Raw genomic sequence first — 55,089 nt, forward strand, 5'->3', positions numbered from 1 at the left:
AAAATCCCGCGCTTTCCGAATGGGTTGAGGACAAGGTGGCGGAGTCTGACCGCCCCGAGCTGACCTCGGCCAGGATCGTGGTTTCGGGCGGGCGCGGCGTCGGCTCCGAGGAGGATTTCCGCATCATCGAGGCGCTGGCCGACAAGCTGGGCGCCGCCGTGGGCGCCAGCCGCGCCGCGGTCGATTCGGGCTTTGCGCCGAATGACTGGCAGGTGGGCCAGACCGGCAAGGTCGTGGCGCCGGATCTGTACATCGCCTGCGGGATTTCCGGGGCAATCCAGCACCTTGCGGGCATGAAGGACAGCAAGGTGATCGTGGCGATCAACAAGGACGAAGAGGCGCCGATCTTTCAGGTCGCCGATTTCGGCCTCGTCGGCGACCTGTTCCAGCTGGTCCCCGAGCTGACCCGGAAAGTCTGAGGCGGGGCCCGCCCTGTCTCAGTCGGCGGTCCAGCCGCCATCCACCAGCAGCGAGGTGCCGGTGACCAGCGCCGAGGCGTCCGAACAGAGATAGACCACCGCCCCCATGATGTCCGCCACCTCGCCGACGCGGCCCAGCTTGATCTTGTCCTCGATCCAGGCGCGGCGGACGGGATCCGCCAGCGTCTGCTCCCCCAGCGGGGTGCGGATGAAGGTGGGGCACAGCGTGTTGACGCGCACACCATGCGGCCCCCATTCGATCGCCATGGATTTCACCATCCCCTCCAGCGCGTGTTTGGAGGCGCAGTAGACGCCACGGTCGATGCCGCCCACATGCCCCATCTGGCTGCCGACATGCAGGATAGATCCGCGCAGGCCTGCCTCGATCATGCGGCGGGCGACGGCGGTGGACAGGAAATAGGCCGCGCGCAGGTTGACGTTCATCACCGCGTCAAAATCCTCTGGCGTGGTGTCGAGCGCCGGGCCATGCCGCGCCATTCCGGCGGAATTCACCAGAATGTCGACCGGATCCGCCTCGGCCAGCGCCGCGCGCATGGCGGCAATATCGGTGATGTCGAGCACCAGCGTCTCGCAGGACAGCCCCTCGCGGGCCATCGCCGCGGCAAGATCCGCCAGCGGACCGGCGCCGCGCGCCACGCAAAGCACATGCGCCCCCGCCCGCGCCAAGGCCGTGGCCGCCCCAAGCCCGATGCCCGAGGTGGCCCCGGTCACGAGGGCGCGTTTGCCATGAAGTGTAAAATCGGGTGATGTCGGCAGCTGCATCGTCGCCCCCTTTCTGGTCGTGAATGCCGGCACGGACGGCCCGGGCGCGCGATCTGGCGCCCGGACCGGCCAGGGTCAGTCGGTGTCGCGATAGGGTGCCGCGCCGCCATAGGGCACGTTGATGCCGCCATAGCGCCGCACACGGATGTTGCACTGTTCGGCATGGCCGACAAAGCCTTCCAGCAGGCACAGGCGCGAGCCATAGGCGCCGATGCGCGCTGCCGCCTCATCGGTGGTGATGCGCTGGTAGCTGTGGGTTTTCAGGAACTTGCCGACCCAGAGCCCACCGGTATAGCGCCCGGCCTTCTTGGTGGGCAGCGTGTGGTTGGTGCCGATCACCTTGTCGCCATTGGCGACATTGGTGCGCGGGCCAAGGAACAGTGCGCCGTAACAGGTCATGTTGTCCAGATACCAGTCATCGCGGTCGGTCATCACCTGCACATGTTCCGACGCGATGTCATCGGCCACCGCCAGCATCTCTTCGTGGCTGTCGCAGACGATCACCTCGCCATAATCCTCCCAGCTTTTGCGGGCGGTGTCGGCGGTGGGCAGGATGTCCAGCAGGCGGTCGATCTCGGCCAGGGTCTGCTCCGCAAGCCTGCGCGAGGTGGTCAGCAGCACGGCGGGGGAGTTGTAGCCATGCTCCGCCTGCCCCAGCAGATCGGTGGCGCAAAGCTCTGCATCCACGGTGTCATCGGCGATGACCAGCGTTTCGGTCGGCCCGGCAAACAGGTCGATGCCGACGCGCCCGAAAAGCTGGCGCTTGGCCTCGGCGACAAAGGCATTGCCCGGCCCCACCAGCATATGCACCGGATCCATGGTTTCGGTGCCAAGGGCCATGGCGCCGATGGCCTGAATGCCGCCCAGCACCCAGATCTCGTCGGCGCCGCCAAAATGCATGGCGGCGATCACCCCGGCATTGGGCTTGCCGCCAAAAGGCGGGGTGCAGGCGACGATCCGCGGCACGCCCGCCACCTTGGCCGTCGCCACCGACATATGCGCCGAGGCAACCATGGGGAACTTGCCGCCGGGCACGTAGCAGCCGACCGACTGCACGGGGATGTTCTTGTGGCCAAGGATGACGCCGGGCAGGGTTTCCACCTCGATATCGGTCATCGACGCGCGCTGCGCCTCGGCGAATTTCACCACCTGCGCCTGCGCGAAGCGGATGTCGGCGATCTCGCGCTCGGTCAGGGTGGCGATCAGCGCCTCGATCTCTGCCGCCGACAGCCGGAAATTCTCGGGGCTGTAGCTGTCGAACTTCTCGGACAGCGCGCGCACCGCCACGTCGCCGCGCGCCTCGATATCGGCAAGGGTGCTTTCGACACTCGCGCGGGTCTGGGCGTCGTCCTGCCGCCGGTCGTCATCGGACCGGCCGCGCTTGAGATAGTCGATGGTCATTGCGGAATGCTCCTGTCGGATGAATGTAAAAGAACCAGAGCCGGGCCGGTCAGCGCCCGACCCCCTGCCGGAACGCGGCGGTGACTGCGGCGCCGCCGCCCTGCATGAGCGTATGTTCAGAGCCCACGACAAAGAAAGAGCCGCCTGCAGAGCCATGCGGCTCCAGCGCTTCGCCGGGCGGGCAGTAAAGCCCGGTCGCCGCCCCCTCTGCCGCAAGGATGGTGCGGGTCATCTCGGCCACCTCGGGGGCGAAGAAACTGTCGAGCCCATGCGCCACCGCAAGATCGGCCCGCCCGATGAACAGCGCGTCAACGCCCTCCACCGCGGCGATCCCGGCATGGTTGATGACGCCGTCCCGATCCTCGATCTGGCAGATCAGCGCCAGTTCGCTGCGGGCCGTCCCCAGATGCTCGGGCAGCGTCCGCCCGGCATAATCGGCGGCGCGGGTGGTGCCGGCAAAGCCGCGCCCGCCCGGACCATAGCTGACGGCGCGCGCCAGCGCCTCTGCCTGCGCCACCGTTTCCACATGCGGCACCATCACCCCGGCGGCCCCGGCATCCAGCACGCTGAGGATCCAGTCCGGCGTCGCCACCGGCACGCGCACCACGATGGGACAGCCGATCGCCCGCCCGGTCATCACCATGGCATCGGTGCTGCCCCGGTCGAAGGGCGCATGTTCGGCATCCACCACCAGAAAGTCGAAGCCCGCGCGGGCCATCACCTCCACGATGATCGGATGGGGCGTTTTCAGAAAGGCCCCCACCAGCGGCTCTCTGGCGGTCAGGCGGGCCCGGAATTCTGCGTTTGTCATGATCTCAACTCCTTTCGCTGCGGTCAGGCAGGCTGCGATGTCGGGGGGGTGGGCTGCAGGGTGACCCTGCGGGAGGCAAGCACGAGCCCGCCGAACACCGCAGCCCCGCTGAGCGTCGCCCACCATGGCGGCATGAGCGCAAGCCCGACCGGCAGCAGCCAGAGCAGCCGCGCGGCCATGCCCCCGGGCAGGCGCGCGCCACCCAGCAGATGCGCCATGGCCAGCACGAACACCGCGCCAGAAATCACCGCGCGGGCGATGGCCATGGCGCCGCCGCCGCCCAGCATGCCGGGATAGGCGATGAACAGCATCGGCAGCGCATAGGCAGTGGCCCCCAGCCGCAGCGTCTGCAGCGCCACCTTCATCCACGGCGCCTGCGCGATGGTGGCGGCGACAAAGACGCCAAGGCAGACCGGCGGGGTGATCACCGACAGCGCCGCGTAATAAAGCACGAACATGTGCACCACGAGCGGGTCGAGCCCCTGCTGGATCAGCGCGGGCGCAAAGACCGCCGCGACCATCACATAGGCCGCCGAGGTCGGCAGGCCCATGCCCGCGATCAGGCAGACCACCGCCATCAGCCCGGCAATCAGCCACAGCTGCCCCTGCCCGATGCTCAGCACCGCCGCCGTGACCGCGACGCCAAAGCCGGTGAGGTTGATCATGGCCACGAAGACTTGCGCGCCGACCAGCAGGATGCCGACGATGACGACCCCCTTGCCGCCCGCCTCCAGCGCGCGCAGGATGATGCCGAAGACGGCGCGCGGATCCTCGCCCTTGCTGATGCGGGCCACCAGCACCGCGACCAGCATGGCGATCATGCCGTAACAGGCGGTCAGTTCGACCGAATTGCCGTTGATCACGCCAAAGGCCAGACCCAGCAGCCCCGCGACGATGGGCGCCAGCCGCGCAAAGCTCATGGCGCCGCGCCAGTCGGGCAGCGTGTCGTCGGTGACCGGGCTGAAGCCCTGCCGCACCGCGATCACATGCACGGTGCTGTAGATCCCAAGATAGAACAGCAGCGCCGGCACCACGCCCGCAAGGGCGATCGCCCAGTAATTCAGCCCCACAAGCTCGGCCATGACAAAGGCCGCCGTGCCCATGATCGGCGGCGCAAGCTGCCCGCCGGTCGAGGCGATGGCCTCCACCGCGCCCGCATAGGCGGGCGGGTATTTCAGGCGCTTCATCAGCGGGATGGTGAAATTGCCGGTGGTGGCGACATTGGCAACGGTGGATCCGTTGATCGCCCCAAAAAACCCGGAGGCAAAGGTCGCGATCTTGGCGGCCCCGCCCGGACGCGACCCGCCAAGCCGCGCCGAAAGGTCAAAGAAAGTCTCTCCGGCGCCGGTATGCAGCAGGATCGCGCCGAACAGCACGAAGGCCGCCAGCGTGGTGGAGGCGACATTGACCAACATCCCCCAGAGCCCGCGATCCGACAGGAAGATGATCTCGGTCAGATAGCCCGCGTCAAAGCCGCGATGCCCGAACTGGCCGGGGATGAGATAGCCGAAAAACGCATAGGCGACGGCGGCGATCACGATCAGCGGGAACACCCAGTTGGAACTGCGCCGCGCCAGCTCCAGCACGCAGAGCAGCGTGCCGAAACCCATCACCATGTCCCAGCCCGTGGCCCAGGGCAGGTCGGTCATGATCGACTCGTAACTGCCGATGATGTAGCTGCCCGACACCGTGACCATGGCGACGATTGCGGCGTCGATGGCGATGCCCAGCGGGCGCCAGCGGCTGCCTTCGAACAGCGGATGCATCAGCACCGCCAGCGCGGTGATCATCATGACGAACAGCGACCGCTGCACCAGCGATTCAAACGGCCCGCTGAACGAGGTGTAGAAGACGAACGCGCCAAGCAGCACGGCCAGAGCGCCGATCGCCGTCTGGCGCAGTCTGGCCGGAGGGGTGGGGGCGTCGGAAGAAACGGTCATCGCGGCACCTTCGCGCAAAGGGGGGGCGGACCGGGCAGCGCGGCGCTGCACCGGTCACAGGACAGTAGGCTGGGGTCAGCCGCCGGTTACTTGAGGTGCTCGGGCACGGTCAGCCCGATTTCCTCGTAATAGCGGATCGCGCCGGGATGCAGCGGGCTGGTCGCGTATTGCAGCGTCAGCTCCGGCAGGTTCAGCCCCTTGACCGCCGGGAAGGCGGCGGCCTGTTCGTCCATGTTCTCCATCACCGCCTTGGTCAGGTCATAGACGGTCTGGTCGTCAAGATCGGGCCGGGCCGAGACGCCGATCATGAAGCCCCACGCCTTGTAGGGGCCGGAATTTTCCATCTCGCCGCCGGGCATCTCCACGATGGAGAGTTCGGGCAGGGAGTCGCGGATCTGCGCCTCCTGCGCGTCGGTCATGCCCAGCACCTGCAGCGGGGTGAAGGCGGCGATGTCGGTGGTCAGCGCGTCAAAGCTGGTGCCGACAGCACTTTTGACGAAGCCTTCGGACCGGTCGTCCTTGATGGCGTTCGCCTGCTCGCCATTGGTGCCGCGCACCCAGTCGGGGGTGACGCCGAGCAGCGCGAACACCTCTTCCGAGGTGGCTTCGGTCGAGGATCCGCGCATCCCGGGGCCGAATTTCTGCCCGTCGAGCGCGGAAAGGTCGGTGATGCCGGAATCGCGGCGCACCACGACATTCTGCGGCGCCAGCGAATAGGCCCAGAGCAGCTTTGATTCCACCGGCCTGCCGTCAAAGGATTTCACCCCGGAATAGGCCTGATAGAGCGTGGAGGTGGTGATCAGCCCGATATCGAGCTGCCCGCGCGACATGCGCTTGAGGTTGTCGACCGTGGCGCCGGTCTCGACCACGGAGGCCTGATAGGTGTCGGGATAGGCCCCGTTCACGATCTGCGCCAGCGACGCGAAATAGGCGTAATGCGCGCTCTGCGAATTGGTGGCGCCAAAGGCAAGCCGGGTTTCGGCGGAGGCGGGCGTGGTCAGGGCAGCGGACAGCGACAGGATCGCCGTCGCCGCAAGGCAACGGAATTTCATGAATCTCCTCCCAAAGAATCCAGAGCCGCCGGTACGGCGGATGCGACAGGACAAGCCACAGATCGGCGGGGCGCTGCAACTCTTGCCTGATTTAATGAAATTATTTCACTAGCCGCTGGCGCGTTCGCGCATCTCGCCGGGCAGGATGCGGATGTCCCCCACCTGCTCGGACCCGTCCGCCGCAAGGATGATGTCCACCGCCTGATCCAGCATCCGGCGCAGCGGCTGGCGCACCGTGGTCAGCCGGTAGGATTCCCATGCCGCCATGGGAATGTCGTCAAAGCCCACCACCGCCAGATCCTCCGGCACCCGGATGCCGCTGATCCGCGCCGCATCCAGCACCGCGATGGCCATGATGTCATTGGCGCAGAACACCGCATCGGGCAGCGGGCGCAGCGTCAGCATCTGCTGCGCCGCGTCATAGGCCTGCCGGTAGCTGAAACCGCCGTCGAACTGATGCGCGATCAGCCGCCCCGCATCCTCCAGCCGGTCACGGAAGCCGCGCCGCCGTTCGATATGGGTCGAGGTGTCAAGCCGCCCGCCGACAAAGGCGATGCGCTGGCGTCCCTGCGCCAGAAACCGCGCCGCGATCATCTGCGCGCCGCCGTAATTGTCGCAGCAGACCGCCATCATCCGGCTGTCCGACTGCACGCGGTTCAGCAGCACCGCCGGCAGCCCGTTCTGCCGGCAGGCCCGCGCCAGCCCGGAGGTCATGGTGGAACTGGCAAGGATCACGCCCTCGGTGCGGAAATCCAGCACCTGCCGGATGATCGTGTCCACATCCTCGGCAGAGGGCACCACATGCACGATGGCCTTCAGCCCGCGCGAGGGCAGCAGCCGGGTCAGCGCATCCACCGCGACCGGATAGAACGGATTCTGCATCTCGCTGACCACCATGGCGATGGTGTTGCTGGCCTGCGTCGCCAGCACCTGATCGACCTTGCTGACATAGCCCAGATCCGCCGCCGCCGCGAAGATCGCCTTGCGCTTTTCCTCGGCAAGGGGCGCGGTGCCGCGATAGGCCCGCGACACGGCAGAGACCGACACACCGGCCCGCGCGGCCACGTCTTTCGCTGTGATCTTTTTCATGCCGCAACGATAGGAAGTTTTTCACGGCATGTGAAATTTTTTCACGCCTGCACGCCCCGGACTGGCGGGGCGTGGCTTTTTTGGCGGCACCCCTAGCGGTACAGCAGCACCGGCGCGCGCACCGTCTGGATCAGCGCGGTGGTGGTGGATCCGATGATCAGCGCGCGGATCCGGCTGTGGCCATAGGCGCCCATCACCAGCAGGTCGGCGCCCGCATCGGTCATGACCTGCGCCAGCACCTCCTCGGGGGAGCCGGGCAGCACGCGGCCCTCTGCGGTCATCCCCGCCCCGGATAGCCGCTGCACCACCTGATCGACATCCTCCCGGACGCCCGCGTCTGCCTCGGCCACGCAGACCACGGTGACCGCAAGCCCCTTGAACACCGGGCTCGCCGCCATCCGGTCCACCGCGACCCGCGCGCTGGCGCTGCCGTCATAGGCCAGCAGCACCGATGTGATCGGGCGGAAATCGCGCGCGGCGACAAAGACCGGCACGCGGGTGCTGCGCACGATCCGTTCCAGATTGGACCCAAGATGACCGGAGGCGAAATCCGCCCCCTCGCCGCGCTTGCCCAGCGTGATCGCGCGGATCTCGGGCTCCAGCGCGCGCACCGCCTCCAGCAGGTCGCCCCGGCGCAGGCGGGTGGTCACCCCGGCCACGCCATCGCGTTCCAGAATGGCCTTGGCATCCTCCAGAATGGCATGGCCGCGCGCCTGCGCCAGCCGCGCGCGGCTTTCGTCCAGCGTGGCCAGTTCCTGCAGCAGCGCCGAGCGGGCGCCAAGCCGCAGCGTGCCCGACAGGTCGCTGGGCGCCGCGCCTTCGCGCCGTCCCAGCACATGCAGCGCCTCGACCTCTGCCCCCAGCCGCCCTGCGATCCATGCGGTGTGATGGCAGACGCTTTCGGAATAGGCGGACCCGTCCAGCAATGTCAGTATCTTGTCCATGTCATCCTCCCTCAGTGGCCCATCAGCTTGTCCAGGGCGCCGGGCTTGTCATGGATGGCAAGCCGGTCAACCAGCGTTTCGGACGCCTCGTTCAGGCCGACCACCTGCACCTCTGCGCCGTCGCGGCGGAATTTCAGGATCACCATGTCCAGCGCCTGAACCGAGCTGATGTCCCAGATATGGGCGCGGCTCACGTCGATCACCACCCGCTCCAGCGGCTCGCGCAGATCGAAGGCATCGGCAAAATCCTCTGCCGAGCCGTAGAACATCTGGCCCTCGACGCGATAGGTGCGCTGCCGTCCGTCCGGCGACAGATCCGACGTGACCCGGAACAGCTGCGCGATCTTGGCGGCAAAGAAGATGCCCGACAGCAGCACCCCCACCAGCACGCCGATGGCAAGGTTGTGGGTGTAGACCACGGTGACCACCGTGGCGATCATCACCACCGAGGACGAGCGCGGATGCGTGCGCAGCGCGGTGATCGAGGACCACGAGAAGGTGCCGACCGACACCATGATCATGATGGCGACCAGCGCGGGCATCGGGATGCGCGCCACCAGATCGCCCAAGCCCACCACGAGGATCAGCAGCACCGTGCCGGCGGTGAAGGCCGACAGCCGCCCGCGCCCGCCGGATTTCACGTTGATGATCGACTGCCCGATCATCGCGCAGCCGGCCATGCCGCCGATGAAGCCGGTGGCGGTGTTGGCGATGCCCTGCCCGATACATTCCTGATCACGGCTGGATTTGGTGTCGGTCAGATCGTCGACGATGTTCTGCGTCATCAGGCTTTCCAGCAGGCCCACCACGGCGACCGCGGCGGAATAGGGGAAGATGATGACCAGCGTCTCGAAATTCAGCGGGATGTCGGGGATCAGGAACACCGGCAGCGTGTCGGGCAGCGCGCCCATGTCGCCCACGGTGCGCACGCCGTCCCAGCCCATGGCCAGCACCAGCACGGTCAGCACGATGATCGTGACCAGCGGCGAGGGCACCGCCTTGGTCAGGCGCGGGAACAGGTAAATGATGGCAAGCCCCAGCGCCACCAGCGCATAGGTCAGCCAGGTGACACCTTCGTTCGCGGGGTTCAGTTCCGGCAGCTGCGCCATGAAGATCAGGATGGCCAGCGCGTTGACGAAGCCGGTCATCACCGATTTCGACACGTAGCGCATGAAGCGCCCAAGCTTCAGCAGCCCGGCGCCGATCTGCAGAAGCCCCGCCAGCACCGTGGCGGCCAGCAAATAGTCGAGCCCGTAGTCGCGTACCAAGGTGACCATCAGCACGGCGGTGGCGGCGGTGGCGGCGGAAATCATCCCCGGCCGCCCGCCGGTAAAGGCGATGAGCACGGCGATGGAGAAGGAGGCGTAAAGCCCCACCTTGGGATCCACCCCCGCGATGATGGAAAAGGCGATGGCCTCGGGAATCAGCGCCAGCGCCACGACAAGCCCCGCCAGCAGATCGCCGCGGATATTGCCGAACCATTGGTGCCGGTAGTCGGTCAATGAAATCATGTTCAGTCCAGGACCCGAGGCGCGGAAGGTCTTTGGCAAGACGGTCCGTCAAGGCCGGTCGGGTTTCGTCAAGATGTTGTCCGGCGGATCGGCGGCCGGAAGAGCCACCCGGATTTTCACCGGGTCCTTGCGCGAATGCCCCGCATAAACGGGATCTGGCCCATGGACACAAGCGCAAATGACCCAAGACCCGGCGCGCCGCGGGCGGGCTGTGGCTTTTTGGGCCACGGGTCTGCGGGGCACACGGAAAATTTGCGCGCCGCGAATTGCCGAGCCTCGCGGGCGCGCCTAAGTGGCGATGATGACATCTTCTCTCCTCCCTCTGGGCCCCGTGCTGTTTCTGGATGATGTGCGCGACGGCCTGCTGCATCTGGCCGCGCTGTTCGTCACCGATCCCGGCCAGACGCCGCCGCCGCTCGACACACCCGACGGGCCGCAGCCGGTGACGCGGCTTGCGGGTTACGATCAGGCCACGGTCTGGCGCGCGCGGTTCACCCTGCCCGCCGACCGGCCCTCCGCCTATGGCTGGGCGGGCGAACGCTATGAGGTGGCGGGGGATCTGACCGGCGACCTGCGGCTGGGATATGTCTCCTGCAATGGCGAGGAAACCGGCGATCTGCTGCGCGAAGGGTCCGAACGCAACGCCATGTGGGCCCGCCTGCGCGAAGAGCACCGCCGCCGCCCGCTGGCGCTGCTGCTGCATGGCGGCGATCAGGTCTATGCCGACGAGGTCACCCATGACCACCCGCTCAGCCATGACTGGCCCGACAGCCTGCCCGATGCGCCCTCGGCCTCGGCGCTGGCGGGGCTGCGCCACCATCTGCGCGAACGCTTCCTGACCCGCTATCTGGCGGTGCTCGCCGCCCCTGAAGCGGCATGGCTGATGGCGCGGGTGCCCTCGCTCATGCAATGGGACGATCACGACATCTGCGATGGCTGGGGGTCGCTGCGCCGCTCGCGGCTGGGGTCGGGGGTGGGCCAAACGCTGTTTTCCGCCGCGCGCGAGGCGGCGCTGCTGTTCCAGCACGGCGCCTGCGACGGGGATCTGCCGCGCCGCTTTGCCGATCCCGCCGGGCATCATCTGGGCTGGGCCCTGCATGCGCCGGGGCTGCGGCTGCTGGCGCCGGATCTGCGGTCCGAACGGACGCGGCGGCAGGTGATGGGGCCGGGCGGCTGGTCGCTGATGGAGGCCGAATCCCGCACCCCCCTGCCCGGCCACACGCTGCTGCTGTCCAGCGTGCCGCTCTTGGGGCCGCGCCTGTCGCTGCTGGAGGCGGTGATGGTCGCCGTGCCAAAGATGCAGAAATACGAGGATGACCTGCGCGACCAGTGGCAGAGCCGCGCACATCGCGACGAATGGCGCCGCATGCTGCAAATGGTGGCCGAAATGGCGCGCCAGCCCGGCCATGCGCTGACCGCCGTCTCGGGCGAGATCCATCTGGCGACGCGGGCGGTGATGGATCTGGGCGAGGGACGCGGGCTGCAGCAGCTTGTCGCCTCCGGCATCGCACACCGGGCGCCGCCTCAGGGCTGGGCACGGTTTCTGGGCACGCTCGCCAGCTTGGGCGAAGGTCCGCTGCCCGGCCATCCCATCCGCATCGGTCGCCTGCCCGGCCAGCGCGGGCGCTATGTGGCCGAACGCAACTACCTGCTGCTGGAACGGCAGGGGGCGGAGTGGCAGGCGCGCTGGGATCTGGAAACCAGCGGCCTGACCGATCCTCTGGCGCTGTAAGGGGCGGGTCATCCCGGCCCTCCGAGCGGCAGGGTCGAGAGCCCGGGCAGCGCCAGCAGCAGCAGCAGGCGCAGCAGTTCCACCGCCAGAAACGGCAGCGTGCCGCGAAAGATCACCGGCGCGGGCACCTCGGGCGCCGTGGCCGCGATGACGAAGAGGTTGAGCCCCACCGGCGGCGTGATCATGCCCAGTTCCACCGCCATCAGCATCAGCACGCCCAGCCACAGCCCCTGCTGGTCGGGGCTCAGGCCGAAGTCGAGCGTCATCAGCATCGGCACCACCACCGGCACCGTCAGCAGCACCAGCGACAGGCTGTCCAGCACGCAGCCCGCCGCCAGATAGGCCAGCAGCACCAGCCCCAGCACCGCCATCGGCGGCAGCCCGGCGGCACCGGCCCAGCCTGCCAGCGCCTGCGGCAGCTGCGACAGGGCCAGCATCACATTGACTATGTCGGCGCCGAACAGGATCACGAAGATCATCGCGCTGGTGGCGGCGGTGTCCAGCAGGCTGTCGCGAAGCCCCGCCCAGCCCAGCTCTCCGCTGCGGAACCCGGCCAGCGCGGTCAGCACGACGCCAAGGCAGGCGGCCTCTGCCGGGGTGAAAAGGCCGCCGTAAAGCCCGCCCAGCACCAGCGCGAAGATCCCCGCCGCGGGACAGATGGCGCGGAGGCTGCGCCAGCGGTCGGCGCTTGGGCAGGGCGGATGGCGCGGCGCGGCATCGGGCCAGATCCGCACCGTGACGGCGATGGCCAGCACGAAACCCGCCACGGCGAGCAGCCCGGGCAGCAGCGCCGCCAGAAACAGCGTGACGATGTTCTGTTCGGTCAGCAGCGCATAAAGGATCAGCACCACCGAGGGCGGGATCAGGATGCCCAGCGTGCCCCCCGCCGCCAGGGTGCCGCAGGCCAGCCCCGCGCCATAGCCGTGGCGGCGCATTTCCGGCAGCGCCACCCGCGCCATGGTCGAGGCGGTGGCGACCGACGACCCCGAGATCGCGCCAAAGAGCGCACAGCCCCCCACCGCCGCCATGGCAAGCCCGCCGCGCCAATGCCCGATCCACGCGCGGCAGGCGGCGAACAGCGCCGCCGACATCCCGCCGCGCGTGGCGAGATGGCCCATCAGCACAAAAAGCGGCACCATCGCCAGATCATGGGACATGAAGCGCGCGGGCCATGCCGTGGCCAGATGCGCGGCGAGCGCCTCCGCACTGGAGAAATGGGCATAGCCAAGCGCGCCGGTTGCAAGCATGGCGAGCCCCAGCGGCGCGCGCAGCGCCACCGCCAGCAGCAGCGCGGCCAGCAGCCAGAGGGCGACCATCCCTCTAGCCTCCCGGCGCGGGCGGGGGCTGCACCCCCTGCCAGAGCGCGATGGCGCCTGCCCCGGCGGCGCCAAGCAGCGCGGGCAGATGGCCCCACCAGAGCGGCAGCGCCAGCAGCATGCTGCGGTCGCCGGTGCCGCGCGTCTCGGCCATGCCGCGCAGCATCACAAGCCAGAGCAGCGCCCAGATCCCCGCCGCCAGCCAGAGCCAGATCCGGTCCAGCGCGGCACTGGCGCGGGGCGGCGCCCCGGCGGTAAAGACGGTGATGACCACATGGCCGCGCCGCAGCTGGCAGAGCGGCAGCACCAGCCCGGCGGCACAGGCGCATCCCATCTCCACCAGTTCGTAATCGCCGCGCAGCCCGCCCCGCCCCAGCGCGCGCAGAACCACCGACAGCGTCACCGCCAGCGCCATGGCGCAAAGCACGGCCCCCGCCGCCAGCGCCGCGCCACGCGCCATCCGGTCGAGCCAGAGGCCCGCCCCGCCCATGGCCTCAGACCCCCGCCGCCAGCAGCGCCTCGGCCCGCGACAGAATGGCAGCGCCGTCAAGCCCCGCCTCCTCCAGCACGCGGATCCAGTCGGCATGGACCGGGATGGCGGCCTCGCGCCAGCGCGCCAGTTCGGCGGCGGGCAGCGCCGTGATGGTGTTGCCCTGCGCCAGCACCACCTGCCGCCCCGCCGTCTCGAACCGGTCGAAGCTGGCACCGATGCGGCGCGACAGATCCGGCCCGCTGAGCCCGTCCAGCACCGCGCGCAGTTCGGCGGGCAGGCTGTCATGGCGGCGCGCGTTCATCAGCAGCACGTTGCTGTTGCCGTAAAGCCCGCGCCCGCCCGGATCGGGTTCGCTGCTGAACCGGGTCAGTTCCTGCAGGCGGAAGGCGGGCACAACTTCGTAGGGCAGGCAGCAGCCGTCGATCACCCCGGTGCTGAGCCCGGTCACCATCTCCGTCACCGGGAAAAACACCGGCTCCGCCCCCAGCCGCGCCAGCAGATCGCCCATGCTGGCGCTGGGGCTGCGGAGTTTCAGGCCGCGCAGGTCGGCGGCCCCGGCCACGGGCGCATCGCGCAGATGCAGCTTGCCCCCGGCATGGACCCAGAAAGCCAGCGGGCGCGTGCCCGCAAATTCCTGCCCGCCAAATTCCGTCATCAGCCGGTGCAGCGCGACCGAGGTCTGTTCGGCGCTGGTCACCATGAAGGGCAGGCCCATGGTTTCGGCCACCGGAAAGCGGCGCGGCGTATAGGCGGGCATCGCCCAGACCAGATCGGCGATGCCGCTGCGCGCCTGATCGGCCAGCTGCGGCGGCCTGCCGCCAAGCTGCATGGCGGGAAAGATCTGCAGATCAATGCCGCCCTCCGACGCCTCCGCCAGCGCCGCAGCCCAGGGTTCGAACACGGCGGTCTGCATCGGCGCCATGGGCGGCAGGAAATGATGCAGGCGCAGCGTGATCCGGGTGCGGCCCGCCCGTGCCGGGGCGGCAAGCGCGGCGCCCAGACCCGCCAGCACCGCGCGCCGCCCGAGGCGCGGCGGGGTCAGCGGCGGAGCGGGCGGGTGTTTGTGCGGGCGGGCATCAGACGGGCGCAAGGCAGGCCTCCTGGATCAAGGCGGATCACTGCCCCCTTGTCACATGCCGGTCCTTGCGAAACTCCTAATCCCCGAGGCTCTCAGATCTGCTGCCCGCGCAGGCGGCGGGTCGAGACCAGATCGAACAGGCCATAAAGCGCCACCACCGCAAAACAGGCGGCAGGCACGAGAAAGGCGGGGGCGGGGCCGAAGGCGTCCAGCGCCGCGCCATGCACCATGGGCAGCACGGCACCCCCGGCGATGGCCATGACCAGCCCCGCCGCGCCGAACTTGGTATCCTCGCCCAGACCTTCCAGTGCGATGCCGTAGATGGTGGGAAACATCAGCGACAGGCAGGCCGACAGCGCCACCACCGCCCAGACCCCGGCCATGCCGGGGCTGAGGGCGGCAAAGCTGGCCAGCGCCACACCCAGTCCCGCCATCCCGGTCAGCAGCAGCGACGGGCGCAGCACCCCCATCAGCCCGACCATGGCGAAGCGCGACAGCAGGAAGACGACAAGGCTTGCCTGCAGATACCAGCCCGCCTGCGCCTCGGTGCCGCCAAGGGCTCCGATCACGTAATGCAGGGTGAAGGTCCATGTGCAGGTCTGCGCCGCGACGTTGAAGAACTGCGCCACCACGCCAAAGGCGTAATGCCGGTTGCGCAGCAGCCGCCGCAGCGTGGCGCCAAAGGCGATGCGGCCCGCCGTGGCGGGGGTGGTTTCGGCCCGGGCGGGCATCGGGCAAAAGGCGATCAGCAGCCAGATCACCAGCAGCACGACGGCAAAGCCCACATAGGGGCCCATCACCGCCGCAAGCTCGGCCTGACGGATCGTGTCCAGCGCCTCGGGGGTCATGGCGGCGCGCTGCGCCTCGGTCGCGGGGTTGAGGTTGGGCAGGATCAGGCTTGCCGACAGCAGCACGCCGATATTGGTGCCCACCGGGTTGAAGGCCTGCGCGAAATTGAGCCGCCGCGTGGCGTTATGTTCGGGCCCCATGGCGATGACAAAGGGATTGGCGGAGGTTTCAAGGATCGACAGCCCGCCCGCCAGACAGAAGAGCGCGAGCAGGAAGAAGCCATAGGTCATGGCAAGGCTCGCCGGGTAGAACAGGAAGGCGCCCAGCACCGCCAGCCCCAGCCCGGTCAGCACCCCGGTCTTGTAGCTGAAGCGCCGGGTGATGAAGGCGGCAGGCAGCGCCAGCAGGAAATAGGCACCGTAATAGGCGAACTGCACCAGCGAGGCCTGCAGCGTCGACATCGAAAAGATGCGCGAAAACACCTGCACCAGCGGGTCGGTCATGTTGGCCGCGACCCCCCAAGCGGCGAAACACAGCACCAGCAGCGCAAAGGGCAGGCCCATGCCCTGATCCACGAACCGGCTGATGAGTCTGCGCATCCCACCCCTCCTTTGGCACATCCGGGGCGGGCCTTAGACCATCCTTGGACAAAGCTCCATAAGCGCGGGGGGAATTTCTAAAAGAAAGTGATTAATTGTCGCGCCCCGCCCCAAAAGGCGGCCACATGCGGGAAAAGATGCCGTCGCGGCGGATCAGCCCGTGATAGGCCGCAGCGCCCATATGCATCAGCACCAGCCCCGCCAGCGCAAAACCCGCCAGCGCGTGCAGCGATTTGGCCAGATTGGCCAGCGGTTCAGAGCGTGGCACCAGCGGCGGCAGGCCAAGCGCATCCAGCGTCTCGATGGGAAAGCCGCCCGCGCGCACGCGGATGTAGCCCAGCACCGGCAGCGCGATCAGCGCGGCATAGATCGCCCAATGCGTGAGGCCTGCGATGCGCGCCTGAGCGGGCGGCAGCGTGGCAGGCAGCGGCGGCGGCGGGTTGCGCCAGCGCCAGACCAGCCGCAGCGCCACCAGCCCCAGCAGCAGCACGCCGGTGTTCTTGTGGAACAGGAACAGCGCGTCCTGCAGCGGGCGCGCGATCCCCTGCTGCACCATTACCAGCCCGGCGGGGATCATGGCCAGCACCAGCACCGCCATGATCCAGTGCAGCAGGCGGGCGGGCAGGCGGTAGCGCGTCATGGCGGGTCCCCGATCTCTGGCATAAGCCGCGCCATGCTAGCACGAAACCGTGAGCCGGCAAACGCGGCGTGAGGCCCACTTGACTGCGCCCGACGCGCGCTAGACCATAGCGAATGGTTCTGATTGTTCCCGAGCCGCCCCGAGGGGCGCGCCGCTGGTTTCCCCGGCCCCGGTCTCTGGGCCCCGTGATCCGATTTGCGCTGGCAGCCGCTGCCGGTGCCCTTGGCGTGGCCGCGCTGGCGGCGGCGCTGTTCGAGGGCGGCACGCTGGTGGCGCTGGCCCTGCATGGCGCGGGGGCGGCGCTAGCCGCCTTGGGTCTGGCGCGCAGCCATCCCCATTCCGCGCTGGGGCTTGCCAATCTGGTGACGCTGCTGCGGATGATGCTGGTGGCGGTGCTGGCCGCCCCCTTGGTGCCCGGCGGCAGTGCTGCGGGCTGGGTCGTGGTGGCGCTGGCCGCCGTGGCGCTGGCGCTGGACGGGGTGGATGGCTGGCTGGCGCGGCGGCAGGGGCTGGCCTCCGGTTTTGGCGCGCGCTTCGACATGGAGGTGGATTCGGCGCTGGCGCTGGTGCTGGCAGCCCTTGCTTGGGCGGAGGGCACGGTGGGGCCGGTGGTGCTGCTGCTCGGCCTGCCGCGCTATGTCTTTGTGGCGGCGAGCCGGGTGCTGCCATGGCTCGACGGCCCGCTGCCCGACCGCCGCTCGCGCAAGCTGGTCTGCGTGGTGCAGATCGCCACGCTGATCGCGCTGCACCTGCCCGGCCTGCCCGCCGCCATGGCCCCGCCGCTGGTGCTGGCGGTGACGGCGGCGCTGCTGTGGTCCTTTGGCCGGGACGTGCTGTGGCTGTGGCGCGCGCGCGGATGATGCTGGCGCTGCGTCTGGCTCTGGCGGCGCTGGTGCTGCATCTGGTGCTGGTGCTGCCCGGCCATCCCGGCGCGCTGACGCCGGGGGCGCTGCTGCTGCTGCCGCTGGAACTGCCGCTGCTGCTGGCCCTGCTGGTGGCGGGGCGGGGCGCGCGCTGGCTGCGCGGGCTGATCGTCGCGGTGCTGATGCTGAGCGTGGCGCTGCGGCTTGCGGATCTGGCCATGGTCACCGCCTTTGCCCGGCCCTTCAACCCGGTGGGCGACCTGCCGCTGGCCGCCGCCGCGCTGAACCTTGCCCAAGGCAGTCTGGGCACGCCGATGACCGTGCTGGCGGTGCTGGCGGCTGTGGGCGCGCTGATCGTGGTGGCGGTGCTGCTGTGGCGGGCCACCGGGGGCTGGGGCCGGCTGCGCCCCCGGTCCCGCCTTCTGCCCGTGGCGCTGACGGCCGCGCTGGCGCTGCTGGTTGTGGCCCAGACCGGCGCCGCCATGGGCCGCTGGCGCCTGCCCGCGGATCCGCCCGGCACCGCCTTTGCCACCCGCCATCTGACCGAACGGCTGGTGCTGGTGGACCGCACGCTGCAGGATCTGCGCGAATTCCGCGCCGCCGCCGCCCGCGATCCGTTCGCCGGGGCGCCGGATCTGCTGCAGGCGCTGGACCGCGACCTGCTGGTGATCTTCATCGAAAGTTATGGCCGTGCCAGCCTTGATGGCCCGCTTTACGCCGACACCACCCGCGCCACGCTGCAGGGTGCGCAGACCCGGCTGGCGGATCTGGGGCTGGCCATGGCCTCGGGCTGGCTCGCCTCGCCGACGCAGGGCGGGCAAAGCTGGCTGGCCCATGCCACCTTTGCCAACGGGCTCTGGGTCAATGACCAGAGCCGCTATGCCGCCGTGCTGGCCAGCGGGCGGCAGACGCTGTTCCACCATGCGGGCCGGTCGGGATTTCCCACGGCAGCGGTGATGCCGCAGATCACGCTGGACTGGCCGGAAAGCGCGGTGATGGGGTTTGACACCATCCTTGCCGCGCAGGACCTGGGCTATCGCGGCGCGCCGTTCAACTGGGTGACCATGCCCGACCAGTATACGCTGAGCGCGATGGACCGGCTGCTGCTGGATCCGTCCCGCGACCGGCCTGCGGTGGTGCAGGTGGCGCTGGTGTCGTCCCACGCGCCATGGGTGCCGGTGCCCGACCCCCTGCCCTGGGAGGAGGTGGGCGATGGCAGCCTGTTCACCCCCATGGCGCTGGCGGGCGATCCGCCCGAGGTGGTCTGGCGCGATCATGACCGCGTGCGCGAGCAGTATCGCAAGGCCGTGGCCTACAGCCTGCGCACCGTGCTGGACTATGCCGCGCGCCATGCCGGGGATGCGCCGCTGATGATCGTGCTGGGCGACCATCAGGCGGCGGGATTTGTCGCGCAGGAAAGCCGCCCCGACGTGCCGGTGCATGTGATCGGCCCGCCCGGTCTGGTGGCGCGGCTGGCGGCGCAGGGCCTGACGCAGGGGCTGATCCCCGCCGCCGATGCGCCGGTGCGGCCCATGGACCAGATGCGCGACCTGATCCTGTCCAGCCTGACGGATCCCGCCCCATGAGCCGGGCCACGCTGATCCGGCTGGCGCAGGCCGCCGTGGCCTGCGCGCTGCTGGTCCTGCTGTGGCGGGTGGCGGACGGGGCGCAGGCGCTGGATCTGCTGCGCGGCGCCGATCCGCTCTGGCTGGGGGCGGCGCTGCTGGCGCTGGCGGCGCAGACCGTGCTGTCGGCGCTGCGCTGGCGGCTGACGGCGGCGCGGCTGGGGCTGCAGATGGGGGCCGGACGGGCGGTGGCGGAATATTACCTTGCCCAGCTTGTCAATCAGGCGCTGCCCGGCGGGGTGCTGGGCGATGCGGGCCGGGCGCTGCGGGCGCGCGGCAGCGCGGGGCTGCTGGTGTCGGGTCAGGCGGTGGTGATCGAACGGCTGGCCGGACAGGCGGCGCTGCTGGCGGCACTGGCGCTGGGGCTGGCGCTCGGCGGGCGGATGCTGCCGCCCGCGCTGCTGCTGCCGGTGCTCATGGTGCTGGGCATCGCCGCGCTGCTGCCGCTGGCGCTGTGGGCGGCGCGCGCCCTGCCCGGTGCCCTGGGCCGCGCCGCGCGCAGCTTTGCCGGGGCCTGCGCCCGTGCCCTGCTGGGCCGCGACACCCTGCCCCGGCAGCTTGGCCTCAGCCTTGGCACCGTGGCCTGCAACCTTGCCGCCTTTGCCTTCTGCGCGCGGGCCACCGGCACCACCCTGCCGCTGGCGGCCATTCTGACGCTGGTGCCGCTGATCCTGCTGACCATGGTGCTGCCGCTGACCATCGGCGGCTGGGGCCTGCGCGAAGGGGCGGCGGCGGCGCTGTTTCCGCTGGCGGGCGCCAGCGCTGCCGCCGGGCTTGCGACCAGCATCGCCTTCGGGCTCATGCTGCTGGTGTCGGTGCTGCCGGGTCTGGTGGCGCTCTGGCCCGTCCCCCGCGCCCGCGCCGACCCGCGACCCTGATGCCATCTTGCCAAACCCGTTCCCCGGCTTAGCCTAAAGACACCCCTCAGGAGGATCCGATGACCCGCCCCGCCCCCTTCAGCCGCCGCCGTTTCCTTGGCACCGCCACCGCCGGGCTGGCCCTGCCCGCCCTGCCCCGCCTTGCCCGCGCGCAGTCCAGCGCCGCGCTGCAGCTGTCATGGCAGCATTCCGTGCAGTTCGCGGGCAGCTATATCGCGCAGGATCGCGGGTTCTGGTCCGAACAGGATCTGGAGGTGACGCTGCTCCCCGGCGGTCCGAACGCGCCGGTGGAGCCGCCGGTGGTGTCGGGCACGGCGCTGATCGGCATTTCCGCCGCCGATTACACCGCCGCCGCCGTGGAACAGGGCGCGCCCTTCCGCATCCTTGGCGTGGCGATGCAGAAGAACCCCTTTGTCATCGCCTCGCTGCCCGACAACCCCGTGGCGCAGCCTGCCGACCTGATGGGCAAGCGCATCGGCATGGCGCTGGCCAATACCCCGGTGCTGCAGGCGCTCTGCACGCTCAACGATGTGGATATCGACCGGATCGAGGTGGTGCCGACCCAGTATTCCGCCCAGCCCCTGCTGGCGGGCGAGGTGGACTGCCTGCTGTGCTGGGAAACCGATCTGCCGGTGGCCATGGCCATGCAGGGGATCGCGGCGCAGACCATGCTGATGGCCGATCACGGCTATGCGCTGCATTCTCAGACCTATATCGCCACGCTTGACAGCCTTGCCAACCGCCGCGCCGAACTGGTGGCGCTGCTGCGCGGCGAGCTGCGCGGCTGGGAGGCCTACCGTCAGGACACCGCTGCCGCCGCCGCCCTGACGCTGCAGATGTACCCCGATGCCGGGCTTGATCTGCCAACGCAGGAACTGCAGGCCGAACGGCAGGTGCCGCTGATGTTCTCCGAAAGCACGGACGAGCATGGCTTCGGCTGGTGGTCCGACGCGGCGGTGGAGGACAATATCGCAACCCTTGCGCTTCTGGGCCGGACGGTGACGCCGGATCTGTGGGACCGCTCCATCCTTGAAGAGGTCCATGGCAGCTGACCGCACAGACCCGCCCGCGGTGATCTGCCGCGCCGTGGCCAAGACCTTTGCCGGGGGCACCGAGGCGGTGCGCCCGCTCGACCTGCGGCTGGAGCCGGGGCAGACCACAGCACTGGTGGGGCCCTCGGGCTGCGGCAAGTCCACGCTTCTGCGGATGATCGCGGGGCTGGAGCCGCCGACCAGCGGCAGCATCGAGATCGGCGGCGCGCCCCCCGCCGAAACCCTGCGCCGCGCCGATCTGTCGGTGGCGTTTCAGGATCCCTCGCTGCTGCCATGGCGCAGCGTGCGCGGCAATATCGCGCTGGCGCTGAGCCTTGCGCGCCGCCCCGCCGATGCCCGCGCCATCGACGAGCTGATAGCACTGGTGGGGCTGGAGGGCTTCGGCGACACCCGGCCCGCGCAGCTGTCGGGGGGGATGCGCCAGCGCGCCGCCATCGCCCGGGCGCTGGTCACCGAACCGCGGCTGCTGCTGCTGGACGAGCCGTTCGGGGCGGTGGATGAACTGACCCGGCAGCAGCTGGCGCAGGATCTGCCCCGGCTCTGGGAGGCGCGCGGCACCACCACCGTGCTGGTCACCCATTCCGTGACCGAGGCGGTGATGCTGTCGGACCGCATCCTTGTGCTGTCGCCGCGCCCCGCCGCCATTGTCGCCGACATCGCCATCGACCTGCCGCGCCCGCGCGCCCCCGGCGATGCCCGCACCGATGCCTTCGCCGCGCTGACCGACGCGGTGCACGAGGCGCTGTCGCAGGGCATGGCGCGGGCAGAGCCGCCCTTGGCCGCGCAATGACGGCACTTGCCCTGCCCGCCCCCGGCCCGCGCCTGCGCGGGCTGCTGCTGACGCTGCTGGCGCTGGCGGGGTGGGAGCTGGCGGCGCGGGCGCTGACCGGCGCCTTCGTGCTGGCAGCCCCCTCGCAGGTGCTGGGCTGGCTCGCCGCCCATCCCGGCCTGATGGCACGGGCGCTGCGCGAGACGCTGACCAATGCGGCGGCGGGCTTCGTGCTGGGCAATCTGGCGGCGCTGGCGCTGGCGGCGCTGGCGCTGCTCTGGCCGCGCGCGCAGGCGCTGGTGACCGGCGTGGCGCTGGTGGTGTTCTGCCTGCCGCTGGTGGCGACCGGGCCGATCCTGCGGGTGATCTTCGGCCCCGGCGCCGGGCCGCAGATCGTGCTGGCGGCACTGGCCGTCTACTACACCACGCTGATCCCGCTGCTGGTCGGGCTGCGCGCGGCGCCTGCCAGCTGGTTCGATCTGGTGCACAGCTACGGGCGCGGGCGCTGGTCGGCGCTGGTGCATGTGCGGGCGCGCGCGGCGCTGCCCTATCTGGTGGCGGGACTGCAGATCGCCGCGCCTGCGGCCTTTCTGGGCGCCATGGTCGGGGAATTCACCGGGGCGGAGCGGGGGATGGGAGTGCTGACCATCCGAGCGCTGCGCGGGCTCGACGTGCCGATGACATGGGCGCTGGCCAGCGTCGCCACCGCCGTGGCGATGCTGGCCTATGTGGCGCTTGGCGCGCTGGCGAGGCGGCTTGCCCCCGACGCGCCGCCGCTCCTGCTGAGCCCGCCGCCCGCCCCGGCCCGGCGGCAGGGGCTGCGCGCGGCGATGCTGGTCTCTGCCGCCACGCTGGCGCTGTGGTGGGGGGCGATCGCCCTGTTTGGCCTCAACCCGTTCTTCGCCAAAAGCCCCACCGATGTCGCCGCCGCCCTGCTGACCGATGCCGATGCGGGCGCCACCCGGGCCAAGCTGGGCGTGGCGCTGGCGGAAACCGCCGCTTTCCTGCTGCCCGGCTATCTGGCGGGGCTGGCGGCGGGGGCGGGGCTGGCCATGGCGCTGGTGCTGGCGCCGCAGGTGGCAGGCCCGGTGATGAGCGCCGCCATCGCCCTGCGCTCGGTCCCCATCGTCACCACCGCGCCGCTGATCGTGCTGGCGCTGGGGCGGGGGGCGGCAGGCACCGTGACGCTGGTGGCGGTGATGGTGTTCTTTCCGACGCTGGTCGCCTGCCTGCACGGGCTGCGCCAGACGCCGGGACAGGTGATGGACGTGATGGACAGCTTCGCCGCCACCCGGCTGACCCGGCTCCTGCGGGTGCGCATCCCCGCCATGCTGCCCGCCTTTTTCGCCGCCGCGCGCATGGCGGTGCCCGCCGCCGTGCTGGCGGTGACGGTGGTGGAATGGCTCGCCACCGGGCGCGGGCTTGGCAGCCTCATGGCGCTCTCCGCCTCGCTGTCGGATTACGACCTGCTCTGGAGCGCGGTGGTGCTGACCACCACGCTCTCCGCCCTCTGCCATGCCGCCGTCGCCCGGGTTGAGGCCCGCGTGCTGCGCCGCTATGCCCCGGAACAGCTGACATGACCCTGCGCCCCGCCACCTTTGCCATCCCCGGCGACATCACCACGCTGACGGGGGGCTACATCTATGAACGCCGCCTGCTCGAAGGGCTGCAGGCGCAGGGGCGCGACATGGCCCACCTGCCCTTGGGCGCCACATTCCCCGCCCCCAGCGATCCCGACATGGCAGAGGCTGTGGCGCGGCTGGCGGCTCTGCCGCCCGACCGCGTTCTGATCCTCGACGGGCTGATCTACGGCTCCATCGCGACCGAAGGGCTGGCCCGGGTCCAGAGCCCGATCGTGGCGATGATCCACCATCCGCTCGCGCATGAAACCGGGCTTGATCCCGCCCGCGCCGCGCATCTCTTCCGCACTGAACGCGACAATCTGGCGCTCGCCGCGCATGTGCTGGTGCCAAGCCCGCATACCGCCGCCCTGCTTGCCTCCGACTATGGCGTGCCGCCCGACCGCATCACCATCGTGCGCCCCGGCACCGACCGTCCCACGCTGCCCCCCTGCCCCGCCGACCCGCCGCTGATCCTGTCGGTGGGCATCCAGCACGCGCGCAAGGGCCATGACATCCTGCTGCGCGCGCTGGCCGAGGTGACCGATCTGGACTGGCAGGCGGTGATCGTGGGCAGCCCCCATGACCCCGCTTTCGCCGCCGATCTGGCACGGCTGCACCGGAGGCTGGATCTTGGCGCCCGCGTCACGCTGGCGGGGCGGGTCAGCGCCGGGGATCTGGCGCAGCACTACAGCCGCGCGCAGATCTTTGCGCTCGCCACCCGCTACGAAGGTTATGGCATCGTCTTTGACGAGGCGCTGGCCCATGGCCTGCCCATCGTCACCTGCGCCACCGGCGCCGTGCCCGATACCGTCCCGGCAGAGGCCGGGCTGCTGGTGCCGCCCGATGACGCGCCCGCCTTCGCCCGCGCGCTGCGCGAGATGCTGCAGGACAGCGCCCTGCGGCAGGCCAAGGCCGGTGCCGCCCTGCGCGCAGGGGATGCCCTGCCCGGCTGGCAGGACACGGCGCGGCGGGCCGGTCAGGTGCTGGACGCGCTGCCGTAACCGCGCCTAATGCGGCACGCTCGACGATCCGATATCGCCGATGGCCAGCACCGGGGCGGCATCCAGATCGCGCGCATCAAGCATCCCCGCCACGCGCTCCAGCGCGGCGACCAGCATCATCTGCTCCCAGCCCTCCAGCGCCTCGAAGGCTTTGACATAGCGCTGCTGCAGCGCGTCGGGGGCTTCGGCCACGGCGGCGCGTCCGCGCGCGGTGATGTTCACATTGGTCTGGCGCCGGTCCACGTCGGAGCGTTCGCGCGCCACATGGCCGCGCGCCACCAGCTTGTCCACCAGCGCCGTGACGGTGGCCTGACTGACCCCCATCTGCTTGGACAGCTCCTTGGGCGTGGCGGTGCCGCCCTTGCCGGACACGATCTGCAGCACGCGCAGCTGCGCGGGCGTCAGGCCGGCGGCACTGGCGAGGTCTCGGGTATATAGCTCTGTCGACCGCAGGATGCGGCGCAGCGCGATAAGGCTTTGGTCGGTACGGTCCATGATCCCTCCGGGAAGTGTCACAGGATCGCACAGAAGGGGGAAATGCTTCAACATGCGAAACATGTAGGGATTTTATTTCGTCTTGCTAATGATTTTTTTCGGAACCCGCGCCAAATGCCGCTTATAGCGTGCTCTAACCGCCTTGAACCATGGTGCTTTTGCGGGGTGCTGCCCCAATTTTTGGCAGTCCAGAGAGGGGGTTGCTTTTTTCGTGGGTCCACTTACTTTGATGGACGAACGAAACAGCCCCGCGAGGACTTCATGCCCAAGGACGTTAACCAGAGCGAAACCCGCACCCCTCTCCTGCGCAAGCCGGAGTCGACCGATGGTGCTGCGATCTGGGAACTGATCAAGGACTGCAAGCCGCTCGACGAGAATTCGATGTATTGCAACCTGATTCAGGCCGACCATTTCGCGGATACCTGCGTGCTGGCGGAACTGAACGGCGAGGTTGTGGGCTGGATCTCCGGCCACATGATCCCTGGCGAGAACGCGCTTTTTGTCTGGCAGGTTGCTGTCAGTGCCAAGGCGCGTGGCCTGGGTCTGGGCAAGACCATGCTGTTTGAACTGCTCAACCGCAAGGAAACCGATGGCGCTGTCGCGATCAAGACCACGATCACGCGCGACAATGACGCCTCGTGGGGCCTGTTCCGCAGCTTTGCCCGTGCCGTTGGCGGCGAGCTGAGCGACGCGCCGCATTTTGAAAAGTCTGCCCATTTCGACGGGCAGCACGACACCGAACACATGGTGACCATCGCCCTGCCCCGGGCAGAGCTTCGCTCTGCTGCCTGATCGGGCGGCGACCGTCACCTTATTCCCCAATTCCCGAAAGGACATCTCATGGCCAAGGACATGACACCCGAGATCTATGCGCGCCGCGAAAGCGAAGCGCGCAGCTACTGCCGCAGCTTTCCCGTGACCTTCACCAAGGCGCAGGGGTCGGTGATGACCGACAGCACCGGGCGCGAGTATCTGGACTTTCTGGCCGGCTGTTCCTCGCTGAACTACGGCCACAACGATCCGGACATGAAGGCCGCGCTGATCGAACATATCAGCAATGACGGCATCTCCCATGGTCTGGACATGCACACCGATGCCAAGGCCGCCTTTCTGGAGGCCTTCGAAGAGATCGTGCTGCGTCCGCGCAACATGGACCACAAGGTGATGATGGTCGGCCCCACCGGCACCAACGCCGTCGAGGCGGCGATGAAGCTCGCCCGCAAGGTGACGGGGCGCACCAATATCGTGGCCTTCACCAACGGCTTTCACGGCATGACCGTGGGCGCGCTGGCCGCCACCGGCAATTCCGGCAAGCGCGGTGGCGCGGGCCTGCCGCTGGCCGGGGTCACCCACCTGCCCTATGAGGGCGCCTTTGGTCCCGATGTGGACACGCTGGCGCAGATCGAGATGATGCTCGACAACCCGTCTTCGGGGCTTGACGCGCCGGCCGCCTTCCTCGTGGAGCCGGTGCAGGGCGAAGGCGGGCTCAACGCCGCCTCCGCCGACTGGCTGCGCGGCATCGCAAAGCTCGCCAAGAAGCACGGCGCGCTGCTGATCGCCGATGACATTCAGGCGGGTCTGGGCCGCACCGGCACCTTCTTCTCCTTCGAGGAGATGGGTTTCCAGCCGGACATGATTCCGCTGGCCAAGTCGCTGTCCGGCATGGGCCTGCCCTTTGCCGCGCTGCTGCTGAAGCCGGAACTGGACGTGTGGAAGCCCGCCGAACACAACGGCACCTTCCGGGGCAACACCCATGCCTTTGTCACCGCCCGCGTGGCGCTGGAAAAATTCTGGAAGGACGACACCTTCCAGAAGGATCTGGCCACCAAGGCCCAGCTGATCGAAGAAGAACTGACCCGCATCGCCGAGATGGTGCCGGGTGCCAGGCTCAAGGGCCGTGGCCTGATGCGCGGCGTCGATGTGGGCTCGGGCGAACTGGCGGGCGCGATCTGCGCCAAGGCCTTTGAACTGGGGCTGATCATCGAAACCTCGGGCGCGGATGACGAGGTGGTCAAGGTGCTGGCGCCGCTGACCACGACCCATGCCCAATTCCGTCAGGGCTTTGCGATGCTGCGCGAAGCGACCGAAGCCTGCCTGACCAAAAACACCAAGATTGCTGCGGAGTAACCCATTATGATCGTGCGTGATTTCAACGAACTGAAGACCACCGACCGGGCCGTTTCGGATGCCCGCTGGACATCCACCCGGATGCTGCTGGCCGATGACGGAATGGGATTCTCCTTCCACATCACCGAACTGGAGGCCGGGTCGGAACACACGTTCCACTACAAGCACCATTTCGAAAGCGTCTACTGCATGGCGGGCGCGGGCTCCATCACGGATCTGGCGACCGGGGAAACCCACCAGATCAAGCCCGGCGTCATGTATGCGCTGAACCTGAACGACAAGCACACGCTGCGCGCCACTGAAAAGCTGGTGATGGCGTGCTGCTTCAACCCGCCGGTGACGGGCACGGAGGTCCATCGCGAGGACGGATCCTACGCCCCGGCGGAGACAGCCTGAGAGGTCCAGATGACCCAGACCCAGCAAAATCACACCGTCGAGAAAATCGGCGGCACCTCGATGTCCCGCGTCAACGAACTGCGCGACACCCTGCTCATCGGTGACCGCGAAGGGGCGGCGCTTTATAACCGCGTGTTCGTGGTCTCCGCCTTTGGCGGGATCACCGACCTGCTGCTGGAGCACAAGAAATCCGGCGAGCCGGGCGTCTATGCCAGCTTCGCCGAGCAGGACAGCGGCCATGGCTGGCAGGATGCGCTGACCCGCGCCGCCGAAGCGATGATCGCGGCGCATGAATCCGTCCTGGATCATCCCGGCGATGTCGAACAGGCGACGGATTTTGTCCGCTCGCGCATCGACGGCGCCCGCAACTGCCTGATCGACCTGCAGCGGCTCTGCACCTATGGCCATTTCCGGCTGGCGGAGCACATGCTGCAGGTGCGCGAACTGCTGTCCGGCATCGGCGAGGCGCATTCCGCCTTTACCACCATGCTGATGCTGCGCCGCGCCGGTGTGAATGCGCGGCTGGTCGATCTGTCCGGCTGGCGCGACGAGGGCGACGTGACGCTGGATGACCGCATCCGGGGCGCCATGTCGGGCATCGATCCCGCCACGGAAATGCCCATCGTGACCGGTTACGCGCAATGCGCCGAAGGTCTGATGCGCGAGTTTGACCGCGGCTATTCCGAAGTGACGTTTTCCAAGCTGGCGGCGCTGACCGGCGCGCGCGAGGCGATCATCCACAAGGAATTCCACCTGTCCTCCGCCGATCCGCGGCTGGTGGGGCCGGAAGCGGTGCGCAAGCTGGGCCGGACCAATTACGACGTGGCCGACCAGCTGTCGAACATGGGGATGGAGGCGATCCACCCCAAGGCTGCCAAGACGCTGCGTCAGGCGCAGGTGCCGCTGCGCGTCACCAATGCGTTCGAGCCTGCCGATCCCGGCACGCTGATCGATGACTGCCCGGCGGAAACCCCGGCGGTGGAGATCGTCACCGGGCTCGACATCATCGCGCTGGAAGTGTTCGAACAGGATATGGTCGGGGTCAAAGGCTATGACGCCGCCATTCTGGACGCGCTGACCCGGCATGACGTGCGCATCGTGTCCAAGGTGTCCAACGCCAACACGATCACGCATTACGTCGACACCTCGCTGAAATCGCTGCGCCGGGTGGAAAAGGATCTGGCCGCGATCTACCCCTCGGCCGAGATCCGGCACCGCACGCTGTCCATCGCCTCGGTGATCGGGCGCGACCTGAGCGGGCTTGCGGTGCTGCAGACCGGGCTTTGTGCCATCGCGGATGCCGGGCTGGAGGCGATCGGCGCCACGCAGGGGCCGCGCAATGTCGACGTGCAGTTCATCGTCGACCGCGACAAGCTGAAGCCGATCATCAAGGCGCTGCATGGCGCCTTCGTGGAGCAGGATCGCGAGGGTCTGTCACGCGCCGCGTGACCGCCCGAGGCTTTGCGACCTTACCGACCGGAAGGACCGGGGCCAGCGCTGGCCCCGGTCCTTTTTGCATGGGCCGTCAGGCGGCGGCGCGCAGCACGGGATCGGTCACCTGGCTGTCCATGTCGAGCGGGCGCAGCGGCGTAAGCCCCCTGCCCTGCAGCGCGCCGTGATAGGCCCGCACCGCCTCTGCCGAAGGGACGGCGCCATCGGCCACGGCGCGCAGCAGGCTCACCAGCGCACGCGGATCCTCTGCCTGCGCGATCCTGCGCCCCAGAAGCGCCAGCCGCCCGCCAAAGCGTTCCGTCTGCGCCACCAGTTCCAGCGCGTCACGCGTCGTGCCCGCCGCCCCGCCCTGCACCCCCAGCACCAGCGAGGGGTCGAAGCTGGCCAGTTCCTCCAGCGCGGCGGGGCCGTTATAGGTCAGGCGCAGGAATTCCGGACGCTCGCGCGAGGTGAGCCCGGCCAGCGCCCGGATCACCGCATCATTGACGAAGCCCCCCACCTGATCGGGCGCCAGCCCGCTGGCCGGGCCGGGATTGCCCACCTCCAGCGCGTGGCGGAAGCGGTGGCGCCGCGCATCCTCGCGGAACTCGGCATAATGGCGCAGCGCCAGCAGATCGGCATCGCGGTCATTGCTGAAGCTCAGCCCATAAAGCCCAAGATCGCATCCCAGCCGCCGCGCCTCTGACAGGCTGGAACTGCGGAAGGGGCGCGGCGGCTCGCGGTCATAACGCGCGCCCCTGAACTGCCAGTGATCGGTGTTGTCATTGGCGCGGACCGCCGGGGTGACACGGCTGGTGTCGTAAAGCCCCCTGCCCTGCACCACCTCCAGCGAACTGAGCGAGGTCAGCATCAGGTCGATCACATCCTGTTCGACCATCTGCTGCACCGTCGCCAGAAATTCGGCCCGGCTGCGCGGACGGCCCGGCGCGCCCCCCTGCCCGGGGTGATGCCCCACCGCCAGCATCGCCCGCGCCAGATCGCCATCGCGCGCGTCGCCCAGAATAAAATCCCCGGCGCGATAGGCGCCATGGCGGATGCGGGACAGCTTTTCATCCAGTCTGAGCACGGAAGACTCCTGTAGCGGCAGCGCGCCATCCTGTGCCTGCAAAGTCTTAACTTTTGCCTAACACCATGCAAAAGTGATGAAGATTCCCAACCGGAGCGCGTCATGACCTGCCCGATCTACCGCCTGCTGGCGCTTGGCCCCGCCCGCACCCGGCGCGAGATCGCCGGGATCTGCGGGCTGTCGCGCGCCACCACCGCCGAGCGGCTGCACCGGCTGCAGCAGGCCGGGCTGGTCCATGAGGGTGCGCAGGCCGCGCCGGAGGGCGGGCGCCCGGCGCGGCTGTGGCAGATCAACGCCACCCATCGCAGCCTGCTGGCGCTGGACCCGACCGAAGGCCGGGCGCGGATCGGGCGCTATGATCTGGACCTGACGCTGCGCGAAAGGCGCGACCTGCCGCTGCCGCCCGGGGCTGACGCCGCGACCCTGCTGGACCTGCTCTGCCCCGCAATCGCGGCGCTGTGTCAGGACGCGCCGCCGGTGGCGGGCGTGGCGCTGGCGCGCGACGAGGCGGCGCAGGAGGCCCTGCCCGGCCTGCTGCGCGCCCGGCTGGGCCTGCCCGTGACCAGTGACCGCGCGGTGGCGCTGATGGCGCTGGCCGAACACCGCCAGCACTGGCCCGACCGGCAGCATCTGGTCTTTGTCGTGGCGGGCACCGGACTGGGCTGCGCCATCCTCAGCGACGGGCGGCTGCTGCGCGGCGCTGGCGATGCTGCGGGCGGGATCGCGCATCTGCGCCATGGCGCGGCCCCGCACCCGCCCTGCCCCTGTGGCCGCAGCGGCTGTCTGGAGGCGCGGGCCAGTGGCTGGGCCATGGCGCGCGATCTGCGCGCGGCAGGTGTGGCCTGCCCCGACACCCCGGCGCTGCTGGCCCTGTGCCACAGCGGCGATGCTCAGGCGCTGCGGCGCGTCGCGAAAGGCGCGCGCCTGCTGGGCATGGCCTGCGGTGATCTGGTGGCGGTGCTGAACCCGCAGACGCTGGTGATCGGCGGGGCGCTGGCGGGGCTTGGTGATGTGCTGCTGCGCGAGATCCGCGCGGCGATCTATCGCCGCTGCCCGCCGCAGATCACCGCCGGGCTCGACATCCGCACCGCGCGCGGCGACCTGCTGGCGCTGACCGGCGCCGCGCATCTGGCCCGCGACGCATGGCTGACCCCCGACAGCACAAAGGCGTAACCCGTGGGTTACGCCTTTGTCCGGAGCGTTCAGACTTCCGTAACCCGCGGGTTACCCCTCGCGCAGCACCGCCTCGAACGCCTCGATGGCGCGCTGCAGACGCCGCCGGTCGACCGAGGAAAAATCCGTCTCCGACAGGATGCGGCATTCGCCCTTGCGCGCGGTGATCTTGGTGGCGCCGACGTGGAATTCGTATTTCACGCTTTTCTGCCGCGCCTCCGGCTTTTCGCGCGCGACATCGGGCGCGGGGCTTTCCACGAAGCGGCGCAGGATCTCTGCCTGATCCTCGGCACTGGCGACCCCGGTCAGCGACTGGCGCAGCCGGGGCGACAGGTCGGGCTGCGCCTGCAGCTTGCGCGCCACATCCACCCCCAGATTGCGCGCCACCGCCTTGGGGAAGCGCAAAGCTTCGCCCAGCTCTTCCAGCAGGAAGACGAAGCTGCGGATGTAGGAGCGTTTCATCTTGTGCAGCGAGGCGTAAAGCCGCCCCACCAGCGCCTCGGCGCTCTGGCCGTCCATCGTGTCTTCGCGGGCGGCGGTGATCGCCACCTGCGCCATCTCGGCAAAGCTCAGATCCTCGCGGATCACATTTTCCTCGACCATGTCGATGTAAAGGTCGATGCGGCTGGCCGCCCCTTCGGCCACCCGCGCGATGGCATGACCAAAGCGGTCATCGCCGGATTCGACCCGCAGCTGCTGCAGCGCGGTCAGACGGCGCCAGCCCTTCTTCAGCTGGTAATTGCCCGCCGCATCGCGGAACACCTCGATCGGTTCTTTCTGCCCACGCTCCCGGATCGAGGCCTTGAGTTCCTCCATCTCGTCAGAGGCCGCGACAGCAGACAGGTCCATCCGGTCGCGGGGCAGGGCATCGATGCGGATCTCGTCCAGCGGCAGCGCCACCAGCACCCGGCCTTCGGACTGCGCGGCGCGGAACGCCTTGGCGTCCTGCGCGTTCTGGCGGCGCTGCTCCACCAGCGACTCAGTGCTTTCGGTCATGCTGCTCGCCGCCTCGCGCACCGCAGCCCCCATCGGGCCCACGTCGCGGCGGCGCGGCGAGACCGGATCCGCCGCGATGGGGCCGAAGCCGAACTTGTTCTTGCCGCTCATGCCTCACCATCCTTTCTGCTGGCTTTTGCTTCCCACGCGCGCAGCACCACCTGCCGGAATTCCGCATAGGCGGCGTCAAAGCTCTGCCGGGCGCGCTTCCATGTCTCGCGCGTCATCTGGCGGTAATCCTGTTCATAGACCGACTGCTGGAACCGCCCCGACTGTTCGACGGCGCGCGTCATCTCGATCGGGTGCTGGCAGACATCGTCGCCGAACACGTTGCGGAAGGCATCCATCATCGCGACATGCAGCGGGTTCGACGCCTCGAACCGGGTCATCAGCAGGCGCACGTCGTCAAAGCGTTTGGGCAGGCGGATGCCGGCATCCTCGGCCACCTTGCCGAACCCGTCGGAAATATCCTCCAGCGCGTCGCCAAGCTGGCCCAGAAAGCTGGTGGTGCTGTCATATTCCCAATAGCCGGGGCCGGAGGGGATATAGAGGATGTCCGCCGCAAAGGCCGCGTTCAGCGACTGGTAGCCGATGGCGGGCGGGCAGTCGAAGATGATGAGGTCATACTGATCCTGCGGCAGCTCATCCAGATAGCGGGCCACGCAGCCGAAAAAGCTCCACGCCTTGTGCATTGCCCGATACTGGGCCGAGGCGAATTCCACAAAGGCGGCATTGGCGCAGCTGGGGATGATGTCGATGGTGGCCCATGCGGTTTTCTGGATGAAGTCCTGAATCCGCTGTGCCCCGATGGACTGCACATCCTCGGGAAGCTCGTCGGCGGTGGGGTAGGGGCAGTCGGCGGGGTCGTCATAGGCGGCGGCGATGCGGTCGGCCTCGCGGCACAGGTCGCGGCACATGATGCCCCAGACGGTGTTCCATTCCTTGACCTCGACCAGCCCCATGGAATGGGTCAGCGTCGCCTGCGGGTCGAAGTCGATGACCAGCACCCGGTAGCCGTCCAGCGCTGCGGCATTGGCCAGATGCTGCGCCACCACGGTCTTGCCGACGCCGCCCTTGAAGTTCGACACTGCCACGCGCATGGCCCGGCCCGGCGGGCGCTTGGGCAGCAGCGTATGGCCCCGGAACCGCACCCGGCGGCGCAGTTCGTTGATCTCGGCCAGCGTGAACCAGCGCTGGCGGCCATCCTCCTCTACCGTGCCCTGCGGCAGCGAGGGGTCATCGGCCAGCTTCTTGCGCAGCGTGTCGGCGGGCACGTCGAACATGAACTGGCTGATTTCCCAGATGGAGAAGGGGCGGAGCGTCTTTTCCTCCGCCGGAGAGAACGTCGCCCGCCGCACTGCCGCCTGCTGGGCGAGGCTGCGTTCGTTCATCGTCTGTAGATCGCTGTGATCGCGCATGACCCTGCTCTTGTTTTCTGCTACTGTCGCCTCAATAACGCGAATTGCCCAAAGTTCAAAATGCCAAGTCCCGAGTTTTTCGTTTTTTCCGTCAGGATTCGGATTAACGCGATTTCTGCGACCCCGCCGCAACAGATAGGGGGACAGATCCGGGCCAATGGGCAGCGATAGGGGGACATCGCAGGGGGGATAAGGGGGCGACAGCCTGTCCCCCATTACCAATATACCGATCTTTTCTTCGTTTTTCAGGAAAGAGCCGCCGATCCCGTTCTTAGCAATTCATTGACAAACGACGGGATAGCTGAACACTGAGGGTCACAGAGGAATCGGCCAAAGCAGCCGGCCCCCTTGAGGCGTGCGAGACAGATCATGGATGCGAAACGGTTCACCGGCCCACAGGCCGGATCCCAGAAATACGACCTGCTGACGGCGCTGGCGGTGGCGGGGCTGTGTGGCAGCCCGGGGTTCCAGACCTCGATGCTGCGGCTGATCGCGCTGGTCACGGCGCGCTACAACTGGGCGCGGGACGAGCTGACCGTGGGGCAGCGGGAAATGGCACGGATGTGGTCGGTGGACGAACGCACGGTGAAACGCGAGCTGAAGCGGCTGACCACGGCGGGGGTGCTGGTGCAGCTGCGGCCCGGGGTGCGGGGCAGGGTGGCCGCCTACCGGCTCGACATGGCCGAGGTGCTGCGGCTCAGCGCGCCACACTGGGACCGGGTGGGGCCGGATTACAGCGCCCGCATGATGGGCCAGATGGGCCGCAGCGAGCCGCCGCAGGCGCCCGAGGACAAGGTGGTGCGGGTCGATTTCGGCGCACGGGTGCCCGCTTCCAGCCCCGCCCCGCTGCCGGTCGCGCCGGCCCCGGCAGCGGCGGATCCGTGGGGGCGCACGCTCGACCGTCTGGCGCGCAGCGAACCTGCCCTGCATCGCAGCTGGTTCGGCGGGCTGCGCGCGGCGGAGTTTGCCGAAGGCGTGCTGCAGCTGACGGCGCCTTCGGGCTTTGTGGCGCAATATGTCATGACGCATCATCTGCGCCCGCTGCTGGGGGCGGCGCAGATGGAATATCCCGGCCTGCGCCGGGTCGAACTCAGGGCGCGCTAACGGATCGCCTCGCTGCGGCGGCGCAGCCGGTGCAGCACCTCCTCGGCGCCGGTCTCTCCCTCCAGACGGCGCCAGCGCTCCAGCAGGGGGGCGCCGGAATTGCGGCAGTGATGCGCCATGGCGGCGCGCGCCGCCGGGGCATCGCGGGCGGCCAGCGCCTGCATGACGGCGGTGTGTTCGTCACGCGAAAACCGCGCGATGTCGGCGGCATTCTGGCGGTTGTTGAGCCGGGTCCATTCGGGATAGCGCAGCCGCACCCGCCAGAACTCCTCCACCATCGAGACGAAGACCGAATTGCCGGTGCTGCGGGCGATGATCAGGTGAAACTCCCGGTCATGCGCCTCGATGCGGGGGAAGGGCAGGGTGGTGTCGCACATGCCCTCGATGCAGGCGGAGAGCGCTGCAAGCCCTTCGTGAGTGATCTCGGTGGCGGCGATGGCGGCGATCTCCGGCTCCACCACGAAACGCGCCTCGACCAGTTCGAAATAGCCGGGCAGGCCCGCCGCCTCCGGCGCGGCGGCGGGCAGGGGGTCGGCCACGAAGGCGCCCGCGCCAAAGCGGGTGACCACATAGCCCATCAGTTCCAGCGCGATCATCGCCTCGCGCAGGGTGGTGCGGCTGACCCCCAGCCGCGCCACCAGATCGCGGTCGGGCGGCATCTTGGCCCCCGGCGCGAAGTCCCCCGCCCGGATGGCGGCGGCAAGTTCCTCCGCCGCCAGCCGGTAGCGTGGGGTCTGCTGGATGGCGCTTAGCATGGTCGGGCCTCAGGCCTTGGGAAGATCGTCTTCAAGATAGGCCCGCACGTTCTCCTCGAAGCTGGCATCGGCGTCCAGCCCCAGCGCCAGCGCCTTGTCGAAGCGGTAATCATAGCGCCAGCCGCGCACGATGGCCGCCACATCGGGCTGGTCTTCCCAGCGGATCAGCTTGGCCGGTTCCGGCCCCGCCACGGCGGTCAGCGCGTCGATCATCTGCCGGATGGACAGGCGCTGCCCCGGCATGGTCATGCAGCGCTGCATCCCCAGCGCCGCCGCCTCCAGCTCGGCGCCCTTGATGAGGTTTTCCACACATTTGCGCGGGCTCAGGTAGAAATGCTCCTGCGTCTCGTCCACCGGGCAGACCGCCTCCTGCCCGTTCAGCGGCTCGCGGATGATCGAGGACATGAAGGAGGACGCGGCCCGGTTGGGCTTGCCCGGGCGCACCGAAATGGTGGGCAGCCGGAAGCCGCGCCCGTCCACATAGCCCTTGCGGGAATAGTCGTTGAGCAGCAGCTCCCCCACCGCCTTCTGCATGCCATAGCTGGTCTGCGGGTTGGGGATGGTGTGATCGGTGATCGGATCCGGCACCTCGCCGCCAAACACCGCAAGCGAGGAGGTGAAGACCACCACCGGGCAGGTGCCCAGCACCCGGGCGCGTTCCAGCACGTTGAGCGTGCCGTGCAGGTTCACCGCCATCCCGGTCTCGAACTCCGCCTCGGCATGGGAGGAGACGATGGCGGCGAAATGAAAGATCACCGTCACCTCCGGCCCGATCAGGGCGTCGACGGCGGCGCGGTCGGTGATGTCGCAGGCGCGGGTTTCCACCGTGAAGGGCGCGTCCAGCGGGGCAGGTTCGGCCAGATCCGCCAGCACCAGCCGGGTGATGGGCTGGCCGCGCAGCGTGGCGCGCGCGGCAAGGCTTTGCGCGACCTTGCGGCCGATGAAGCCGCCGCCGCCAAGGATCAGGATGGTCATGTCGGTCATGTCAGGGAGTCCGGGGTCAGGGAAGGGGGGCGGCACGGCGCCGCCCCCGGGGATGGGTCCGGTCTGAACCGGACCCGCGAGGGCTTAGTCCGTGCCAAGCCCGATGCGGGAGATGAACGCCTTGTGGCTGTCCACCAGCTGCTGCGTGGCGGGGGATTTCTGTGCCCATTCGTCCCAGCGGCCAATGGCGGCGGCCCGGAAGGCGGCGCGGTCTTCGGCGGACCAGTCATGCAGGGTCACGCCCTGATCCGGCAGCGCCGTCACCGCCTCGCCGTTCTGCACCAGCGTGTTCATCACCAGCTTCATGGCCAGCGAATCCATGGCAGAGGTCAGGATGCCGCGCTGCGCGTCGGTCAGCCCGTCCCAGACCGTCTTGTTGCAGGCCAGATGGTCCGAGGACATGGAGTGGAAGCCGGGATAGGTGGTGTGCTTGGCGATGTCATAGATGCCAAGCCCCACATTGTTCGCCAGCGTCGAGGCATCGGCCCCGTCGATGATGCCGGTTTCCAGCGCGGTGAAGATCTCGGTGAAATCCATCACGATGGGGGTGGATCCCAGCGCCGCGAAAATCTCCGATTCCATGCCGGGGGGCGAGCGGAACTTCCAGCCCTTCAGATCCTCGATCCCTGCCAGCGGCTTGGTGGAGTTCATGGATTCCTGCCCGCCCAGATAGGCGCCGACAAATTCCATGCCATGGGCGTTGTAAAGCTCGTTCACCGCCTCGCGCCCGCCGCCATATTGCAGCCATGCCAGATACTGCATCGGCGTGTCATAGCCGCCCATGGTGTCGGCCACGAACTGGAACGCCGCGTCGCGCCCGGTCTGGTAGCTGCCATTGGTCATGTCGCAGTCAAGAATGCCGTTGGCGGAAGCGCCAAACGTCTCTGCCGAGGCGACAACGGCGGAGCTGTAGAACATCTCGATATCGAGCGATCCGCCCGACATGGTTTCCACCTGATCGACAAATTCGGTGATGAGCTTGCCCGAAACGGATTCGGGCGACTGCTGGTTCTGGATGCGCAGCGTGGTGGTCTGCGCGCTGGCCGCACCGGCCAGCAGCGCGGTGCCGGCCAGCAGCATGGCAAAACATCTGGTCATGAGGTCTCCTCCCTACAAACTTCTCCGCGGGCAGCGGTAGCATGGGGATCCCGTGATTGCCAGACAATCCGGCAATCGGGCCAAAAGGTGCCGCCGCAAAAGCGCCGCGCGCCGGGCCGGGAATACTTGACTGTAAATGTCGGCTATTCTAGTCAACCCGCAGCTGCGCCCCGTGGCGCAGAGCCACGGACCGCGCCCGCGCCTCCGCAGCCATCCCCCCAGACATCTGCGGCGCCTCAGGGCTCCGCCGCTACAGGAGGACACGCATGTCCCTTTCCATGGCCTTCCGCTCCGGCGTCTGCGGCCTTGCGCTTGGCGCGCTTCTGGCCAGCACCGCGCTGGCCGATCCCTTCACCGATCTGGCGCGTGGCTTTGCCGGTGAACTTGCCGCCTCTGGCGAGAACCGCGCGCCGATCGTGCCGGGATCGACCGCCATCGTCTCTGGCGAAGGCTTCGCCCCCGGCCAGCAGGTCGTGCTGCGCCAGAACGGCGTCGCGCTGAATGACGGGGCTGCGGTGACGGCGGATGCCGAGGGCAAGTTCTCCACCACCGTGGCCATCCCCGAAGGCACCGAGCCCGGGCTTTATCCGGTTGTGGCCGAAATCTCCGGCCCGGCCTATGCCAGCACGTTCGAGCTCAAGGTCTCTCCGGATCTGCCCGAAAGCGGCAGCTTCGACGTGACCCAGCGCAAGCTGCCGCGCGGGCTCTATCAGGTCGCCGTCACCCCCGAGGCGCTTTATGTCACCGCCGCCGTGGGCCGCCCGCCGGTCAAGGAAAGCACGCTGCTGAAGCTGGATCCGCAGACGCTGGACACGCTGGCCGAAATCACCCCCGCCGCCGCCCCGGCCCGTGCCGATGGCAGCGAGGGCGGGGTCTTTGCGGTCTATGGCGTGGGGGTCGACCAGCAGAATGGCCGGGTCTGGGTCACCAACACCCGTCAGGACACCGTCGCCGTCTACAGCGCCGAGGATCTGTCGCTGGTCAAGCAGTTCGACGTGGACGCGGTGCCGCATCCGCGCGATGCCGTGGCCATGGGCGGGCGCGTCTATGTCAGCGCCACGTTCGAATCCGTGGTGCATGTCTTTGACGGCGCCACCATGGAAGAACTGGCGCCGATCACCCTGACCTCCGGCAAGCGGCGCGAGGATTTCGCCTCCGCCACGCTGCATGTGGACGAGGCCAGCAACCAGCTGTTCGTGGTCAGCCTTGGCACGGATGAGGTGGCCGTGGTCGATCTGGACAGCGGCGAACAGACGGCGGTCTATCCGCTGCCCGGCTCCAAAAGCACCATCGGCGTGGGCTTTGATCCCGACACTGGCCGCATCTTCACCGCCGCGCAGGGCAGCGACAACGTGACCATCCTTGATGCCGAGAGCGGCGAGGTGGTGGCCGATGTCGCCGTGGGGGCCAACCCGCTCAACGTGGTCTATGACACGCAAAGCGATCTGGCCTGGGTGTCGGTGCGCGGGTCGGGCACGCTGGTGGCGCTGACCGCCGAGGGCGAGATCGTCGGCAACCTGCCCATCGGCCCGCTCGCCAACCACGCGGCGCTGGATGGCGCGGGCGGGGTCTATGTGGTCAACAAAAGCCGGGGCGCCGAAGATCCCTCTGGCGATCAGATCAGCCACGTCGTGCCGAAGGGCTAAGCCTGCGGCCCGGCTGACGGGGCAGGGACAGGGGCAGCGGGGACATCCCCCCGCTGCCCTTTTTGCTGCGCGCCTGCGGCGGGGCAGGGGGGATACGGGAAAGCCGCCGCAGGGTGACCCGCGGCGGCTGTGTCTTGTCGTCTGGCGCGGCCTACTGGCCCTTGATGGTGATGGTGTAATCGCTGCGCGCGCCGCGTGGCGGCGGCGGGAAGGGCGCGGCGCGGCGGATCACCTGCAGTGCGGCATTGTCCAGCGCCGCCGATCCGGAACTGCGCGCCAGCGACGCGCCCGCCAGCCCGCCATTGGCGGCGATCCGGAAGGCCACCACCGCCTCGCCCCGGCTGCCCACCCTCGGGCGCGGCACGCGGGAGATCTTGCGCATCACCAGACCGGGATAGTTGCTGGCGGCGGCATTGCCCGCCGTGCTGGCCTGCCCGCCCTGACCGGAGGTGGCCGATGTGCCCTCGGCCCGGCCCGTGGCCTGCCCCGCGCGCGCGCTGCGGTCGGCATTGCCCTGCGGCTGGGGGGCGGCCTGACGCTGCGGCTGCGGCTCCGGCGCGCGTTCGGCGCGGCGCGGTTCCGGCTGCGGCTGCGGCTCGGGGCGGCGCTCGGGGCGCTGCTGCGGACGCAGCGACTGTTCGGGCGCGCTGCTCTGCACCGCCTCGGCCAGGTCTGGCTCCGGTTCGGGCGCGATTTCTTCGGGTTCGGGCGCCTCCGCCACCTCCGGCTCTTCGGGGGGCGTGGGCTGCAGCAGTTCCGGCTCCGCCGTCTCGGTCTCCTCCGGCGGCTCCACCGGTTCGGGCATCTGCGGCAGCACCGCATCGGCGGCCACGGGCGGCGCCACGGGCAGGGCGGCGGTGGCGGTGTCGGGCGGGGTTTCCTGCGGCACGGGCGGAGTGACGGGCTGCGGCGGCGCGGGCTGCGCCATCTCTGGCGTCACGGGCTCCGCCTGCGGCGTCTCCACGGGCTCGGCCTGCGGCGGCTCCACCGGTTCGGCCTCGGTGATCTCGTCGGGCGTCTCGGCGCTGAGCGTGCCCGCCGCCATATCGGCAAAATCCGATCCCAGCCGCAGGTCGCTGCCACCCGAGGCGCCTTCGATCATCACCGGCTCTGCGGGCATCACCGCCAGCAGCATGCCGCCATGCGCCGACAGCGCCAAGGCGGCGGCGGCGAGTTTCACCTTGCGGGATGTGGCGATCATTCCAGCCCCCTTTCGGTCACGATGACGACGCGCTGCGCACCCGCCGCGCGCAGCTCGCGCCCCAGCGTCACCAGCTGCGCCGCCGAGGCGTCGCGGTCGGGCACCAGCCGCACCAGCTCTGGCGCCTCCTGTCCGATGCCCGCCATATACTCGGCGACGCCGGAGATGTCCTGCCCTTTCAGGCTCATGCGCCCGTCGGGATGCACGACCAGCGCATCGGCGGGGGCGTTGCCTTCCAGATCGGCGGTGCGCACAAGGTTCAGCGTGCTGTCGAGCGGCTGCGCCAGCGTGCCCGCCACAAGGAAGAAGATCAGCATCAGGAACACGATGTTGATCAGCGCGATGGTCGGTTCGCGTTCGGTTTTCTGCCGGACCTTGCGCATCAGCCTGCTCCCAGAACGGTGGCGCGCAGGCCGGTGATGCCGCGCAGGGCCACCAGCACATCGGTCAGCCGCTGCGCCGTCACCTCGCCGCGCAGGGCGATGATCAGCGGCGTGGCGGTTTCAGCCTCGGCCCCTGCGATCCGCTCTGCCAGCGTGGCGGGCAGATCCTCCAGCGCGGTGTCGGCGCCGTTCAGGCTCAGCCGGTCGGGGCTCAGCTGCAGGAACAGCGGGCGGGTGTCCGCCGCCACCTGCGCGCCCGATCCGGCAGCGTCCAGATCGACCTCCGCAAAGCGGGTAAAGGTCGAGGACAGCATGAAGAACAGCAGCAGCAGAAAGATCACGTCGATGAGCGAGGTCATCGACAGCCGCCGTCTGCGCCGCGCCTTACGCATGGCGCGGCCGGGCCTCGGCGCTGCTGCGGGCGGGGGCGCGCTGCGCGTCGCCATTGGGGGCAAGGATGGTGTGCACGGCGCGTTCGGCCAGCACGCGCTCTGCCTCCATCCGCGCCTCGAACCAGCTCAGGATCACGGCGGTCGGCATCGCCACCACCAGACCCACGGCGGTGGTCAGCAGCGCCACCCAGATCCCGCCGGCAAGGATCGACGGATCCACCTGCGATCCGGCATCCTGCAGCGCCTGAAACGCCGAGATCATGCCCAGAACCGTGCCGAAAAGCCCCAGCAGCGGCGCCAGCTGCGCCACGGAATCCAGCAGGCGAAAACCCTTTTCCAGCCGGGCAAAGCGCGTCTCTGCCTCCGCCTCCAGCCGCTGCGCGTCGCGCTGGCCGGACATGGCCATGTCGATCACCGGGCGCAGATAGCTGCGCGACCGGTCAAGCGCGGCGCGCGCCCCGGCGCGGTCGCCCGCATCCCAGGCCTCCACCGCCTGCCGCAGCGCCGCATGCCGCCCCACGCCGGAGGCCGCGAACTGCCACAGCTTGTAGATCACCACCGCCAGCGTCACCAGCGACACCGCGCCAAGGATCAGCACCACCGGCCCGCCCAGATCGGCGGCGCGCTGGATCGCCTCTTTCACCAGATCGATCATCCGATCACCTCCACATCGGTGCGGGAGTTCAGCATCAGCCCGTCGATGCACAGGCTGGAGGCAGCGCCCCCCGCCTCGCAGCGGCTGGCGCCGTTGATGAGGATCTGGCCCAGTCCGTCACATTGCGTGCCCGGCACCACGAACTGCCGCACGCGCGGGCGCCCGGCGGGAAGCTGGCCAAAATCGAACAGCGTCAGCCGGTCCACCTGACCGCCCTTGTCCAGCAGCACCGTCTCGAACACCGCCGAATCAATGTCGGTGTCATGGCTGTTGCGGATCAGGAAACTCAGCTGGCAGCCCTGCTCGACGGCCTGCGTCGCGTTCAGTTCCACCGACAGGCCGGGCGCTGCTGCGTCCTGTGCTGCGGCCTGCAGCGGAACCATGGAAAGTGTCAACCAGATCAGGGCTTTGGGGGTCAGGCGCGGCACGGGCGTCTCCGTTCGTTCGGGGATTGGGCTTGCGGGCCGGGATGCGGTCCGCTGGCTGCGGTCTGTGGGCCACAGCAGGGGCTGCGGGTCGGGGGCTTCTTTGGCACACACTGTCGTGAGGCTCAATACCTGAGAAAATTAATACACATTAGCAGCATGTCCAGTTTTCCGCCTAGGATGACGGCTTTTCCCGCATTTGCCAGCCCCCCGGCGCTGGGTCGGGGGGCGTCGGTTCTAAGTTGATTGTTTTTGTAGAGATTGCTACGGGCGGGCTGAGACACGGCAGAGCAGGCGAGGCGCCATGACCCATCCCCAGCAGATCTGGCCCGAGGATCTGGCCGCGCATTATGTGGCCCAAGGCTACTGGACCGGCGAAAGTTTTGGCCAGATGCTGGACCGGATCACGCGGGAGTTCGGCCCCCGCACCGCCGTGGTCGCGGGCGATACGCGCTGGAGCTATGCCGATCTGGGCCGCGAGGCGCGGCGATGCGCGCAGGGTTTTGCCGCTTTGGGGCTGGTGCCCGGCGACCGGGTTCTGGTGCAGATGCCCAACCGCGCCGACTTCCTGTCGGTGGTGTTTGGCCTGTTCCATGCCGGGCTGGTGCCGGTCTATGCCCTGCCCGCGCATCGGGAAACCGAGCTGCGCCATCTGGCCGCCCGGTCCGAGGCGCGCGCCTATGTCTGCGCCGACCGGCACGAGGGCTTCGATTACCTGCCGCTGGCGCGCCGTCTTGTCGCCGATCTGCCCGGCCTGCGGGTGGTGGTGGCGGGGGAGGCGGCGGAATTCCTGCCGCTTTCAGGCTTTGCGCCCGAGGAAATGCCCGTCCCGGTGCCGCGCGATCCGCGCGGGGTGGCGTTTCTGCAGATCTCCGGCGGATCGACCGGCCTGCCGAAGCTGATCCCGCGCACCCATGACGATTACCTTTACAGCATCCGCGCCTCGGCCCGGATCTGCGGGCTGGGGCCGGACAGCGTGTTTCTGGTGGCGCTGCCCGCCGCGCATAACTTCCCCATGAGCAGCCCCGGCTATCTGGGCGCGCTGCATGTGGGGGCCTGCGTGGTCATGGCGCCCAATCCGCAGCCGGAGCCGTGTTTTGCCCTGATCGCCCGCGAAGGCGTGACCCTCACCGGGCTGGTGCCGCCTCTGGCGTTGCTCTGGCTGCAGGCGGCGCCGCGCACGAAACACGATCTGACCTCGCTTCAGGTGCTGCTGGTGGGCGGCGCCAAGTTCATGGCCGAAGCCGCCGCCCGCGTCCGCCCGGTGCTGGGCTGCACCCTGCAGCAGGTGTTCGGCATGGCCGAAGGTCTGGTGAATTACACCCGGCTGGATGATCCCGACGACATCATCACCACCACCCAAGGCCGCCCGATCAGCCCCGATGACGAGGTGCTGGTGCTGGATGACGCGGGCGCCCCGGTGCCCGAAGGCGCGCCGGGCAACCTTTACACCCGGGGGCCCTACACCATCCGCGCCTATCACGACGATCCCGCCGCCAATGCCCGCAGCTTCACCCCCGACGGGTTCTACCGCACCGGCGACGTGGTGCGCCGCCTGCCCGGCGGCTATCTGGAGGTGCGGGGCCGCGCGGGCGACCATATCAACCGCGCGGGCGAAAAGATCTCCGCCGAGGAGGTGGAGGATCACCTGCTCGCCCATCCCGCCGTGTTCGATGCCGCCGTGGTGGGGGTGGAGGATGCGTTTCTGGGCGAACGCAGCTGCGCCTTCGTGGTGCTGGCCGAAGGCGCCGAGGCGCAGGCGCGCGAGCTCAAGTCCTTTGTGCGCGGGCGCGGCATCGCCGAGTTCAAGGTGCCGGATCAGGTGATCTTCGTCCCCGGGTTCGAGACCACCGCCGTGGGCAAGATCAGCCGCAAGGCGCTGCGCGCGGCCCTGAAAACCCGTTATCTGGATAAGGGAGAGGGCGCATGACCCTGACGCTGGACCGGCTGCGCGCCGACGTGGCCGAGGTGCTGGACATGGCACCCGAAGAGATCGCGCCGCAGGACAACCTGTTTGATCTGGGCCTTGATTCCATGCGGCTGATGGCGCTGGTGATGCGCTGGCAGGAGGCTGAGCCCGCGCTGGATTTCACCCCGCTCTGGGAAAGCGCCACGCTGGCCGACTGGCAGCAGGCGCTGGCGGCACAGGGGGCGGGCGCCTGACATGGCCGCCTTTCCGCTGATCGAGGCGCAGGAGGGGCTGTGGATCGCGCAGGCGCTTGATCCGCGCAACCCGGTGCTGAACACCGGGCAATATCTGGATCTGCGCGGCCCGCTGGATCCGGAAGCCTTCCAGCAGGCGGTGACGCAGGCCGTGGCGCAGGCCCCGGCGCTGCGCCTGCGGTTCGCGCTGCGCGACGGGCGGCCCGAACAGTGGCTGCACCCGACGCCCCCCGCAGCGGAACTGCTTGATCTGACCTCGGATCCGGACCCAGAGGCCACAGCCCATGCCCTCATGGAGCAGGACAGCGCTACGCCGCTGGATCTGGCCCGCGATCCGCTCGCCCGCTTCGTGCTGCTGCGGCTGAGCGAAGACCGGGCCTTCTGGTATCAGCGCATCCATCACCTTGCGACAGACGGCTTCGGCATCGTGCTGCTGACCAACCGCGTGGGCGAGATCTATTCCGCGCTGTGCCAGGGTCATCCGCCGCCGCCGCCCTTTCCGCCGCTCGATCAGGTGCTGGAGGAGGATGCCGCCTACCGCGCCTCCGACCGCCGCAGCACCGATGCCGCCTTCTGGCGCGAGGATCTGCGCGGCCTCGATCACGTCGCCAGCCCCGCCCGGGGCCGCGCCGTCACCGCGCACAGATTCGACCGGGCGCGCTGCGATCTGCGGCCCGCCACACGCGATCTGCTGCTGGTGCGCGCCAAGGAGATGGGCGTGGGCTGGCCCGACCTGCTGACCGTGCTGACCGCCGCGTATCTGTCGCGCGTGTCGGGCGAAGGCGACCGGGTCTGGGGCCTGCCCTTCATGGCGCGCATGGGCACCCGCGCCGCCCGCGTGCCCGCCATGTGGATGAACGTGCTGCCCTTCCGCTGCGATCCCGACCCCGACGCGCCGCTGGCACAGGTGGTGGCAGATGCTACGGCGCGGCTGGCCCGCCTGCGCCGCCATGGCCGCTACCGTGCCGAACAGATGCGCCGCGATCTGCGCCGCAGCGCGATGGAGGCGCGGCTTTACGGGCCGATGATCAACGTGCAGCCCTTTGACATGCCGCCGCGCTTTGCCGGGCTGGAGGTGGGGCTGCACATCCTTGGCGCAGGCGCTGTCGACGATCTGACCGTGACCTATCGCGGCGACGCGCTGCGCGCCCTGTCGCTGGAGGTGGACAGCAACCCCACGCTTTACACCGCCGCCGAAGGGCAGGCACAGTGCGACCGGCTGGCGGGCTATCTTGGCCGCGCGCTGCTGGCCGACCGGCTGGCCGATGTGCCGCTGATGGATGCGGACGAAACCCGCCGCGTGCTGCAGGGCGCCCATAGCCCCCAGCCGCTGCCCGATGTCACGCTGCCCGAGCTTATTACCGCACGGATGCGCGCCACGCCGGAGGCCACGGCTGTCCGCTTCGGCGCCACCACGCTCAGCTATGCCGAGCTGGACCGCCGCTCCGCCGCGCTGGCGGCGGCGCTGCGCGCGCAGGGGGCGGGGCCGGGCGGCGTGGTGGCGGTGGCGCTGCCGCGGTCCGAACATCTGGCGGTGGCGCTGGTGGCGGTGCTGCGGGCGGGGGCGGCTTATGTGCCGCTTGATCCCGACAACCCGCCCGCCCGGCTTGCCCGGCTGCTCGACCGCACCGGCGCTGCCGTGCTGCTGGCCGAGCCGGGGCTCGATGCCGGGGGCACCGCGCCCTTTGCGCCGCAGGACTGGCCGCAGCAGGGCAGGGCCCCCGATCCCGGCACCACGCCCGGCGATCTGGCCTATATCCTCTTCACCTCCGGTTCGACCGGAGAGCCGAAGGGCGTGATGATCGATCACCGCGCCATCGTGAACCGGCTGCTGTGGATGCGCGACCATTACGGCTTTGGCGCCGGGGACGTGATCCTGCAGAAGACCCCGATCACCTTCGACGTGTCGGTGTGGGAACTGTTCCTGCCCTATCTCTGCGGGGCGACGCTGGTCATGGCGCCGCCCGGCGCGCATCGCGATCCGGCGGCGATTGCAGGGCTGATCCGCGATCAGGGCATCACCACGCTGCATTTTGTGCCCTCCATGCTGGCGGCGTTTCTGGCGCATCCGGCCTCTGACGGGCTGGCGGTGGGGCGGGTGTTCTGCTCTGGCGAGGCGCTGACTGCCGAGCATCGCGCGGCCTTCCACGCCCGGATGACGGCGCAGCTGCACAATCTTTACGGGCCGACCGAGGCGGCGGTGGATGTCAGCCACTGGCCCGCCCCTGCCAGCGACACATCCGACCCGCTGCCCATCGGCTTTCCGGTCTGGAACACCCGGCTGCTGGTGCTGGACGACCGGCTGCGCCCGCTGCCGCCGGGGGTGCGCGGGCAGCTTTACCTTGGCGGCGTGCAGCTGGCGCGCGGCTATCTGGGCCAGCCCGACCTGACCGCCGAACGCTTCATCCCCGACCCGTTCACCCCCGGAGAGCGGCTTTACGCCACCGGCGATCTGGCGGAACTGCGCCCCGATGGCGCGGTGATCTATCAGGGCCGCGCCGATCATCAGGTGAAAATCCGCGGCATGCGGGTGGAACCCGGCGAGATCGAGGCCGCCCTCCGCGCCACGGGTCTGGTGTCCGACGCGCTGGTGCTGGCGCGGGCCGATCACGGGGCGGTGCGGCTGGTGGCCTATGTGCTGGCGGGGCGCGGCTTTGACGCGACCCCGGTTCTGGCCGAGCTTGCCGCCCGTCTGCCCGCCCATATGATCCCCGCGGCGGTGGTGGCGCTGGAGCGCTGGCCGATGACCCCCAGCGGCAAGCTTGACCGCAAGGCGCTGCCCGCGCCGGTGCTGGACATGACCCCCGGCACCCCGCCGCTGGGTCCGGTGGAACTGCGTCTGGCGCAGCTTTACGCCGAGGTGCTGCATCTGCCGCAGCCCCCGGGGCGCGAGGCGGATTTTTTCGATCTGGGCGGTGACAGCCTGTCGGCGCTGACGCTCAGCCTGCGCATCGCCGAGGTGTTTGGCACCGATCCCGGGCTGGGGCAGATCTTCGAGACACCGGGGCTGGCCCCGCTGGCCCGCGCGCTGGATCTGGCTGACAGCGCCCGGGCCGGGCTGCAGCCGCTGCTGGCGCTGGCCGAAGGGCAGGGCGCGCCGCTCTGGTTGCTGCCGCCTGCGGGGGGGCTGGGCTGGGGCTATCGCAGGCTCGCCCGCGCGCTGACCCCCGCCCGCCCGGTCCATGCGCTGCAGGCGCCGGTGCTGACGGGCGCGATGCTGCCCGCGACCCTGTCAGCCATGGCCGAGGACTATGCCGCCCGCATCACTGCCGCGCAGCCGCAGGGCATGGTGCATCTGGCGGGCTGGTCGGTGGGCGGCATTCTGGCGCAGGAGGTGGCGGTGACGCTGGCCGCGCAGGGGCGCGAACTGGGGCTGGTGGCGCTGCTCGACGCCTATCCCGCCGAGGTCTGGCGGGCCGAGCCGGATCTGACCGAGGCGGAGGCGCTGCGCGCGCTACTGGCCATCGCGGGGCATGATCCCGACGCCCATGCCGATCTCGACAGCCGCGCGGCGGTGGTGGATTTCCTGCGCCGGGGCGGCACGCCGATGGGGCATCTGCCGGGGGCGGCGCTGGATGCCGTGGTGCGGCTGGTCTCTGGCACCAACGCGCTGATCCGCGCGCATCATCACCGCGCCTATCCCGGCGTGCTGACCCATGTGCGCGCCGCGCGCGACCATGCCGGGCGCGGCTTTGCCGCCGCACTCTGGCAAGCCCATGCCGCCGCGGTCGAGGCCATCGACCTGCCGCTTCTGCACCCCGACATGGTCTCCGCCGCCGCCGCAGCCAAGCTGGGGCCGGATCTGTCCGCGCGCATGGCCGAAGCCGAGGCGCGGACCGCCGAGCGGATGCGGCGCGCATGATCCGCGCCGCATCCCGCCTTGGTTCAGGCCGCAGCCTGCCGCAGCGTTTCCGGCAGCGAGGCGCCCAGCGTTGCGATGTGCACCGCCTCGGGATAGATGGTCAGCTGCATCTCCAGCCCGTCGAGGCTGCACAGCGTGTTGAGCAGCGCCATGGTCTGCGGCGGCGGTCCCTTGCGGGCGGGCGCGGAACTGCCGGTGCGCTGTTCGCTGTCACCCAGCCCGACGCAGAGCCGGGTGCGCTGGCGCGGCTGCAGGCGGCGTGCCCGCACCAGACCGGCGGCCAGATCCTCGTCCCACCAGATCGAGGGGCTGATCGCGGCATAGCGCGAAAAGGCGTCAGGCCGGGTCATCGCCGTGTAAAAGGTGAAGAGCCCGCCAAAGGAATGGCCCCACAGCATCCGCCGCGCCGGATCGATCCGCAGGCGGGATTCGACCTCGGCCCGGATCGGACCGGTGAGCCGGGCCAGAAACTGCTCCGCGCCGCCCGCCCTGCGGTCGGGGTGATGCGGATCGGGACGCGGTGCGGCCCCCGGCGCCACGGGCGGCGAATAGTCAAAGGTCCGTTGGGCGCGGGCGAACTGCTGGTCGGTGTCATAGCCGATGCCCGCGACCACCAGATCGGGCACCGCTTCCAGCAGCGCCGGGGTCAGGTGGTCAAAGGCGGCGTTGCCGTCGAGCAGGTAGAGAACGGGAAAGCCCCGGCGCAGCGGCGCTGCCTTGGGCAGGGCCAGAAACACCCGGGTGGCCGGGGCAGTGGCATCGTCTGGCCCGCAGGTGTCGCGGGGCAGGACATAGGTTTCGACGCGGTGGGTAGAAACGGGCGCACCAAGGATCTCAAGCCGCGCTTCGCGCCCCCGATGGGGGGGGAGATCCCGTTGTCGGACGGTTTTGTCCATGTCTTTTGTCTCTCGCAAAGGTCGGTCGGGTGCGCCGTCCACCTAAAAGGCTGTGCGCGCCGCTGCAATGGGCCGCACTGCCCCTACGGAAAGGAAGAGTCATGACGTTCCGTCTTTTCACCACCTTGCTGCATCTTGGCCTATTGTTTCTGTCAGGTCTGCCCCTGTCGGCTGCGGCGGATGTGCGCGGCACCGATGTCACCGGACGCGAGGTGGTTCTGCCCGAGCCCGCGCGGCGAATCGTGCTGGGCGACGGGCGGCACCTGACGGTGCTGGGCCTGCTGCATGACGATCCGGTGGCGCTGGTGGCGGGCTGGCGGCAGGACAAGGGGCTCGATCCCGCGACCGAGGCGGCCTATCTGGCGCGGTTTCCGGCGCTGGCAGAGGTGGCGGCGGTGGGGGCGGGCAACCGGCTGCTGTCGGTGGAACGCACCATCGCGCTGATGCCGGATCTGGTGATCCTGAGCCTGATCGACGCGCGCGATCCGCAGATGGCCATGCCGCTGCAGCAGCTGGAGGCGGCGGGCATCCCGGTGGCCTTTGTGGATTTCTTCACCGCCCCGCTGGATCATACCCTGCCCAGCCTGCGCCTGCTGGGGGCGCTGACCGGGGCCGACCCGCGGGCGGAGGAGTTTGCCCGCTTCTACACCGACCATCTGGAGGTGGTGTCCTCCCGCCTCGCTGCCGCCGATCCCGCCCGCCCGCGCGTGTTCATCCATGTGCATGCGGCCCCCACCGGCTGCTGCGCCACGGTGGGGCCGGGGGTGTTTGACGATTTTGTCACCGCCGCCGGGGCCACCAACATCGGGCGCGAGGTGGTGCCGGGGGTCATGGGCAATATGGGGCTGGAAAACGTGCTGGCCGCCGATCCCGACGTCTATCTTGCCACCGGGGGCGCGCATATGGCGGCGCGCGGCGGGCTGGTGCTGGGCGCAGGGGTAGAGGCCGGGGCGGCGCAGGCCAGCTTTGACGCGCTGACCGCGACGCCCGGCCTTGCCGGTCTGCGCGCGGTGACGGAGGGCCGCGCCATGGGGCTCTGGCATCTGTTCAACGACAGCCCCATTCATATCGTCGCGATCGAGGCGCTGGCCAAGCAGCTGCATCCCGAGCTTTTTGCCGATCTCGACCCGAAGGCGACGCTGGCCGAGATCGAGGCGCGGTTTTCCCCGGTGCCGATGCCGGGCACCTACTGGATCCCGCAGCAATGACCGTGGCCGACGGCATTCTGGCCGAACAGGGCCGCCGCACCCGGCGCCGCGTCGCGCTGGTGGCGGCGCTGGGGCTGGGGGCGCTGGCCTCGGTGCTGCTGGATCTGGTGTCGGGCCCGTCGGGTCTGCCGCTGGGGCAGGTTCTGGCCACGCTGAGCGGCGCCGAGGTGCCGCGCGCCGCCGAGGTCATCGTCTGGCAGGTGCGTCTGCCCGTCGCGGTGATGGCGCTGCTGGTCGGCGCCTGCCTGTCGCTGTCGGGGGCGGAAATGCAGACCGTGCTCGACAATCCGCTGGCCGAACCTTTCACCTTGGGCATTTCCGCCGCAGCCGCGCTTGGCGCCGGGGTCGCCATCGTACTGGGGCTGGCGCTGCCGGGGCTGCCCGCGCTCTGGGCCGTGTCGGGCAATGCCTTTCTGTTTGCGCTGCTGGCGCTGGGGCTGCTGCAGCTTGCCTCTGCCCTGCGCGGCGGCGGCAGCGAGGTGGTGATCCTGCTGGGCATCGCCGTCAATTTCACCGCCGCCGCGCTGCTGGCGCTGGTGCAGTTCGTGGCCTCGCCCGACGCGCTGCAGCAGCTGGTGTTCTGGACCATGGGCAGTCTGGTGAACGCGCGGTGGGAGGGCATCGCGGTGCTGGCCGGGGTGCTGGCGCTGTGCCTGCCGTTTTCGCTGGCGGCCAGCTGGCGGCTGACCGCGCTGCGGCTGGGGGCGGAACAGGCGCAGGGCTTTGGACTGGACGTGGCGCATCTGCGGCGCTGGACGCTGGTGCGGGTCAGCCTGCTGGCCGCCGCGTCGGTGTCCATGGTCGGCGTGGTGGGCTTTGTCGGGCTGGCGGGGCCGCATATCGCGCGCATGGCGGTTGGCGAGGATCACCGCTTCCTGCTGCCTGCGAGCCTGTTCACCGGCGCGCTGCTGATGTCGCTGGCTTCGGTCGCCTCGAAACTGCTGGTGCCGGGCATCCTGCTGCCGGTGGGCATCGTCACCTCGCTGGTGGGGCTGCCGGTGTTCTTCGCGCTGGTGCTGCGCAAGGGGGATCTGCGATGAGCCTTGTGGTGCAGGATCTGACCGTGGCGCGGGGGCCGCGCCGGGTGATCGACGGGCTGACGCTGCCCGCCTTTCCCAAGGGCGAATTCGCGGTGATCGCGGGGCCGAACGCCGCTGGCAAATCGACGCTGCTGCGCGCGGTAGCGGGGCTGCTGCCCGCCAGCGGCAGGGTGGCGCTGGAGGGCGACGATCTGGCGCGGCTGCCGCGTGCCGAACAGGCGCGGCGGGTGGGATTCATGCCGCAGGTGCTGGAAAGCCGCTCTGCCCTGTCGGTGCTGGAGGCGCTGGTGGTGGCAATGAACGCGGGCGGCGGGCTGGCGGGCCGGGCGCTGCGCGGGCCCGCCGCGACGCGCCACGCGGTGGCGGTGCTGGCGCGGTTCGGGCTTGCCGATCTGGCGCTGCGGCGCATGGCGGCGCTGTCGGGCGGGCAGCGGCAGGCGGTGGGGCTGGCGCAGGCGATGATCCGCGACCCCGAGCTGCTGCTGCTGGACGAGCCGACCTCGGCGCTGGATCTGGCGCGGCAGTTTCACCTGCTGTCAGAGGCGCGGGCGCTTGCCCGCGAAGGCCGGGTGGTGATCGCGGTGCTGCATGATCTGGCGCTGGCCGCGCAATGGGCCGACCGCATCGTGCTGCTGGAAGGTGGCAGGCTCGCCGCCTCCGGCCCGCCGGCCGAGGTGCTGACGCCCGCGCGGCTGGCACAGGTTTACGGCATCCGGGCACGGGTCGAGCAGTGTTCGGCGGGCCGGGTGATGGTGATGGTGGACGGCTTGTCCCAGAACACGGAGACAGAAGATGCACTGGCGTGACACGCATACCGGCTACGGGCTGGTGACACGGGCGCTGCACTGGGGGATGGCGGCGCTGATCCTGTGGCAGTTCGTCGGGATGGGGCTGCGGCTGCTGCTGGGGCGCACGCCGCTGGTCAGTTTCTTTGTCGGCACCCATGCGCCAGTGGGCACGCTGCTGTTTGCGCTGATCCTGCTGCGGGGGGTCTGGGCGCTGGCCAACCGGGGCCGCCGCCCGTCCCATGGCGCGGGGCTGGTGGGCATGGCGGCGCAGGCGGGGCATGGGCTGCTCTATCTGATGATGCTGGCCATCCCGTCGCTGGCGCTGCTGCGGGCATGGGGTGGCACGCGGCCCTTTGCGCCCTTCGGCATCCCGGTTTTCCCGGGGCGCGAGGCGGAGCTGGGCTGGGCCACGACCCCCGCCAGCCTGCTGCATGGCGAACTGGCATGGATCCTTGGGGTGCTGGTGCTGGGCCATGTCGCCATGGTGGTGCTGCACGAACGGGTCTGGCGCGACGGCACGCTGGCGCGGATGGCCGGACGGCGCTAAGCCGCCCGCACCCCGTGATGCGCGGCCCTTACAGCCGCGCCGCCTCCGCCTCCAGATCGGCAAGGATCGGCGTGCGGCTGCGCCAGTCGTCATACCACGCCTCCACCGCGCCGCCGAACCAGTCGCGGCCCACGGTGCGCACGGGAAAGCCCGCCGCCTCGATCTGCGCGCGGGTGGCGGCGTCGATCCCTTCATAGGCGCTGCGGATCTGGGCCAGCGTGTCGGCCACCTCTGTCTCCAGCACGGCACGGCTGCCTTGGTCCAGCCTCCCCCAGCGGCGGGCCGAGGCGACGGCGACCATCGGGAACATCATGTGATCCGAGGCAAGCATCTCCCCCGCCAGTTCGAAATACCGGCTGTTCCATGTGCCTTCGAAATCGATCTGCATGCCGTCGATCTGGCCATTGGCCAGCGCGTCATAAAGTGCCGGCAGCGGCAGCGGCGTGGGGGCGGTGCCGAGCTTTTCCCAGAAATCCAGCTCCTGCGCCAAGGGCACGGTGCGGATCTTGCGCCCGGCCAGATCGCTGACCTGCGGCGCTGCCCGCGACAGCAGCACCTGCCGCATCCCCGCCATGCCAAAGCCCAGCCCGACAAGGCCGAACTCCGCCAGCCGCGCCGACAGGGTCTGCGCCACATCCCCCGCCAGCAGCGCCTGCGCGCCCTGAATGTCGCGCACCAGATAAGGCGCTGTCAGCGCGCCAAAATCCGGCGCGCGGTTGGTGAATTCTCCCAGCGTCAGAAAGGCCAGATCCAGCGCGCCGGTCTGCAGCTGCTGCAGCATCTGCGCCTCTGCCCCCAGCTGCCCCGCCGGATGCACGGCCAGCGTGAGCCCCGAGGCGCGCAGCCGGTCGGCCAGCGCCATGGCGCTTTGCGTCCATTGATGCGCGGGGGGCGTGATAAGCCCCAGCCGAAGCGAGGGCGCACCCTGCGCCAGTGCCTGCTGCGGGCCCAGAAGGCCAAGCGCAAGCCCCGAGCCAAGAAGCGTTCTGCGGTCCATTCCCGTCTCCTGTCAGATCAGAACCGGCCAGAGCGAGACCCCGATCAGCACGGCAAACGCCGCAGCAAGATAGGGCAGCACCCTGACCGCGATGCGCCCGGCTGGCTCTCCGGAAAGGCTGGCGGCGGCGAAAAGGCCCGCGCCCACGGGGGGCGTCAGCAGGCCAAGCGAAAGATTCATGCAAATGACCAGCCCCATATGGATGGGGTCCAGCCCGAACTGGTCGGTGGCCAGCGGCAGGATCACCGGCACCGTCAGCAGCAGCGCCGGGATCGGATCCATGACCATGCCGATCCCCAGCAGCAGCAGGTTCAGCAGCAGCAGGAACAGCACCGGGCTGTCGCTGGCCCCCGCCAGCAGCGCCGCCACCTGCGCGGGGATCCCGGCATAGGCCAGAATCCAGGCCAGAAGCTGCGCCGAGGCCACCAGAAACAGCACCCCCGCCGCCCCCAGTGCCGCGCGGGTGAAGATGCCCGGCAGATCGGCAAGCCGCATGTCGCGGAACACCCACAGCCCCAGCGCCAGCGCCAGCAGGGCGGCAAGCCCGCCCGCCTCGGTCGGCGTGGCAAGGCCGAAGGCGATGGAGCAGACCACAAAGACCGGGATCGCCAGCGCGGGCAGGGCCTGCCGCAGCGGCAGGTCTCGGTCTGCCGTGCCCACGGGCCAGTCCGCGCGCCGCGCCCGCCGCGCGATCAGGATGAAAAACGCGAGCCCCATCAGCGCGCCGGGGATCAGCCCCGCGGTAAAGAGATCGCCAATCGGCACCTGCGCGATCACGCCATAAAGAATGAACAGCATCGAAGGCGGGATGACCGGCGCCAGCATCGCCCCCGCCGCGGTGATCGCCACGGCATCGGCACGGGGATAGCCCGCGCGCACCATCTGCGGCACCGCCATGCGGGTCATCACGGTCAGCTGCGCCACGGTCGATCCCAGAATGGCCGCCAGCATCACATTGGCCACAAGGCTGACATGCGCCAGCCCGCCGCGCACCGGCCCCACCAGCCCGGCGGCCAGCGCCACCAGCCGCCGCCCCGCGCCGCCCGCATTCATCGCCTCGCCCAGCAGGATGAACAGCGGCAGCGCCAGCAGCCCGTAGCTTTCCAGCCCGGTGACATATTGCTGCGCAAGGCTGTCGAACAGGATCACGTCGCCGCGCTGCCAGATCAGCAGGGCGGCGGTCAGCGCCAGCGCCACCGCAATCGGCAGGGCCAGCGTCAGCAGCCCGGCAAATCCCGCCAGCGCCATCATGACAGCACCCGCCATGCCGCCGCCGCCCGCGCCACGCCCGCCAGCGCATGGACCAGCCCGCCAAGGCAGAAGAGCGGCAGCACCAGCCACAGCCAGATCTTGCGCAGCCCCAGCGTCTGCGTCGGCTCCAGATAGAGGAAGTTGAAACTGTCCTGCGCCAGCGC

52 protein-coding genes and 1 other annotated feature (1 of these 53 only partly in view) are annotated in these 55,089 nt (G+C 69.4%); of the genes, 23 read left to right on the forward strand and 29 right to left on the reverse strand.

What is annotated here, in order from left to right; all coding sequences use genetic code 11:
* A partial coding sequence (locus VK682_RS14175; protein WP_324782083.1) for an electron transfer flavoprotein subunit alpha/FixB family protein occupies nucleotides 1–419 on the forward strand: 419 nt, incomplete at its 5' end.
* An 18-nt stretch (nucleotides 420–437) separates the two neighbouring features.
* Here VK682_RS14175 and VK682_RS14180 read toward each other — a convergent pair.
* From VK682_RS14180 to VK682_RS14215, 8 genes are all read right to left on the reverse strand, one after another.
* Nucleotides 438–1,202: an SDR family NAD(P)-dependent oxidoreductase gene (locus VK682_RS14180; protein ID WP_230796394.1), complete on the reverse strand. Its 765-nt coding sequence runs from the start codon at nucleotides 1,200–1,202 to the stop codon at nucleotides 438–440.
* 75 nt (nucleotides 1,203–1,277) lie between these two features.
* On the reverse strand, nucleotides 1,278–2,603 hold the full coding sequence (gene hisD, locus VK682_RS14185) for a histidinol dehydrogenase (protein ID WP_230796395.1): 1,326 nt from the start codon (nucleotides 2,601–2,603) through the stop codon (nucleotides 1,278–1,280).
* 49 nt (nucleotides 2,604–2,652) lie between these two features.
* Nucleotides 2,653–3,414 carry an HpcH/HpaI aldolase family protein gene (locus VK682_RS14190; protein ID WP_230796397.1) on the reverse strand — a complete coding sequence of 254 codons (762 nt, stop codon included), beginning with the start codon at nucleotides 3,412–3,414 and terminating at the stop codon, nucleotides 2,653–2,655.
* A 23-nt stretch (nucleotides 3,415–3,437) separates the two neighbouring features.
* Entirely contained in the window at nucleotides 3,438–5,354 is a 1,917-nt protein-coding gene (locus VK682_RS14195; protein WP_230796398.1) for a TRAP transporter permease, read from the reverse strand.
* Between the two features lie 86 nt (nucleotides 5,355–5,440).
* Nucleotides 5,441–6,406, reverse strand: a complete 966-nt coding sequence (locus VK682_RS14200) for a TAXI family TRAP transporter solute-binding subunit (RefSeq protein WP_324782084.1) — start codon at nucleotides 6,404–6,406, stop codon at nucleotides 5,441–5,443.
* Between the two features lie 108 nt (nucleotides 6,407–6,514).
* Nucleotides 6,515–7,495 (reverse strand): LacI family DNA-binding transcriptional regulator, encoded by a 981-nt coding sequence (locus tag VK682_RS14205; protein ID WP_230796400.1) that lies wholly within the window; start codon nucleotides 7,493–7,495, stop codon nucleotides 6,515–6,517.
* A gap of 92 nt (nucleotides 7,496–7,587) precedes the next feature.
* The gene (locus VK682_RS14210) at nucleotides 7,588–8,439 is read right to left on the reverse strand and encodes a universal stress protein (protein WP_230796401.1); all 852 of its coding nucleotides are present in this window, start codon (nucleotides 8,437–8,439) and stop codon (nucleotides 7,588–7,590) included.
* 11 nt (nucleotides 8,440–8,450) lie between these two features.
* Nucleotides 8,451–9,950 (reverse strand): SulP family inorganic anion transporter, encoded by a 1,500-nt coding sequence (locus VK682_RS14215; RefSeq protein ID WP_230796402.1) that lies wholly within the window; start codon nucleotides 9,948–9,950, stop codon nucleotides 8,451–8,453.
* A 74-nt stretch (nucleotides 9,951–10,024) separates the two neighbouring features.
* Nucleotides 10,025–10,080, reverse strand: a sequence feature (sul1 is cis-regulatory element that is thought to sense ions involved in sulfur or methionine metabolism; They are found in Alphaproteobacteria).
* A 171-nt stretch (nucleotides 10,081–10,251) separates the two neighbouring features.
* On the opposite strand from VK682_RS14215, the gene VK682_RS14220 reads away from it, so the two are divergent.
* A complete protein-coding gene (locus tag VK682_RS14220; protein WP_230796403.1) occupies nucleotides 10,252–11,682 on the forward strand; it encodes an alkaline phosphatase D family protein in 1,431 nt (476 codons plus the stop codon).
* Between the two features lie 8 nt (nucleotides 11,683–11,690).
* Here VK682_RS14220 and VK682_RS14225 read toward each other — a convergent pair whose 3' ends face one another.
* From VK682_RS14225 to VK682_RS14245, 5 genes are all read right to left on the reverse strand, one after another.
* Nucleotides 11,691–12,998 carry a TRAP transporter large permease gene (locus tag VK682_RS14225; protein ID WP_230796404.1) on the reverse strand — a complete coding sequence of 436 codons (1,308 nt, stop codon included), beginning with the start codon at nucleotides 12,996–12,998 and terminating at the stop codon, nucleotides 11,691–11,693.
* Between the two features lie 4 nt (nucleotides 12,999–13,002).
* Entirely contained in the window at nucleotides 13,003–13,488 is a 486-nt protein-coding gene (locus VK682_RS14230) for a TRAP transporter small permease (protein ID WP_230796406.1), read from the reverse strand.
* A gap of 4 nt (nucleotides 13,489–13,492) precedes the next feature.
* On the reverse strand, nucleotides 13,493–14,581 hold the full coding sequence (locus VK682_RS14235; RefSeq protein WP_230796407.1) for a TRAP transporter substrate-binding protein: 1,089 nt from the start codon (nucleotides 14,579–14,581) through the stop codon (nucleotides 13,493–13,495).
* A gap of 80 nt (nucleotides 14,582–14,661) precedes the next feature.
* Entirely contained in the window at nucleotides 14,662–15,957 is a 1,296-nt protein-coding gene (gene fucP / locus VK682_RS14240) for an L-fucose:H+ symporter permease (protein WP_230796409.1), read from the reverse strand.
* 91 nt (nucleotides 15,958–16,048) lie between these two features.
* Nucleotides 16,049–16,597: a cytochrome b gene (locus tag VK682_RS14245; protein ID WP_230796411.1), complete on the reverse strand. Its 549-nt coding sequence runs from the start codon at nucleotides 16,595–16,597 to the stop codon at nucleotides 16,049–16,051.
* 185 nt (nucleotides 16,598–16,782) lie between these two features.
* Between VK682_RS14245 and VK682_RS14250 the strand changes: the two genes are divergently transcribed.
* From VK682_RS14250 to VK682_RS14280, 7 genes are read left to right on the forward strand one after another with little or no spacing between them, the layout of a single operon-like run.
* Nucleotides 16,783–17,457: a CDP-alcohol phosphatidyltransferase family protein gene (locus VK682_RS14250; RefSeq protein ID WP_230796412.1), complete on the forward strand. Its 675-nt coding sequence runs from the start codon at nucleotides 16,783–16,785 to the stop codon at nucleotides 17,455–17,457.
* Nucleotides 17,433–19,046 carry a sulfatase-like hydrolase/transferase gene (locus tag VK682_RS14255; protein WP_324782085.1) on the forward strand — a complete coding sequence of 538 codons (1,614 nt, stop codon included), beginning with the start codon at nucleotides 17,433–17,435 and terminating at the stop codon, nucleotides 19,044–19,046. Before VK682_RS14250 ends, VK682_RS14255 begins: the two co-directional genes overlap by 25 nt.
* Nucleotides 19,043–19,963 carry a lysylphosphatidylglycerol synthase transmembrane domain-containing protein gene (locus VK682_RS14260; protein ID WP_230796414.1) on the forward strand — a complete coding sequence of 307 codons (921 nt, stop codon included), beginning with the start codon at nucleotides 19,043–19,045 and terminating at the stop codon, nucleotides 19,961–19,963. Before VK682_RS14255 ends, VK682_RS14260 begins: the two co-directional genes overlap by 4 nt.
* Nucleotides 19,964–20,022: 59 nt before the next feature.
* Nucleotides 20,023–21,015 carry an ABC transporter substrate-binding protein gene (locus VK682_RS14265; RefSeq protein ID WP_089848437.1) on the forward strand — a complete coding sequence of 331 codons (993 nt, stop codon included), beginning with the start codon at nucleotides 20,023–20,025 and terminating at the stop codon, nucleotides 21,013–21,015.
* Entirely contained in the window at nucleotides 21,005–21,805 is an 801-nt protein-coding gene (locus VK682_RS14270) for an ABC transporter ATP-binding protein (protein ID WP_324782086.1), read from the forward strand. Before VK682_RS14265 ends, VK682_RS14270 begins: the two co-directional genes overlap by 11 nt.
* Entirely contained in the window at nucleotides 21,802–23,364 is a 1,563-nt protein-coding gene (locus VK682_RS14275) for an ABC transporter permease (protein WP_230796416.1), read from the forward strand. The genes VK682_RS14270 and VK682_RS14275 overlap by 4 nt, the downstream gene beginning before the upstream one ends.
* Complete coding sequence (locus VK682_RS14280) at nucleotides 23,361–24,407, forward strand: glycosyltransferase family 4 protein (RefSeq protein WP_230796417.1); 1,047 nt, start codon at nucleotides 23,361–23,363, stop codon at nucleotides 24,405–24,407. The genes VK682_RS14275 and VK682_RS14280 overlap by 4 nt, the downstream gene beginning before the upstream one ends.
* 6 nt (nucleotides 24,408–24,413) lie before the next feature.
* Here the strand turns inward: VK682_RS14280 and VK682_RS14285 are convergent, their stop codons facing one another.
* A complete protein-coding gene (locus VK682_RS14285; protein ID WP_089848431.1) occupies nucleotides 24,414–24,902 on the reverse strand; it encodes a MarR family winged helix-turn-helix transcriptional regulator in 489 nt (162 codons plus the stop codon).
* A gap of 261 nt (nucleotides 24,903–25,163) precedes the next feature.
* On the opposite strand from VK682_RS14285, the gene ectA reads away from it, so the two are divergent.
* From ectA to VK682_RS14305, 4 genes are read left to right on the forward strand one after another with little or no spacing between them, the layout of a single operon-like run.
* A complete protein-coding gene (ectA, locus tag VK682_RS14290; protein WP_089848429.1) occupies nucleotides 25,164–25,694 on the forward strand; it encodes a diaminobutyrate acetyltransferase in 531 nt (176 codons plus the stop codon).
* Nucleotides 25,695–25,754: 60 nt separating this feature from the next.
* Complete coding sequence (gene ectB / locus VK682_RS14295) at nucleotides 25,755–27,029, forward strand: diaminobutyrate--2-oxoglutarate transaminase (protein ID WP_089848528.1); 1,275 nt, start codon at nucleotides 25,755–25,757, stop codon at nucleotides 27,027–27,029.
* Between the two features lie 6 nt (nucleotides 27,030–27,035).
* A complete protein-coding gene (locus VK682_RS14300) occupies nucleotides 27,036–27,425 on the forward strand; it encodes an ectoine synthase (RefSeq protein ID WP_089848427.1) in 390 nt (129 codons plus the stop codon).
* A gap of 9 nt (nucleotides 27,426–27,434) precedes the next feature.
* Entirely contained in the window at nucleotides 27,435–28,874 is a 1,440-nt protein-coding gene (locus VK682_RS14305; RefSeq protein WP_324782087.1) for an aspartate kinase, read from the forward strand.
* Between the two features lie 76 nt (nucleotides 28,875–28,950).
* Here VK682_RS14305 and VK682_RS14310 read toward each other — a convergent pair whose 3' ends face one another.
* On the reverse strand, nucleotides 28,951–29,943 hold the full coding sequence (locus VK682_RS14310; protein WP_324782088.1) for a beta/alpha barrel domain-containing protein: 993 nt from the start codon (nucleotides 29,941–29,943) through the stop codon (nucleotides 28,951–28,953).
* A 102-nt stretch (nucleotides 29,944–30,045) separates the two neighbouring features.
* Between VK682_RS14310 and VK682_RS14315 the strand changes: the two genes are divergently transcribed.
* Nucleotides 30,046–31,116, forward strand: coding sequence for an ROK family transcriptional regulator (locus VK682_RS14315; protein WP_324782089.1), 1,071 nt, complete (start codon nucleotides 30,046–30,048; stop codon nucleotides 31,114–31,116).
* Nucleotides 31,117–31,167: 51 nt separating this feature from the next.
* Here the strand turns inward: VK682_RS14315 and VK682_RS14320 are convergent, their stop codons facing one another.
* Complete coding sequence (locus tag VK682_RS14320) at nucleotides 31,168–32,223, reverse strand: ParB/RepB/Spo0J family partition protein (RefSeq protein WP_089848421.1); 1,056 nt, start codon at nucleotides 32,221–32,223, stop codon at nucleotides 31,168–31,170.
* On the reverse strand, nucleotides 32,220–33,530 hold the full coding sequence (locus VK682_RS14325) for an AAA family ATPase (protein ID WP_089848419.1): 1,311 nt from the start codon (nucleotides 33,528–33,530) through the stop codon (nucleotides 32,220–32,222). Before VK682_RS14325 ends, VK682_RS14320 begins: the two co-directional genes overlap by 4 nt.
* A gap of 369 nt (nucleotides 33,531–33,899) precedes the next feature.
* On the opposite strand from VK682_RS14325, the gene VK682_RS14330 reads away from it, so the two are divergent.
* Nucleotides 33,900–34,634: a hypothetical protein gene (locus tag VK682_RS14330; protein WP_230796422.1), complete on the forward strand. Its 735-nt coding sequence runs from the start codon at nucleotides 33,900–33,902 to the stop codon at nucleotides 34,632–34,634.
* On the opposite strand, the gene VK682_RS14335 is transcribed toward VK682_RS14330, so the two are convergent.
* From VK682_RS14335 to VK682_RS14345, 3 genes are all read right to left on the reverse strand, one after another.
* Complete coding sequence (locus VK682_RS14335; protein ID WP_230796424.1) at nucleotides 34,631–35,389, reverse strand: FadR/GntR family transcriptional regulator; 759 nt, start codon at nucleotides 35,387–35,389, stop codon at nucleotides 34,631–34,633. The genes VK682_RS14330 and VK682_RS14335 overlap by 4 nt on opposite strands.
* A gap of 9 nt (nucleotides 35,390–35,398) precedes the next feature.
* The gene (gene denD, locus VK682_RS14340) at nucleotides 35,399–36,373 is read right to left on the reverse strand and encodes a D-erythronate dehydrogenase (RefSeq protein ID WP_230796425.1); all 975 of its coding nucleotides are present in this window, start codon (nucleotides 36,371–36,373) and stop codon (nucleotides 35,399–35,401) included.
* Between the two features lie 84 nt (nucleotides 36,374–36,457).
* Nucleotides 36,458–37,471: a TRAP transporter substrate-binding protein gene (locus VK682_RS14345; protein WP_089848413.1), complete on the reverse strand. Its 1,014-nt coding sequence runs from the start codon at nucleotides 37,469–37,471 to the stop codon at nucleotides 36,458–36,460.
* Between the two features lie 266 nt (nucleotides 37,472–37,737).
* Between VK682_RS14345 and VK682_RS14350 the strand changes: the two genes are divergently transcribed.
* Nucleotides 37,738–39,117, forward strand: a complete 1,380-nt coding sequence (locus VK682_RS14350; RefSeq protein WP_324782090.1) for a YncE family protein — start codon at nucleotides 37,738–37,740, stop codon at nucleotides 39,115–39,117.
* A 151-nt stretch (nucleotides 39,118–39,268) separates the two neighbouring features.
* Here VK682_RS14350 and VK682_RS14355 read toward each other — a convergent pair whose 3' ends face one another.
* From VK682_RS14355 to VK682_RS14375, 5 genes are read right to left on the reverse strand one after another with little or no spacing between them, the layout of a single operon-like run.
* Nucleotides 39,269–40,318, reverse strand: coding sequence for an energy transducer TonB family protein (locus VK682_RS14355; RefSeq protein ID WP_230796428.1), 1,050 nt, complete (start codon nucleotides 40,316–40,318; stop codon nucleotides 39,269–39,271).
* Nucleotides 40,315–40,701: an ExbD/TolR family protein gene (locus VK682_RS14360; RefSeq protein WP_230796430.1), complete on the reverse strand. Its 387-nt coding sequence runs from the start codon at nucleotides 40,699–40,701 to the stop codon at nucleotides 40,315–40,317. The genes VK682_RS14355 and VK682_RS14360 overlap by 4 nt, the downstream gene beginning before the upstream one ends.
* On the reverse strand, nucleotides 40,701–41,093 hold the full coding sequence (locus VK682_RS14365) for an ExbD/TolR family protein (protein WP_089848405.1): 393 nt from the start codon (nucleotides 41,091–41,093) through the stop codon (nucleotides 40,701–40,703). The genes VK682_RS14360 and VK682_RS14365 overlap by 1 nt, the downstream gene beginning before the upstream one ends.
* Nucleotides 41,086–41,748, reverse strand: coding sequence for a MotA/TolQ/ExbB proton channel family protein (locus VK682_RS14370; RefSeq protein ID WP_089848403.1), 663 nt, complete (start codon nucleotides 41,746–41,748; stop codon nucleotides 41,086–41,088). Before VK682_RS14370 ends, VK682_RS14365 begins: the two co-directional genes overlap by 8 nt.
* The gene (locus VK682_RS14375; RefSeq protein WP_269062008.1) at nucleotides 41,745–42,131 is read right to left on the reverse strand and encodes a hypothetical protein; all 387 of its coding nucleotides are present in this window, start codon (nucleotides 42,129–42,131) and stop codon (nucleotides 41,745–41,747) included. The genes VK682_RS14370 and VK682_RS14375 overlap by 4 nt, the downstream gene beginning before the upstream one ends.
* Before the next feature lie 346 nt (nucleotides 42,132–42,477).
* On the opposite strand from VK682_RS14375, the gene VK682_RS14380 reads away from it, so the two are divergent.
* The 3 genes from VK682_RS14380 to VK682_RS14390 are packed head-to-tail and all read left to right on the forward strand — an operon-like array spanning nucleotide 42,478 to nucleotide 48,198.
* Complete coding sequence (locus VK682_RS14380; protein ID WP_230796436.1) at nucleotides 42,478–44,103, forward strand: (2,3-dihydroxybenzoyl)adenylate synthase; 1,626 nt, start codon at nucleotides 42,478–42,480, stop codon at nucleotides 44,101–44,103.
* The gene (locus VK682_RS14385) at nucleotides 44,100–44,336 is read left to right on the forward strand and encodes a phosphopantetheine-binding protein (RefSeq protein WP_230796438.1); all 237 of its coding nucleotides are present in this window, start codon (nucleotides 44,100–44,102) and stop codon (nucleotides 44,334–44,336) included. Before VK682_RS14380 ends, VK682_RS14385 begins: the two co-directional genes overlap by 4 nt.
* 1 nt (nucleotide 44,337) lies before the next feature.
* Nucleotides 44,338–48,198, forward strand: coding sequence for a non-ribosomal peptide synthetase (locus tag VK682_RS14390; RefSeq protein ID WP_324782091.1), 3,861 nt, complete (start codon nucleotides 44,338–44,340; stop codon nucleotides 48,196–48,198).
* A gap of 23 nt (nucleotides 48,199–48,221) precedes the next feature.
* On the opposite strand, the gene VK682_RS14395 is transcribed toward VK682_RS14390, so the two are convergent.
* Nucleotides 48,222–49,094, reverse strand: a complete 873-nt coding sequence (locus VK682_RS14395) for an alpha/beta hydrolase (protein ID WP_230796441.1) — start codon at nucleotides 49,092–49,094, stop codon at nucleotides 48,222–48,224.
* 101 nt (nucleotides 49,095–49,195) lie between these two features.
* Between VK682_RS14395 and VK682_RS14400 the strand changes: the two genes are divergently transcribed.
* From VK682_RS14400 to VK682_RS14415, 4 genes are read left to right on the forward strand one after another with little or no spacing between them, the layout of a single operon-like run.
* Nucleotides 49,196–50,302: an ABC transporter substrate-binding protein gene (locus VK682_RS14400; protein WP_230796443.1), complete on the forward strand. Its 1,107-nt coding sequence runs from the start codon at nucleotides 49,196–49,198 to the stop codon at nucleotides 50,300–50,302.
* Nucleotides 50,299–51,342, forward strand: coding sequence for a FecCD family ABC transporter permease (locus tag VK682_RS14405; protein WP_230796444.1), 1,044 nt, complete (start codon nucleotides 50,299–50,301; stop codon nucleotides 51,340–51,342). The genes VK682_RS14400 and VK682_RS14405 overlap by 4 nt, the downstream gene beginning before the upstream one ends.
* On the forward strand, nucleotides 51,339–52,148 hold the full coding sequence (locus VK682_RS14410; protein ID WP_324782092.1) for an ABC transporter ATP-binding protein: 810 nt from the start codon (nucleotides 51,339–51,341) through the stop codon (nucleotides 52,146–52,148). Before VK682_RS14405 ends, VK682_RS14410 begins: the two co-directional genes overlap by 4 nt.
* Complete coding sequence (locus VK682_RS14415; RefSeq protein ID WP_324782093.1) at nucleotides 52,135–52,677, forward strand: cytochrome b; 543 nt, start codon at nucleotides 52,135–52,137, stop codon at nucleotides 52,675–52,677. Before VK682_RS14410 ends, VK682_RS14415 begins: the two co-directional genes overlap by 14 nt.
* A 28-nt stretch (nucleotides 52,678–52,705) precedes the next feature.
* Here the strand turns inward: VK682_RS14415 and VK682_RS14420 are convergent, their stop codons facing one another.
* The 3 genes in view from VK682_RS14420 to VK682_RS14430 are tightly spaced (at most 12 nt apart) and all read right to left on the reverse strand, a layout consistent with a single transcriptional unit that may run on beyond the window.
* A complete protein-coding gene (locus VK682_RS14420) occupies nucleotides 52,706–53,674 on the reverse strand; it encodes a TRAP transporter substrate-binding protein (RefSeq protein ID WP_324782094.1) in 969 nt (322 codons plus the stop codon).
* 12 nt (nucleotides 53,675–53,686) lie between these two features.
* Nucleotides 53,687–54,940, reverse strand: coding sequence for a TRAP transporter large permease (locus VK682_RS14425; RefSeq protein ID WP_324782095.1), 1,254 nt, complete (start codon nucleotides 54,938–54,940; stop codon nucleotides 53,687–53,689).
* Nucleotides 54,922–55,089, reverse strand: partial view of a TRAP transporter small permease gene (locus VK682_RS14430; protein WP_324782096.1) — the 3' portion only. It continues 402 nt past the right edge of the window; 168 of the gene's 570 nt are visible here — the last part of the coding sequence; its start codon lies beyond the right edge, outside the window; it ends in the stop codon at nucleotides 54,922–54,924. The genes VK682_RS14425 and VK682_RS14430 overlap by 19 nt, the downstream gene beginning before the upstream one ends.

The sequence above is a fragment of the Salipiger marinus genome (genome assembly GCF_035481585.1).
Lineage (GTDB): Bacteria > Pseudomonadota > Alphaproteobacteria > Rhodobacterales > Rhodobacteraceae > Salipiger > Salipiger marinus.

What these genes read in the sequence shown, in the direction of transcription:
- VK682_RS14180 (WP_230796394.1), bottom strand. Translation starts at nt 1,202, where the DNA reads ATGCAGCTGCCGACATCACCCGATTTTACACTTCATGGCAAACGCGCC.
- hisD (WP_230796395.1), bottom strand. Translation starts at nt 2,603, where the DNA reads ATGACCATCGACTATCTCAAGCGCGGCCGGTCCGATGACGACCGGCGG.
- VK682_RS14190 (WP_230796397.1), bottom strand. Translation starts at nt 3,414, where the DNA reads ATGACAAACGCAGAATTCCGGGCCCGCCTGACCGCCAGAGAGCCGCTG.
- VK682_RS14195 (WP_230796398.1), bottom strand. Translation starts at nt 5,354, where the DNA reads ATGACCGTTTCTTCCGACGCCCCCACCCCTCCGGCCAGACTGCGCCAG.
- VK682_RS14200 (WP_324782084.1), bottom strand. Translation starts at nt 6,406, where the DNA reads ATGAAATTCCGTTGCCTTGCGGCGACGGCGATCCTGTCGCTGTCCGCT.
- VK682_RS14205 (WP_230796400.1), bottom strand. Translation starts at nt 7,495, where the DNA reads ATGAAAAAGATCACAGCGAAAGACGTGGCCGCGCGGGCCGGTGTGTCG.
- VK682_RS14210 (WP_230796401.1), bottom strand. Translation starts at nt 8,439, where the DNA reads ATGGACAAGATACTGACATTGCTGGACGGGTCCGCCTATTCCGAAAGC.
- VK682_RS14215 (WP_230796402.1), bottom strand. Translation starts at nt 9,950, where the DNA reads ATGATTTCATTGACCGACTACCGGCACCAATGGTTCGGCAATATCCGC.
- VK682_RS14220 (WP_230796403.1), top strand. Translation starts at nt 10,252, where the DNA reads ATGACATCTTCTCTCCTCCCTCTGGGCCCCGTGCTGTTTCTGGATGAT.
- VK682_RS14225 (WP_230796404.1), bottom strand. Translation starts at nt 12,998, where the DNA reads ATGGTCGCCCTCTGGCTGCTGGCCGCGCTGCTGCTGGCGGTGGCGCTG.
- VK682_RS14230 (WP_230796406.1), bottom strand. Translation starts at nt 13,488, where the DNA reads ATGGGCGGGGCGGGCCTCTGGCTCGACCGGATGGCGCGTGGCGCGGCG.
- fucP (WP_230796409.1), bottom strand. Translation starts at nt 15,957, where the DNA reads ATGCGCAGACTCATCAGCCGGTTCGTGGATCAGGGCATGGGCCTGCCC.
- VK682_RS14245 (WP_230796411.1), bottom strand. Translation starts at nt 16,597, where the DNA reads ATGACGCGCTACCGCCTGCCCGCCCGCCTGCTGCACTGGATCATGGCG.
- VK682_RS14260 (WP_230796414.1), top strand. Translation starts at nt 19,043, where the DNA reads ATGAGCCGGGCCACGCTGATCCGGCTGGCGCAGGCCGCCGTGGCCTGC.
- VK682_RS14265 (WP_089848437.1), top strand. Translation starts at nt 20,023, where the DNA reads ATGACCCGCCCCGCCCCCTTCAGCCGCCGCCGTTTCCTTGGCACCGCC.
- VK682_RS14270 (WP_324782086.1), top strand. Translation starts at nt 21,005, where the DNA reads ATGGCAGCTGACCGCACAGACCCGCCCGCGGTGATCTGCCGCGCCGTG.
- VK682_RS14275 (WP_230796416.1), top strand. Translation starts at nt 21,802, where the DNA reads ATGACGGCACTTGCCCTGCCCGCCCCCGGCCCGCGCCTGCGCGGGCTG.
- VK682_RS14280 (WP_230796417.1), top strand. Translation starts at nt 23,361, where the DNA reads ATGACCCTGCGCCCCGCCACCTTTGCCATCCCCGGCGACATCACCACG.
- VK682_RS14285 (WP_089848431.1), bottom strand. Translation starts at nt 24,902, where the DNA reads ATGGACCGTACCGACCAAAGCCTTATCGCGCTGCGCCGCATCCTGCGG.
- ectA (WP_089848429.1), top strand. Translation starts at nt 25,164, where the DNA reads ATGCCCAAGGACGTTAACCAGAGCGAAACCCGCACCCCTCTCCTGCGC.
- ectB (WP_089848528.1), top strand. Translation starts at nt 25,755, where the DNA reads ATGACACCCGAGATCTATGCGCGCCGCGAAAGCGAAGCGCGCAGCTAC.
- VK682_RS14300 (WP_089848427.1), top strand. Translation starts at nt 27,036, where the DNA reads ATGATCGTGCGTGATTTCAACGAACTGAAGACCACCGACCGGGCCGTT.
- VK682_RS14305 (WP_324782087.1), top strand. Translation starts at nt 27,435, where the DNA reads ATGACCCAGACCCAGCAAAATCACACCGTCGAGAAAATCGGCGGCACC.
- VK682_RS14315 (WP_324782089.1), top strand. Translation starts at nt 30,046, where the DNA reads ATGACCTGCCCGATCTACCGCCTGCTGGCGCTTGGCCCCGCCCGCACC.
- VK682_RS14320 (WP_089848421.1), bottom strand. Translation starts at nt 32,223, where the DNA reads ATGAGCGGCAAGAACAAGTTCGGCTTCGGCCCCATCGCGGCGGATCCG.
- VK682_RS14325 (WP_089848419.1), bottom strand. Translation starts at nt 33,530, where the DNA reads ATGCGCGATCACAGCGATCTACAGACGATGAACGAACGCAGCCTCGCC.
- VK682_RS14330 (WP_230796422.1), top strand. Translation starts at nt 33,900, where the DNA reads ATGGATGCGAAACGGTTCACCGGCCCACAGGCCGGATCCCAGAAATAC.
- VK682_RS14335 (WP_230796424.1), bottom strand. Translation starts at nt 35,389, where the DNA reads ATGCTAAGCGCCATCCAGCAGACCCCACGCTACCGGCTGGCGGCGGAG.
- denD (WP_230796425.1), bottom strand. Translation starts at nt 36,373, where the DNA reads ATGACCGACATGACCATCCTGATCCTTGGCGGCGGCGGCTTCATCGGC.
- VK682_RS14345 (WP_089848413.1), bottom strand. Translation starts at nt 37,471, where the DNA reads ATGACCAGATGTTTTGCCATGCTGCTGGCCGGCACCGCGCTGCTGGCC.
- VK682_RS14350 (WP_324782090.1), top strand. Translation starts at nt 37,738, where the DNA reads ATGTCCCTTTCCATGGCCTTCCGCTCCGGCGTCTGCGGCCTTGCGCTT.
- VK682_RS14355 (WP_230796428.1), bottom strand. Translation starts at nt 40,318, where the DNA reads ATGATCGCCACATCCCGCAAGGTGAAACTCGCCGCCGCCGCCTTGGCG.
- VK682_RS14360 (WP_230796430.1), bottom strand. Translation starts at nt 40,701, where the DNA reads ATGCGCAAGGTCCGGCAGAAAACCGAACGCGAACCGACCATCGCGCTG.
- VK682_RS14365 (WP_089848405.1), bottom strand. Translation starts at nt 41,093, where the DNA reads ATGCGTAAGGCGCGGCGCAGACGGCGGCTGTCGATGACCTCGCTCATC.
- VK682_RS14370 (WP_089848403.1), bottom strand. Translation starts at nt 41,748, where the DNA reads ATGATCGATCTGGTGAAAGAGGCGATCCAGCGCGCCGCCGATCTGGGC.
- VK682_RS14375 (WP_269062008.1), bottom strand. Translation starts at nt 42,131, where the DNA reads ATGGTTCCGCTGCAGGCCGCAGCACAGGACGCAGCAGCGCCCGGCCTG.
- VK682_RS14380 (WP_230796436.1), top strand. Translation starts at nt 42,478, where the DNA reads ATGACCCATCCCCAGCAGATCTGGCCCGAGGATCTGGCCGCGCATTAT.
- VK682_RS14385 (WP_230796438.1), top strand. Translation starts at nt 44,100, where the DNA reads ATGACCCTGACGCTGGACCGGCTGCGCGCCGACGTGGCCGAGGTGCTG.
- VK682_RS14390 (WP_324782091.1), top strand. Translation starts at nt 44,338, where the DNA reads ATGGCCGCCTTTCCGCTGATCGAGGCGCAGGAGGGGCTGTGGATCGCG.
- VK682_RS14395 (WP_230796441.1), bottom strand. Translation starts at nt 49,094, where the DNA reads ATGGACAAAACCGTCCGACAACGGGATCTCCCCCCCCATCGGGGGCGC.
- VK682_RS14400 (WP_230796443.1), top strand. Translation starts at nt 49,196, where the DNA reads ATGACGTTCCGTCTTTTCACCACCTTGCTGCATCTTGGCCTATTGTTT.
- VK682_RS14405 (WP_230796444.1), top strand. Translation starts at nt 50,299, where the DNA reads ATGACCGTGGCCGACGGCATTCTGGCCGAACAGGGCCGCCGCACCCGG.
- VK682_RS14410 (WP_324782092.1), top strand. Translation starts at nt 51,339, where the DNA reads ATGAGCCTTGTGGTGCAGGATCTGACCGTGGCGCGGGGGCCGCGCCGG.
- VK682_RS14415 (WP_324782093.1), top strand. Translation starts at nt 52,135, where the DNA reads ATGCACTGGCGTGACACGCATACCGGCTACGGGCTGGTGACACGGGCG.
- VK682_RS14420 (WP_324782094.1), bottom strand. Translation starts at nt 53,674, where the DNA reads ATGGACCGCAGAACGCTTCTTGGCTCGGGGCTTGCGCTTGGCCTTCTG.
- VK682_RS14425 (WP_324782095.1), bottom strand. Translation starts at nt 54,940, where the DNA reads ATGGCGGGTGCTGTCATGATGGCGCTGGCGGGATTTGCCGGGCTGCTG.